Origin of the sequence: Vibrio ezurae NBRC 102218 (genome assembly GCF_000467185.1) — a bacterium.
Taxonomy (GTDB): domain Bacteria; phylum Pseudomonadota; class Gammaproteobacteria; order Enterobacterales; family Vibrionaceae; genus Vibrio; species Vibrio ezurae.
Genome location: NZ_BATM01000025.1, coordinates 1 through 53,067, shown reverse-complemented (window position 1 = coordinate 53,067; position 53,067 = coordinate 1). Strand labels below are relative to the sequence as shown.

General features: G+C 43.4%; 45 protein-coding genes. 23 read left to right on the top strand and 22 right to left on the bottom strand.

All coding sequences use genetic code 11. The features are described from left to right. The first annotated feature begins 25 nt into the window (after positions 1-25). Positions 26-667 (top strand): HD domain-containing protein, encoded by a 642-nt coding sequence (locus tag VEZ01S_RS09735; protein WP_021713871.1) that lies wholly within the window; start codon positions 26-28, stop codon positions 665-667. Between the two features lie 76 nt (positions 668-743). Here VEZ01S_RS09735 and VEZ01S_RS09730 read toward each other — a convergent pair whose 3' ends face one another. Together VEZ01S_RS09730 and VEZ01S_RS09725 are read right to left on the bottom strand one after the other, a co-directional pair. Continuing rightward, positions 744-2,276: a BCCT family transporter gene (locus VEZ01S_RS09730; protein ID WP_021713870.1), complete on the bottom strand. Its 1,533-nt coding sequence runs from the start codon at positions 2,274-2,276 to the stop codon at positions 744-746. Next, on the bottom strand, positions 2,263-3,165 hold the full coding sequence (locus VEZ01S_RS09725) for a homocysteine S-methyltransferase family protein (RefSeq protein WP_040890654.1): 903 nt from the start codon (positions 3,163-3,165) through the stop codon (positions 2,263-2,265). Before VEZ01S_RS09725 ends, VEZ01S_RS09730 begins: the two co-directional genes overlap by 14 nt. Before the next feature lie 557 nt (positions 3,166-3,722). Between VEZ01S_RS09725 and katE2 the strand changes: the two genes are divergently transcribed. Both katE2 and VEZ01S_RS09715 read left to right on the top strand, forming a co-directional pair. After that, entirely contained in the window at positions 3,723-5,174 is a 1,452-nt protein-coding gene (katE2, locus tag VEZ01S_RS09720; RefSeq protein WP_021713868.1) for a catalase KatE2, read from the top strand. A gap of 850 nt (positions 5,175-6,024) precedes the next feature. Next, a complete protein-coding gene (locus VEZ01S_RS09715) occupies positions 6,025-6,558 on the top strand; it encodes a dihydrofolate reductase family protein (RefSeq protein WP_021713867.1) in 534 nt (177 codons plus the stop codon). A gap of 51 nt (positions 6,559-6,609) precedes the next feature. Here the strand turns inward: VEZ01S_RS09715 and VEZ01S_RS09710 are convergent, their stop codons facing one another. Beyond that, positions 6,610-7,137, bottom strand: coding sequence for a GNAT family N-acetyltransferase (locus tag VEZ01S_RS09710; RefSeq protein ID WP_021713866.1), 528 nt, complete (start codon positions 7,135-7,137; stop codon positions 6,610-6,612). Between the two features lie 154 nt (positions 7,138-7,291). Here VEZ01S_RS09710 and VEZ01S_RS09705 point away from each other — a divergent pair, with 154 nt between their 5' ends. Then, positions 7,292-7,624, top strand: coding sequence for a DUF4156 domain-containing protein (locus VEZ01S_RS09705; RefSeq protein ID WP_040890650.1), 333 nt, complete (start codon positions 7,292-7,294; stop codon positions 7,622-7,624). 8 nt (positions 7,625-7,632) lie between these two features. Here VEZ01S_RS09705 and VEZ01S_RS09700 read toward each other — a convergent pair whose 3' ends face one another. Then, complete coding sequence (locus VEZ01S_RS09700; protein WP_021713864.1) at positions 7,633-7,848, bottom strand: hypothetical protein; 216 nt, start codon at positions 7,846-7,848, stop codon at positions 7,633-7,635. Between the two features lie 287 nt (positions 7,849-8,135). On the opposite strand from VEZ01S_RS09700, the gene curA reads away from it, so the two are divergent. Then, on the top strand, positions 8,136-9,164 hold the full coding sequence (gene curA, locus VEZ01S_RS09695; protein WP_021713863.1) for an NADPH-dependent curcumin/dihydrocurcumin reductase: 1,029 nt from the start codon (positions 8,136-8,138) through the stop codon (positions 9,162-9,164). An 89-nt stretch (positions 9,165-9,253) separates the two neighbouring features. Here curA and VEZ01S_RS09690 read toward each other — a convergent pair whose 3' ends face one another. From VEZ01S_RS09690 to kduD, 3 genes are all read right to left on the bottom strand, one after another. After that, a complete protein-coding gene (locus tag VEZ01S_RS09690) occupies positions 9,254-9,988 on the bottom strand; it encodes a hypothetical protein (protein WP_021713862.1) in 735 nt (244 codons plus the stop codon). A 163-nt stretch (positions 9,989-10,151) separates the two neighbouring features. Next, positions 10,152-10,787: an RpiB/LacA/LacB family sugar-phosphate isomerase gene (locus VEZ01S_RS09685; protein ID WP_021713861.1), complete on the bottom strand. Its 636-nt coding sequence runs from the start codon at positions 10,785-10,787 to the stop codon at positions 10,152-10,154. 53 nt (positions 10,788-10,840) lie between these two features. Beyond that, on the bottom strand, positions 10,841-11,602 hold the full coding sequence (kduD, locus tag VEZ01S_RS09680) for a 2-dehydro-3-deoxy-D-gluconate 5-dehydrogenase KduD (protein ID WP_021713860.1): 762 nt from the start codon (positions 11,600-11,602) through the stop codon (positions 10,841-10,843). A gap of 451 nt (positions 11,603-12,053) precedes the next feature. Between kduD and VEZ01S_RS09675 the strand changes: the two genes are divergently transcribed. The 7 genes from VEZ01S_RS09675 (at position 12,054) to VEZ01S_RS09640 (ending at position 22,423) form a co-directional block, all read left to right on the top strand. Then, a complete protein-coding gene (locus VEZ01S_RS09675) occupies positions 12,054-12,584 on the top strand; it encodes a hypothetical protein (protein ID WP_021713859.1) in 531 nt (176 codons plus the stop codon). A 249-nt stretch (positions 12,585-12,833) separates the two neighbouring features. Next, positions 12,834-14,078: an NADH:flavin oxidoreductase/NADH oxidase family protein gene (locus VEZ01S_RS09670; RefSeq protein ID WP_021713858.1), complete on the top strand. Its 1,245-nt coding sequence runs from the start codon at positions 12,834-12,836 to the stop codon at positions 14,076-14,078. Positions 14,079-14,455: 377 nt separating this feature from the next. Further along, on the top strand, positions 14,456-15,499 hold the full coding sequence (locus tag VEZ01S_RS09660; protein WP_021713856.1) for a DUF1254 domain-containing protein: 1,044 nt from the start codon (positions 14,456-14,458) through the stop codon (positions 15,497-15,499). Between the two features lie 387 nt (positions 15,500-15,886). Continuing rightward, on the top strand, positions 15,887-19,249 hold the full coding sequence (locus tag VEZ01S_RS16385) for a glycosyltransferase family 2 protein (protein ID WP_162889457.1): 3,363 nt from the start codon (positions 15,887-15,889) through the stop codon (positions 19,247-19,249). Next, positions 19,212-20,306, top strand: coding sequence for a riboflavin biosynthesis intermediates N-glycosidase (gene ybiA, locus VEZ01S_RS16840; RefSeq protein ID WP_021713854.1), 1,095 nt, complete (start codon positions 19,212-19,214; stop codon positions 20,304-20,306). Before VEZ01S_RS16385 ends, ybiA begins: the two co-directional genes overlap by 38 nt. Next, a complete protein-coding gene (locus tag VEZ01S_RS09645) occupies positions 20,307-21,743 on the top strand; it encodes an asparagine synthetase B family protein (protein WP_021713853.1) in 1,437 nt (478 codons plus the stop codon). It abuts the gene before it with no gap. Continuing rightward, positions 21,740-22,423 (top strand): arylamine N-acetyltransferase, encoded by a 684-nt coding sequence (locus VEZ01S_RS09640; protein ID WP_021713852.1) that lies wholly within the window; start codon positions 21,740-21,742, stop codon positions 22,421-22,423. The genes VEZ01S_RS09645 and VEZ01S_RS09640 overlap by 4 nt, the downstream gene beginning before the upstream one ends. Positions 22,424-22,658: 235 nt before the next feature. Here VEZ01S_RS09640 and VEZ01S_RS09635 read toward each other — a convergent pair whose 3' ends face one another. The 6 genes from VEZ01S_RS09635 to VEZ01S_RS09610 all read right to left on the bottom strand — a co-directional run bounded on the left by VEZ01S_RS09635 (position 22,659) and on the right by VEZ01S_RS09610 (position 28,123). After that, entirely contained in the window at positions 22,659-24,116 is a 1,458-nt protein-coding gene (locus VEZ01S_RS09635) for an alkaline phosphatase family protein (RefSeq protein WP_021713851.1), read from the bottom strand. Positions 24,117-24,297: 181 nt separating this feature from the next. Then, positions 24,298-24,678: a VOC family protein gene (locus VEZ01S_RS09630; protein WP_021713850.1), complete on the bottom strand. Its 381-nt coding sequence runs from the start codon at positions 24,676-24,678 to the stop codon at positions 24,298-24,300. Between the two features lie 77 nt (positions 24,679-24,755). Continuing rightward, on the bottom strand, positions 24,756-25,652 hold the full coding sequence (gene cyoE / locus VEZ01S_RS09625; RefSeq protein WP_021713849.1) for a heme o synthase: 897 nt from the start codon (positions 25,650-25,652) through the stop codon (positions 24,756-24,758). Continuing rightward, entirely contained in the window at positions 25,649-26,719 is a 1,071-nt protein-coding gene (locus VEZ01S_RS09620; protein ID WP_021713848.1) for a COX15/CtaA family protein, read from the bottom strand. The genes cyoE and VEZ01S_RS09620 overlap by 4 nt, the downstream gene beginning before the upstream one ends. Before the next feature lie 7 nt (positions 26,720-26,726). Further along, positions 26,727-27,347 (bottom strand): redox-active disulfide-containing membrane protein, encoded by a 621-nt coding sequence (locus VEZ01S_RS09615; RefSeq protein ID WP_235868466.1) that lies wholly within the window; start codon positions 27,345-27,347, stop codon positions 26,727-26,729. A gap of 2 nt (positions 27,348-27,349) precedes the next feature. Further along, positions 27,350-28,123 (bottom strand): SURF1 family protein, encoded by a 774-nt coding sequence (locus VEZ01S_RS09610; RefSeq protein ID WP_235868467.1) that lies wholly within the window; start codon positions 28,121-28,123, stop codon positions 27,350-27,352. A gap of 22 nt (positions 28,124-28,145) precedes the next feature. Here VEZ01S_RS09610 and VEZ01S_RS09605 point away from each other — a divergent pair, with 22 nt between their 5' ends. Beyond that, positions 28,146-28,367: a DUF2909 domain-containing protein gene (locus tag VEZ01S_RS09605; protein ID WP_021713845.1), complete on the top strand. Its 222-nt coding sequence runs from the start codon at positions 28,146-28,148 to the stop codon at positions 28,365-28,367. Between the two features lie 7 nt (positions 28,368-28,374). Here VEZ01S_RS09605 and VEZ01S_RS09600 read toward each other — a convergent pair whose 3' ends face one another. From VEZ01S_RS09600 to coxB, 4 genes are read right to left on the bottom strand one after another with little or no spacing between them, the layout of a single operon-like run. Then, the gene (locus tag VEZ01S_RS09600; RefSeq protein ID WP_021713844.1) at positions 28,375-29,250 is read right to left on the bottom strand and encodes a cytochrome c oxidase subunit 3; all 876 of its coding nucleotides are present in this window, start codon (positions 29,248-29,250) and stop codon (positions 28,375-28,377) included. Next, entirely contained in the window at positions 29,247-29,843 is a 597-nt protein-coding gene (locus VEZ01S_RS09595) for a cytochrome c oxidase assembly protein (RefSeq protein WP_040890640.1), read from the bottom strand. The genes VEZ01S_RS09600 and VEZ01S_RS09595 overlap by 4 nt, the downstream gene beginning before the upstream one ends. 37 nt (positions 29,844-29,880) lie before the next feature. Beyond that, a complete protein-coding gene (ctaD, locus tag VEZ01S_RS09590) occupies positions 29,881-31,527 on the bottom strand; it encodes a cytochrome c oxidase subunit I (RefSeq protein WP_021713842.1) in 1,647 nt (548 codons plus the stop codon). Continuing rightward, positions 31,527-32,696: a cytochrome c oxidase subunit II gene (gene coxB / locus VEZ01S_RS09585; RefSeq protein WP_439654008.1), complete on the bottom strand. Its 1,170-nt coding sequence runs from the start codon at positions 32,694-32,696 to the stop codon at positions 31,527-31,529. The genes ctaD and coxB overlap by 1 nt, the downstream gene beginning before the upstream one ends. Positions 32,697-33,069: 373 nt before the next feature. Between coxB and VEZ01S_RS09580 the strand changes: the two genes are divergently transcribed. The 5 genes from VEZ01S_RS09580 to VEZ01S_RS09560 all read left to right on the top strand — a co-directional run bounded on the left by VEZ01S_RS09580 (position 33,070) and on the right by VEZ01S_RS09560 (position 39,184). Further along, positions 33,070-34,671, top strand: a complete 1,602-nt coding sequence (locus VEZ01S_RS09580; protein ID WP_021713840.1) for a mechanosensitive ion channel family protein — start codon at positions 33,070-33,072, stop codon at positions 34,669-34,671. A 222-nt stretch (positions 34,672-34,893) separates the two neighbouring features. Then, positions 34,894-35,883, top strand: coding sequence for a permease (locus VEZ01S_RS09575; protein WP_021713839.1), 990 nt, complete (start codon positions 34,894-34,896; stop codon positions 35,881-35,883). Positions 35,884-35,906: 23 nt separating this feature from the next. Continuing rightward, positions 35,907-36,140 (top strand): thioredoxin family protein, encoded by a 234-nt coding sequence (locus VEZ01S_RS09570; protein ID WP_021713838.1) that lies wholly within the window; start codon positions 35,907-35,909, stop codon positions 36,138-36,140. Between the two features lie 133 nt (positions 36,141-36,273). Next, entirely contained in the window at positions 36,274-36,792 is a 519-nt protein-coding gene (locus VEZ01S_RS09565; protein WP_084621696.1) for a sigma-70 family RNA polymerase sigma factor, read from the top strand. 1,006 nt (positions 36,793-37,798) lie between these two features. Then, complete coding sequence (locus VEZ01S_RS09560) at positions 37,799-39,184, top strand: YjiH family protein (RefSeq protein WP_040890637.1); 1,386 nt, start codon at positions 37,799-37,801, stop codon at positions 39,182-39,184. Between the two features lie 98 nt (positions 39,185-39,282). On the opposite strand, the gene VEZ01S_RS09555 is transcribed toward VEZ01S_RS09560, so the two are convergent. Together VEZ01S_RS09555 and VEZ01S_RS09550 are read right to left on the bottom strand one after the other, a co-directional pair. Further along, the gene (locus VEZ01S_RS09555; protein ID WP_021713835.1) at positions 39,283-40,104 is read right to left on the bottom strand and encodes a methylated-DNA--[protein]-cysteine S-methyltransferase; all 822 of its coding nucleotides are present in this window, start codon (positions 40,102-40,104) and stop codon (positions 39,283-39,285) included. After that, the gene (locus tag VEZ01S_RS09550) at positions 40,094-40,993 is read right to left on the bottom strand and encodes a DMT family transporter (RefSeq protein ID WP_021713834.1); all 900 of its coding nucleotides are present in this window, start codon (positions 40,991-40,993) and stop codon (positions 40,094-40,096) included. Before VEZ01S_RS09550 ends, VEZ01S_RS09555 begins: the two co-directional genes overlap by 11 nt. A gap of 313 nt (positions 40,994-41,306) precedes the next feature. On the opposite strand from VEZ01S_RS09550, the gene VEZ01S_RS09545 reads away from it, so the two are divergent. From VEZ01S_RS09545 to VEZ01S_RS09535, 3 genes are all read left to right on the top strand, one after another. Next, entirely contained in the window at positions 41,307-41,864 is a 558-nt protein-coding gene (locus tag VEZ01S_RS09545) for an outer membrane beta-barrel protein (protein ID WP_021713833.1), read from the top strand. A gap of 72 nt (positions 41,865-41,936) precedes the next feature. Next, positions 41,937-42,905 (top strand): hypothetical protein, encoded by a 969-nt coding sequence (locus VEZ01S_RS09540; protein WP_021713832.1) that lies wholly within the window; start codon positions 41,937-41,939, stop codon positions 42,903-42,905. Between the two features lie 98 nt (positions 42,906-43,003). Beyond that, the gene (locus tag VEZ01S_RS09535; RefSeq protein WP_021713831.1) at positions 43,004-45,088 is read left to right on the top strand and encodes a YjbH domain-containing protein; all 2,085 of its coding nucleotides are present in this window, start codon (positions 43,004-43,006) and stop codon (positions 45,086-45,088) included. A gap of 35 nt (positions 45,089-45,123) precedes the next feature. Here the strand turns inward: VEZ01S_RS09535 and VEZ01S_RS09530 are convergent, their stop codons facing one another. From VEZ01S_RS09530 to lamB, 3 genes are all read right to left on the bottom strand, one after another. Further along, complete coding sequence (locus VEZ01S_RS09530) at positions 45,124-45,765, bottom strand: tetratricopeptide repeat protein (protein WP_021713830.1); 642 nt, start codon at positions 45,763-45,765, stop codon at positions 45,124-45,126. 258 nt (positions 45,766-46,023) lie between these two features. Next, positions 46,024-46,836, bottom strand: coding sequence for a MalM family protein (locus VEZ01S_RS09525; RefSeq protein ID WP_021713829.1), 813 nt, complete (start codon positions 46,834-46,836; stop codon positions 46,024-46,026). A 202-nt stretch (positions 46,837-47,038) separates the two neighbouring features. Beyond that, positions 47,039-48,277: a maltoporin LamB gene (gene lamB, locus VEZ01S_RS09520; RefSeq protein ID WP_021713828.1), complete on the bottom strand. Its 1,239-nt coding sequence runs from the start codon at positions 48,275-48,277 to the stop codon at positions 47,039-47,041. A 603-nt stretch (positions 48,278-48,880) separates the two neighbouring features. On the opposite strand from lamB, the gene glgX reads away from it, so the two are divergent. Beyond that, positions 48,881-50,881, top strand: a complete 2,001-nt coding sequence (glgX, locus tag VEZ01S_RS09515) for a glycogen debranching protein GlgX (protein ID WP_021713827.1) — start codon at positions 48,881-48,883, stop codon at positions 50,879-50,881. 274 nt (positions 50,882-51,155) lie between these two features. After that, a complete protein-coding gene (locus tag VEZ01S_RS09510; protein WP_021713826.1) occupies positions 51,156-52,994 on the top strand; it encodes a sensor domain-containing diguanylate cyclase in 1,839 nt (612 codons plus the stop codon). Positions 52,995-53,067: the final 73 nt, after the last annotated feature.

Genomic DNA, 53,067 nt, shown 5'->3' with positions numbered 1-53,067 from the left:
AAAGCAACCTAAACGAGCACAATGCATGACACAAGCGACTGACTTTGAGCCTATTTTTGAGCACTTCATAAAGCAAAACTCTGACCACGATCTTGCCCATGATCTCACGCATATCAAACGGGTCGTCAACACCGCAAAAGTACTTGCACATCAAGAACAAGCGGATCTATGGATAGTAATACCCGCTGCCTATCTACATGATTGCTTCAGCTATCCTAAAGATCACCCAGAAAGGCATCTCAGCTCTTTACTTGCCGCTGACAAAGCTCTGCAATTTTTACTCTCTATTGAATACCCAGCGCACACTTATCAAGCTATTTATCACGCCATTGCCGCGCACAGTTTTACTGCCAATATTACGCCAACCACAACCGAAGCACAGATTGTTCAAGACGCCGACCGATTGGATTCTCTCGGTGCTATTGGCATAGCACGCTGCATTCAAGTCAGTTGCAATTTGGACAGCCAATTATATTCCGCACACGACCCTTTTGCAGAAGAGCGCGAGTTAAACGATCAGCACTATGCTATCGACCATTTCTTTAGCAAGCTATTTAAATTACCCGAGACCATGAATACCGTATCAGGTAGAAAGGAAGCCAATAAACGCGTTATTTTCATGCGCCAATATCTCAATCAGCTTAGACAAGAGATCGGCGGGTTTTGACCATTGATATTCTTCAGATATAAAATGACCGCCCACAATATTGGGGCGGTCATTAAAAAGTACAAAAAACTCAAGATTATTCAGCGACTATCTCTTGTATCGAAGACGAAGCCTGTTGTTGAGCGGTTTTCAATATACCTAACTCATGTAATAGATGCTTCACCAAAATTGCATAGATAAACATCATCGGCAGCCCTGCCACCACACACAGTGATTTAATCGTATTGATACCACCACCGGCCAAAAATACGCTAAAACTGATCAAGGCAATGGCACCTGCCCACAATAGCTTCACCTTATTGTCCGGATCGCCATTGAGCTCTAATCGATTGGTCGTCAGCATTGCCGTTGCAACGCTGGCACTCGACATGGTGGTGAGCATCAAGAAGAATTGAATCACCAAAAACACGCCTAAAATAAACGATTTAGCTGGCAAAGTTTTGATCAGTGATACTACAGCAAAGGTCAATCCTCCATCGCTCATCCATTGCTGAACAGGCAAGCCACCTAACATTTGAGCCCACACAGCGTAACCACCAAAGATGGAGATAAAGAACGCACACCCTAAAGAACCCATTGAAATTGTAGATAAAATGACTTGACGGATCGTACGGCCTCGGGATATTCGAGTGATAAACAGTCCCATCATGATGAGATACGCGTAGTACCAGAACCAATAATACTGAGTCCAACTTTGGGGGAAACCGCTTTGCTGTACAGGATCAGTCCACATCGACATTCTGAAATAGCTGTCAAACATCACGCCGATAGAGTCAGTAAAGTTGTTCAAAATAAATTGAGCATTGGTAGAAAACAGCACAAATAAGGCAAAGCCAATCGCCATCAATACCGTATAGTCTGACACTTTACTGATGCCTTTGTTAAAACCAACCAACATTACGCACAGCAGCACCACCACAAACAGCAAAATGATCCCACCTTGTAGTAACAAGCCGTTTTCGATACCAAACAGATCGGCAGCGCCTGTACTTAACAATGTCACAGTTAACGATAACGAGCTGGCAAACGCAGCCAATGTACCGAAAATGGCCAATAGATCGATGGCTTTTGCGACGATAGGATTCGTACCCACCACCGACTCACATAAAGTGGACAACTTTAATGTACGTTGTTTTTTAACATAAAAAGCATACGCGAAAGGAATCGCAGGGAAGCAGTAAATTGACCAACCCGTAATTCCCCAATGGAAAATAGAATAAGTCACCGCCCACGCGGCCGCAGAGAAACTGTTTGCTTCGGCAAATAAAGGAGGAGCCTGCAAGTAGTACATCGGCTCACCGATACCCCAATAAATTAGAGAAGCACCAACACCTGCCGTAAAAATCATACCGCCATAAGTAAAATTACTGTATTCGGGCTTCTCTTCACCCAGTTTAATGTCGCCGTGCTTTGAAAAGGCAAGCCAAAATAGAAACGCAACTAACGCTAAACTGGCAATCTGCACTAACCAACCAAACCAATTGGTCACAAAAGTCATCGCCCCGCCGGCCATAGCTTGTGACTGTTCTGGAAATAACGCTGATACAAACAACAACACAATCACTAAAACTATGGCAGGAATAGCCAGCCCAAAATTAAGATTCTTCATCGTTGTCTCTCCATTTTGCTAACTCAGCAATATGAGAAGGTTGAATACCGCAACATCCACCGATAATCCGAGCACCGGCTTGATACCAAGTTTTAGCAAGCGCTAAATAATCACAAGGGGAAAGTTCGCGCATCGACTGTATTGTATCGTTCGCTTCGTGCCCTTCAGTAATTGGCGTAAAGCTATTTGCAAAAACACCAATCACAGTATTTGCGCCTGTTTCGTTAATGACGCTTTGCACTATAGTGATCGCTTGTTCCATCACTTCAGGAACAGAGCAATTAAAGAAAATACCTTCAACACCAGCACGACATGCTGCGCGTGCGGCATCAATCACGAGCTCTCCCGAGCGTAGTCTAGCCTCAGTAGACACATCATCTTGCAAAGTAAAAGAGTAGTAACAAGGCTTATCTGTCGCAGAGAGAACCTCACTGATCATTTCAAACTCAGCAATGCTCGCCACAGTTTCAGCTAACCATAGGTCCACATTCTCATCTTGCGCATCAAATAATGTTTGCGAAATAGTACGAGCTTCATTCACTTCAAACAAATCAGGGCGATAACTACCAAAAGCGGGAGGGATAGAACCTGCGACAAGCACTTTTGTTTTGCCCTTATCAGCAACTTCTCTTGCAATAAATGCCGCTTTTTTTGCCAGTTCAAATCCTTGGGTTTGATAAAGCTCAGCCCCCAAATGAAAAGGAACACATGCATAGCTGTTAACCGTCAGGATTTCGGCTCCGGCATCCACAAAGCTTTGATGCGCTTGAGAAACATGTTGAGGGGACTCAATTAATGCTTGAGCACTCCATAATGGTTGTGAAAAGGGAGCGCCAATTCGCTTAAGTTCCCTGCCCATTCCACCATCAAGGATGGTTAAATCTTTCATTTTAAAGGTTCCATACAACTTTAACTGGAAACCTTGCATTAAATACAATTATCTCTCGCCAAGGTAGTGAAAGATCTTCAGGTTCTATATGAGCGAATTTCATGATGAGCATTTTTCTACATCTATCCGCTCAACCTCAAACCGTATAACAAAAAACACGCGTATGATTCACAACCTCTAACAAAGTTTTAAATGAGAACCGTTTCGAATCGCATTTTTTATTATTAAAATAAAAGGAGATAAAAATGTTGGCCTCACATCACAGAAGTGGAATGTAATTACCCATATAAAAGGCATGTAAATAGTAAGGTTTTATGCATAAAGTCACTCAGAAATGAAGTGCTTAAAATAAGTCTTTAGAAAATTTAAATTTAGATTTCAATAGCTTATAAGAATAAAAAGTGGCTTTTTTCAGGGAATTTTATTCAAAAAAACTATACAAACACAAAGGTTAATGATATATTGTATCAATAATTAGCAAGGCGTTTATTTATGTAGCTTATGGTTACGCTGTTAGATAAATACCAGCTGTACTTACAACAATGAAGGTAATAAAGATGACAAAAAAACTGACAACTGCTGCTGGCTGTCCTGTTGCCCATAACCAAGATGTACTTACTGCAGGTAAGCGTGGTCCTCAACTTTTACAAGATGTTTGGTTTTTAGAAAAACTGGCACATTTTGACCGTGAAGTAATCCCTGAGCGTCGTATGCACGCTAAAGGTTCTGGTGCATACGGTACATTCACTGTTACTCACGACATCACTAAATTTACCAAAGCTAAAATTTTCTCAGAAATCGGTAAAAAGACTGACCTATTTGCTCGTTTCACTACCGTTGCCGGTGAGCGCGGTGCTGCTGATGCAGAACGTGATATTCGTGGCTTCGCACTAAAATTCTACACAGAAGAAGGCAACTGGGACCTAGTTGGTAACAACACTCCTGTTTTCTTCCTACGTGATCCACTAAAATTCCCAGATCTAAACCATGCGGTTAAGCGTGATCCAAGAACGAACATGCGCAGCGCTGAAAACAACTGGGATTTCTGGACTTCTCTTCCTGAAGCACTTCACCAAATCACTATCGTAATGAGTGATCGTGGTATTCCAGCTAGCTACCGCTGCATGCACGGTTACGGAAGCCACACATTCAGCTTCGTCAATGCTGACAACGAAAGATACTGGGTTAAATTCCACTTCAAAACTCAGCAAGGCATCAAAAACCTAACTGACCAAGAAGCACAAGAATTGGTAGGTCAAGATCGCGAGAGCCATCAAAAAGATCTATACGAAAGCATTGAAAATGGTGATTTCCCTAAATGGAATCTACAGGTTCAAATCATGCCTGAAAAAGATGCAGAAACTGTATCTTACAACCCATTTGACCTAACGAAAGTATGGCCACATGACGACTACCCTCTGCATGATGTTGGTGTGTTTGAACTAAACAAAAACCCACAAAACTTCTTTGCTGAAGTAGAACAGTCTGCATTTAACCCTGCAGCAGTTGTACCGGGTATTGGTTTCTCACCAGACCGCATGCTACAAGGTCGTTTATTCTCTTACGGTGATGCTCAACGTTATCGTTTAGGTGTAAACCACCACCAAATCCCAGTAAACGCTCCTCGTTGTCCTGTACACAGCTACCACAGAGACGGTGCAATGCGCACAGATGGTAACTTTGGCTCAACTATCGGTTATGAACCAAACCAACACAAAGAGTGGGCTGAGCAACCTGAGTTCTCTGAGCCACCTCTAGAGCTACAAGGTGTTGCTACACATTGGGATCACCGCGAAGATGACGATTACTTTACCCAAGCAGGTAACTTATTCCGCATCATGACAGCTGATGAGCAACAACGTTTGTTTGAAAACACTGCGCGCGCAATGACTGGTGTATCACTACCAATCAAACACAAACACATTAACCACGCGCTACAAGCAGATAAAGCTTACGGCGAAGGTCTTGCAAAAGCGATGGAAATCAACATCGAAGATATCAATCTATAAGGGAGGGATCTTATGTTTGAAGAACTCTTTCAGATCTTTAGCCTAGAAGAACGTTTTTTGATTCTATGGTAAGCGTTTAATCTAAAACGTATGACTAAGCCCCACAAGCATAATGCTTGTGGGGCTTTTACGTTGAATCAAAGAAAGTTTCCGCAACTGGTTATTAACGGCTATGAGCCAAAAATAATCGAAAATAATCGAAAATAATCGAAAATAATCGAGACACCCATAACAAATAATCAAGACACCCATACAAAACTCGTATACCAGCAAATAATCAAGACACCCATACAAAACTCATATACCTGACAACGAAAATCTTAATGATGAAATTTAGGGTGGTGCATACTAGAAAGTGGATGTCCCGTTTAATCAATAACTGATTAAACATTACGCCTATGAGTCATAAAAAATATGGGTGTCTCTATTAATTAGCCTAAATAGAACACGGAGAATAGTAAATCTCATAAAAAATCAAATATTTAGAAACGCAAAGTTTCAAGATAAAGCTCAAGATAGATAATGCTAAAATCATGGGTGTCTCTATTAATTATCACCCATCAAAAACTCGGATGCCTAAGAACGGAAATCTTAATAAAGAAATTTAGGGTGACGCATCTAAAAAGTGGGTGTCCCGTTTAATCAATAGCTGATTAAACATTATGCCTATGAGTCATAAAAACTATGGGTGTCTCTATTAATTAGCCTAAATAGAACACGGAAAATAGTAAATCTCATAAAAAATCAAATATTTAGAAACGCAAAGTTTCAAGATAAAGCTCAAGATAGATCATGCTAAAATCATGGGTGTCTCTATTAATTATCACTCCTCTACCTTCAGGACTATCGTATGTCGAATATTGTCTATATTGCCACTAGCTTAGATGGTTACATCGCCGATAAAAACCACCAGATTGACTGGCTTCATGATGTGCCTAATCCAGAGCAATCTGATTTTGGCTTTGCTGATTTCATGTCGCGGATTGATGCATTGGTAATGGGGCGAAATACTCTAGAAGTGGTGCTGAGTTTTGGTATAGATTGGCCTTATACTAAGCCTGTATTCGTACTCAGTAATACACTAAAAAAGCTGCCGAAAGAGTTGGAAGGAAAGGTCTTTTTAGTTAATGGAAAACTGCACCACATCATTGATAACTTAAACCAGCAAGGGTATGAGCATCTTTATATTGATGGCGGAAAAACCATTCAGAGTTTTTTAGAGCAAGATCTGATCGATGAATTGATTATTACAACCATTCCCCTTCTTTTAGGTGGGGGAATTTCACTATTTGGTGACCTTGATAAACCACTCGCCTTTCAGCATATACAAGCAGAAAGAATGGCGGATCATATCGTAAAAAATACCTACCTCCGCATACGATAATCTTGATAATAGGGGGATGCCCTAAATATCTCCCTATCCAAAAACCAGTGTCTAATCTAGCTGCTCGTCATCCACAGACAAATAATACAGATGATCAGAATGCAGCGTATTTCCTATCATAAAGGCGTCAGGAATCGTTCTCATCAAGGCAAAGCCTGCTTTTGTTAATACTCGCTCTGAGGCGGTATTTCCTTCCGTAACAACCGCTGAAAACATATTTATTTTATGAGTTTGAATCGCCCAGTTAATCACGGCCTGCAATGATTCTGTCGCGTAACCCAAACCGTAAAATTGTGGTAACAACATGTAGCCAACTTCCGCAATATCCCCTTGAAAGCAAAACCCCGTCACCCCCACTTTTTCATTGGTGTCTTTATCTGTAATCACCAAGCAAAGCCAGTGCGTGGACTGTTTAGTCCACGCTTGAGTACGAAGTTCAAATTTGTCTTTGAGCTCTTTCATGCTTGGCACATCATAACAAAGCGACATGACCTCAACATTGGTATGTAAATCATGAAACAAGTGCCAGTCATCTGCTGCTAGTAGGGATAATTTTAGGCGAGGAGTTTGAATATCCATGAATTGAACCTGATCATGCTATCGATGGTTTCAATAAACCATAAACTCAATGATATTGGAAATATTGCGAATAATTTAATGAGTTATTCGGCTCTTACCCCGTAAATAATCTATTATAAAATGAATTGTTTACCCAAATGGATCAAGTATTTAGATGAGATATTGCTTCGTACTATTAACAATGCTTCTAAGTGGCTGCACTACCCCAAACAACGCGTTGTTAAAAGAGGCACAAGATGTGCAAGTTCGCACTAATAACGTCCCTTTAATTCAAAACTGTCAATGGGTAGGCGAAGTCATTGGCAGTGAGGGGCATTGGTACAGCTACCTTTTTTATAACAATGACGTACTTGTTCGTGGCGCAATTAATGACATCAAAAACAAGGCCCATCAAATAGATGCCAATACCGTGGTATTACTTAGCCCGCACTATTTCAAAACCTCAGCGACATTAGTCGGAACAGCATATCATTGCCCGAGTCACTAACGGTCCCGTTAACTTTCTTCTGAGTCTTGCGCTTTGGCGGCGTCCCTTACTGCCCAAACACACAGCCCCATCATAGTAAACGGAATGGCGGCTGCAATATATTCTACCCAACCAAATTGCGCTAATATCGGCGATAGTATGACGTGACCAAAAATAGATAAAAATGCCACGATGAGCATAGCAATAATAATTCTTATCTGGCTTTTATGTGCTTTAGTTGTCACTCAATCATCCTTTTGTATTATTGCCTTCTGGCCTTAATCTACCGCCACTAACAAGCGGAGAACCGCATTTAGTCATACTAGATTAACCACAGCCGTACTCAAACAAAATAACGCTAAGTTGTTATCTAGATTGGTTAAATACTCCCTGTTGCATCAAATCCCCTATACTAAGACACTCTATAAACCCACAATGACGATTGCTCTTATCTTTGCCACCCCAAACGCAATTTATTCGTTTACACTAAATAAACTTAGCCAGAAATCATCCATAAAAGGAATAACAATCCATGACAACGAGTAACCGCCAACTGCTCTTAGCCTCTCGCCCTGTCGGTGCCCCAACGCCAGAAAATTTCCGTCTAAACACGACTTCTATTCCTAGCATTAGTAATGGTGAAGTATTACTGCGCAGTGTGTACTTATCTCTCGACCCCTACATGCGCGGAAGAATGAGCGACGCTAAATCTTACGCAGATCCCATTGCCATTGATGATGTCATGGTGGGTGGCACTGTTTGTCAGGTTACTCAGTCAAACAATAGCGAATTTACCGTAGGTGAGTGGGTACTCGCATACACTGGATGGCAGGATTATTGTGTGTCTAACGGTCAAGGGTTAGTAAAACTGGGAATGAATCCTGAGCACCCATCATTTGCCCTTGGCGTTATGGGAATGCCCGGCTTTACTGCCTATATGGGGCTATTAGATATTGGTCAGCCTAAAGCAGGAGAAACCGTCGTGGTAGCCGCAGCAACTGGCGCAGTCGGCTCTATGGTGGGCCAAATTGCTAAAATCAAAGGCTGTCACGTAGTAGGTATTGCAGGCGGTGAAGAGAAGTGTCGTTTTGCGGTTGATAAACTCGGCTTTGATGCTTGTATCGACCATAAAGCGGATGATTTTGCCGAGCAACTCACGAAGGCCTGTACTCAAGGCATCGACGTGTATTTTGAAAACGTCGGCGGCAAAGTCTTTGACGCCGTTATGCCTTTGCTAAATAGCTGTGCGCGCATTCCTTTATGCGGCTTAATCTCGCAATACAACGCCACATCTCTACCGGATGGCCCAGATAGAATGTCAGCGCTGATGGGACAACTATTAGTCAAACGCATTAAGATGCAAGGGTTTATCATTTTTGATGACTACGGCCATCGCTACCCAGAATTTGCCCAGCAAATGATGACATGGCTAAGCGAAGGCAAAATCACCTACAAAGAGCATCTAGTCGAAGGGTTAGAAAATGCCCCGCAAGCCTTCATCGGACTACTTGAAGGTAAAAACTTTGGTAAGTTAGTGGTGCAAACGAACCAACCTATCTAATTGCCCTATCTCGGCAATGGTATTGCTTAGCTCAAGGTTAATCACTATGGCTATAACTGGCCTTAACCTTGAGCTAAAAATGAGTGAAATCAGCCACTTTCGAACACATTCTCCATCAAACAAGACTTGATCTTATGAGTCGTAGGATCTGTTTTATTGGTACTGTCATTGGCGTATTCAATTTCACTCAATAATCCATCGCCTTTAATGGTGATATTTTTAATCCCCATTCGCTTGAGATCTTCCACTGAGTAATACCAGCCATCGGTTTTTTGCGCCAGTTGACAACTGTTTTTTGTGGTTTGTCCATAGGTAGTGATGTTCTGATCAACGCCAACAGTGTCAAAGAATCGCGTTTCTTTCTCTCGCAACATAGCAATGTAATCCATAAATACCGCGCGCGAGCTCTTTGGTATGCTATGAGCCCACAATTCATCTGGTTGCATCGCGCCGCCATGCCAACCTAGCAACGAATTCGCATCAATAGTGACGCTTTTTGCGGCGGGAAGCACATAGTTAGCGCAGGCAGAAAAGCATAGCTCCCTTACTTCCACATCCCAGTTGTGTTCTTTGATAAAGAAGCCCAATTCTATGCCCGCAGACATGTCGCCACCTTGACTGGTAATGGCTAGCTTTTTCACTTGTGTATTACTTTCTCGGACAGCTCGCAATGCTTCAAGCACTGCTTCTCCTGAAATCATGCCATCGTAAACGAGCGTATCACCATCAACAAAAACTTTATGATCAGGGACATAGATAGGAATGCTTTGACAGCCTGCAATAAGAAATATCACGCTGCAAGTTATTGTTTTTGCGAACTTCATGCCACCTTCCTTTATTTTCGTTCAATCCTTCATCCTAAAGACTAGGAAAATCAGGGGCAAAAATAGTATGAAAAAGTTACGATTTGCTCACAATTAAACCAACAAAAAACACATGTACCATAAGCACATGTGTTTTTAAAATCACGTAAAGACTGTATTTGTCTTAGTCGATAAGAGAGCGAACATATTGTTCAATGTCTGCATCTTTGCAGTTATTAAAAAAGCACTCTTGGAACTGAGTGCTGCCTACGGCTTGTTTGACCAACTGTTGGTCGATAGCACGCAGTGACGAAACAACATCCTTACAAACTGCGGATTTTACTTCATTTAAAATCGCCGCATTCGCTTGTTGCGGCGCCACACGTTCAATTGGGTAGCCTTCACCACGAGCGCCAGTGAACGCTTTTTCGAAGATATAACGAACATTAAGTTCACCCGCCCAACCAAAGCCTTTGGCAAACGCTAAAGCAATGGCATTGCCGTTGTTGATTTGGTTAAACAAGAACGCATCTGACGGTTCTAAACAGTAGCCACACACAACGCCAGGATGCAGGTTACTCGCCATTAACGCACCTTGACCAGTTCCGCAGCCTGTGACCACAAAGTCTACCGCTTTTGAGTTAAGAAGGATGCTCGCCATAATACCAAGGTGAATGTAAGTGAGGTGATGATCGTTTTCATCAGTCATACCCACATTGAACACATCGTGTCCTAAACCACCAGCCACATTATTGAGCTCGGTTGCCACCATGGCATTTTTTTGAGCTTGGCTATTTTCCATCATCAGTGCGATTTTCATTTGTTACTCCTGCAGTAAACTGCGATAAATTTTTTACTTATATCATTCTAAACTTAACGAGATAGCCAACCACCATCGACGGCAACAGTATAGCCATTCACATAATTCGAGGCGGCCGAGGCTAAGAACACACAAGGGCCGGCAATGTCTTCTGGTTTGCCCCAACGACCTGCGGGAATACGCTCTAATATCTCTTGATTACGTTTTTCATCAGCGCGCAAAGCGTCAGTATTGTTAGTCGCCATATAGCCCGGAGCAATCGCATTTACGTTAATATTATGACTGGCCCATTCATTTGCCATTGCACGGGTTAATCCCATAATGGCACTTTTAGATGCGGTATAAGAAGGCACTCGAATGCCTCCTTGGAACGAAAGCATAGAAGCAATATTAATGATTTTTCCGCCATCACCTTGTGTAATCATCTGTTTTGCCACTGCTTGGGATAAAAAGAAGACGGATTTTGAATTGGTATTCATCACCTCATCCCAATCTTGCTCTGAAAACTCGATAGCATCATTGCGGCGGATAATTCCAGCGTTATTCACTAGCACATCAATACGCCCCAATTCACTGACAGCACGTTCAATAATAGTAGGGATATCATCAAGCTTCGACAGATCAGCTCGAACATCCACAAATTGACGACCAAGCTGTTCAACACTTTGTTTTGTTTCACTTGGGCATGATCGGTTCACACCAATCACGTCACAACCAGCGCCCGCTAGGCCAACCGCAATCGCTTGGCCTAATCCAGTATTACAGCCCGTCACTATGGCGACTTTGCCTTGCAAACTAAAAGAATCGAGAATCATGTATTGCCCTCAAGAAGAATATTTTTTAGTGGGTGTCTCTTTAATGAAGCTACTATATCAGTTTTTGAAACCGTATTTCAATTAAAAATGAAACGTTATTTTATTTTCCTCAAAAGAAGGTGAGCAGCCGATAAGGGCATAAAACAGAAATAGGCGTTTCTGGTGGATTAACCTGCGACCCTCCCATAAGAAGCCGAATCAACTGCCACTACCCACTTTGTGATACAACCCAACCTATTGAGCATCAACATAAAAATTTAATACCGCAGACACAAACACCACTCTATTATATTCACTATATGAATGTTATTTCCTATCATGGGACGCTAAGGAATTTTCTCGGAGTAAACACGTGTTCAATGTTGCCCGCTCTGAGAAGTCACGTTCGCCTATAGGTCTCTGCGCTACTAACGCTCTTACCGATTACAATGAACCAAAAGGATATCAATGAATGATTAGAAGAAAACGACTGCCTGCACTGTTGTTGACAGCATTAAGTTTAGGTTTGACAAGCACAGCCGCTCAAGCAACGTTTCAGTCTTCGTTAGAACATGGATTAACGTTCTTCTCTGATGGCACTCAGATATTGAAAAATGAAAGCAACACTGTGATTAAATTTAATGACGGTAATGTTGCCGATGATGAACAGGTTATTTCTAATTATGTAAACAGCGCCGATAGAGGCATAATTTCTTCCGTCGTACGTGACAACGATAACAGGGCCATTGATTTTAACCGTGTGATTATTACAAGGCCTATGTTGGGCACTGGAGCGTTAGATAATATTGCAGGGACAGAAGTGACCATCGTTTATAGTAATACTGGCAACGTTCTTGAAACCTACGATAGTACTGGTGAAGTTAGAAAGTACATACACATAGATGAAAACACTACCCATGTAGACAGCTCTATATATGGCTACTCTAGAAATAACGAAGAATGGTTAGCCAACGTATTTGCTGCGGTTAACCCGACAAATTAAGTTGTAAGTCAACGTTACCCGTTTCAAGTACTGACCTAACTTTTTATCTGGCTTTCCAAAAAAGTATTGCTCCTTTGTCGTAAATTTTTCGGCGAAGGAGCAAAGCATCCATATGGATTTTTATGCCTCAATCCCAAGCTTTTCTATAACCTAATTGTGAGGGCTTTGGCACTAAATGCTCGGAACTCTAAGCAAAATAAAGCATACTGCCACGCATCATACCAAGACCAACTCATTGTTAGAGCAAGCATGAACCCAATCAATATCAGCAAGCCTTTCACCCTTGCCAATGGCCAAGTGATAAAGAATCGCCTATTTAAATCAGCAATGAGTGAGCAACTTGGTGACAAGCAACACAATCCAAAATCTGGCATAGCCAAACTATATCAACGCTGGGCAAAAGGCGGGATCGGTCTATCGATGACAGGTAATGTCATGGTGGATAGAAATGCCCTTGGTGAACCTAAGAATGTGGTTTTAGATGAGCAAAGCGACTTATCGCAATTTATTGAGTGGGCCAATGCCGGAAAGCAAAATGACTCGCAGATATGGATGCAACTCAACCACCCCGGCAAGCAAATTCCTAAGTTCCTATGTGATAAGCCCGTTGCCCCTTCGGCTATTTCGTTAGGCGGTGGTCTAGAGAAAGGCTTTAATACGCCGCGCGCATTAACTGAAGCCGAAATTTACGAGATCATTGCTAAGTTTACAACTAGCGCCAAACTAGCCAAACAAACAGGTTTCACAGGAGTGCAGATCCACGGTGCTCATGGCTATCTTGTCAGTCAGTTTCTATCGTCACGCCACAATCAACGAGATGACAAATGGGGTGGTTCATTAGAAAACCGACTTCGATTTATATTGGAAGTGTACCGAGCAATTCGTAAAGAGGTCGGTAATGATTTTCCTATCGGAATCAAACTCAATAGCGCTGATTTCATGAAAGGTGGCTTTACCGAAGAAGAATCGATGCAGGTTGTGCAGGCTTTAAGTGCAAACGGCATAGACCTGATTGAGATCTCCGGTGGTACTTATGAAAGTCCGTCAATGATGGGGGCTAAAAATAAAAGTGAACCTGTAAAAGCCAGCACAATAAAGCGCGAAGCCTATTTTATGGATTATATGGTTAAGGTAAGAAAATTGGTCAGTACACCACTGGTGGTCACAGGCGGTTTTAGAACCGCGCCAGCAATGAACGAAGCATTAAGTACATCCGCGACGGACTTTATCGGTATTGCGCGCACCATGGCGGTAGACCCCGACTTCCCTAAAAAGCTCATCGAAGACTCTAACTATGGAATGCCTTTAACCGTACCAACAACCGGTAAGCCTGCGCTTGATAAAATAGCGATGGTGGGATTGGTATGGTATGAACACCAAATGCGGCGTATCGCCGATGGCAAAAACACTGACCCGAAATTAAGTGCGCTTAGTGTTGTAGTAAAAACCATTTTCAGCGCGGGATGGCATGCCTTCAGAAAACGCAGAGCATAAAGCCAGAATTTAGAGAATCAGCGCAACTCCTCAAATGACAGAGCTTAAGCAAAGCTCTGTCAATTAAAGACAAAGCCAGCTAATAACCCTCCCCCCTCATATGTAATCCAAGCGAATCCATGACCTACAAATACACTTGTTTCGTCAATCAGTGATATATCATAAATAGCCACCATAGAACCAATGATATGCATATCAGTCATTATTGATATTAGAAATAGGCATTGGTGCTTACCCTCAGTACGCCATAAACTCATTCGTACTTGCTAAGACAATGATTGCAGTTCATTAATAAGCATAAAATTTGAATCAACTGCTTATATTGAAAAATCGACAGTGGTTGCATCCTACTTAGAACGAATTGAGGTATTGAATAGATGAAAAAGTTTCTACTAGCACCAATCGCAGTAAGCATCTTAGGCCTGTCAACTATGGCATCTGCTGAAGTAAATATTAGCCGAGACAACTATATTCAAGCAGAAACCTCTAAGTATTTTGCAGTCACTGAAGCTAAAGCAACTGATGGCGTCAACAGTTGGAGACACTTTCGCACTCCGCCGTTAACTGAAGATCAGCCTATCGTGCGAATGAACCGCGACACTATTTACTCGACAGCAGTCATTGATACAGAAAAAGGTGCCACACTGACACTACCTGATTTTGGCGACCGCTTTGTAATGGTGCAGTTTACCGATGAAAACCACCAAACTTTTGACATGGTTTACACCAAAGGCAATGAAACCCTAGAAGTGCCAGACTCGACAAAATTCATGTTCGTGGTAGTTCGAGCTTATCTGCCAAATATTCATGACAAACAAGAAATCGCCAAGCTTAATAAGCTACAAGACCAGCTAGTTATCACCGCTGGTTCAAAAGACGACTACCCTATTTATGGTGGCTACGACTTACCTACTCTCGCCGCAAAGCTTGAGCCAGTGAAGAAAGTGATTTTAACCGAGATCGCCGCGGAAGGTGTGGCTGACTCGGAGAAGATGTTTGGTACAGGTGAATACACAACCGCCGAAAAGCGCATTCAAGGCGCCGCTTACGGATGGGGCGGAGCAACATTCAAAGACAATATTTATCAATACTCACCAAACTTTGAATCGACCCAGTGTCACTCAGTGACATTTGAAGACCCAAAAAACAAAGGCTTCTGGTCATTTACCGTATATAACGAAGACGGCTTCATGTTCAATGACGATGCAAGCGCTAACAGTGGTGTAGCCCAACCAAATGCAGACGACACATACACCGTGTACTTTGGATGTGACGAAGAAAAATACGGCGCGAACAACATTCCGTTGGATGGCTTAAAAGACGGTCAAAAGTGGAACGTGCTAGTGCGTCACTATGCGCCTACTACCGAGTTTTTGTATAAGGGGATTGACCCGAGTAAGGGTATTAAGCCGATGAAATAGTCAAGGGAGCTAAATCTACTGATAGAAATGGCTTTGCCTGCAATAGGGTTTTATTCTCTTATTGCAGGTTTAGTCGTTTTTGGCAAATTAGGCTGAATATCATTCCACTATTGTAATAATTATCCAATATAATCATTAACATCAATATAGAAAATATTCCTAATGTGATTTACTTACATTTAAAGTGTCAAATAATCAAGTAAAGTTACTGGTATTATTTTTCCAGACAGATGTTCTTATAAACTCTGAGCTAACTTAGAAATACGCCATATAGTATTTTGCTAGGTAAATTTTTGTAATGAATTAAACTTTTCAGAAGCATAAATAGTATTTAAGAACTTCATCATAAATAAAGAGTTTCAGGATTATAACAGAATGGTGTCACCATTGAAGTTAGCAGTAATAGTGGCTACTAAAAACCGCTGTGATTTATTGATTGGCAGAGCACTAAAGGCGCTTCAGAGGCAAACTCGAAAGCCCAACTACCTGATTATTTGTGATGACTCTGATCTTCAATACCGTAATAAAAATAGAAAGGCGACAAATCAATTCAGCTTATTAGATTGTAAGATCTTCTACTTGGAAAATAATAGAACCAAGGGAGCAAGCGGAGCTTGGAATTCAGCAGTTAATGCTTTATTAGCTGAAGAGAGCAACCCCTTCGAAGTGGCGCTTGCTTTCCTTGATGATGACGATACCTGGTCTCCTACATATCTGGAATGCTGTACGAATGCAATGGAGACACAATGCCTAGATATGGTCGCATGTGGTATCAATCGAATCTACGGCAAGTTTATAGCTTCTATTCAAAGTCCTGCACCAGAAAAGCTTAGTAGATCAGCTTTTCTAGTAGGTAACCCAGGAATACAGGGCTCAAACCTATTTCTCCGCCTGAATACCTTTTTAGAAGCAGGAGGTTTTGATGAATCTCTGAACAGTTCAACCGATCGAGACTTGTGTATTCGTTTAGCTGAGATGAATACAATTCGATATCAAGCTATTCCGAAGTATTTAGTCAATCATTATGCCGAAACAGATCGAGTAAGGCTAAGTACACCGGGGAACAGTGCTAAGTCATCAGGGCTTACTGCATTCTGGCAGAAGTACCATTCCCGTATGTCTGCTGAACAAAAAATAGCTTTTACTCAGCGAGCATCAGACCTTTTTGACTGGAAATCCCCAAGTGCTGATGACTGTGACCTTTTGGCAGAGATAAGCAACAAAGCATTTGTTTTAGTGTTTAGAAATGGGATTAACTCGGAGCAACTAGAGAAGCTGAAGGTATTTTTTACGCATTTCCTGAATTTCGACTTGGTAGGGCTGGATGTTGTATTTCTATCCAAAGCAGCAGAGCCAGCACAACACCACATTTCTACTACTTTGCGTGAGTTGGGAATAGGTTGCTTTCCTGTTGAATCTGCAGAACTACTGCGGATATATAGCATCCTCATTTCTGAACTGAGGCCGGGAAGTAAAGAATGGGAGCTTGAAGCTCTTTTAGAACCTGATCTCAGACATTTTAACAGCTCTGAAGACTATTTGATCAAGAGTGGAGCGCTAGAATTATCTGATCTTACTGTGCCCGAACATTTGGCAACCAGCGATATAAATCAGCATATACACGAGCTCAGGGTTACTTCTGCAGAGCATCGAGTTGCCCAATACTTTAAGCCCAAATCGTTGACAATATTAGGCTATGGTTCAGAAGCTATTGTATTCACCGATGGGCAGACTGTTTTCAAATGTATCGATTACTGGAAAACGCGAACACCAAAGGCTCTGTTTAAGTTTCTGTGCGATAGCGGCCCTACATGGAAAAATACCTCAGCGCTTTATCCTCTTATCTCTGTTGTCAGGGATAGCTCTTGGGTTCTCATTACTTACCCTTATGAAATCAGCAAACCCTACAATGGAGGGGCTGAAGAGTTACTTATTCAGCTAATCAACGATTGTACTCAAGCAGAAATAGTCTGCAATAACATACACCCCAAGAACCTGATTCAAAAGGGCAAAGAGGTAAAACTCATTGATTATGGTTCGGATATCCGCCCATGGAGTGAACTGGGTTTTGAACATATGGCAAGACGTACTTATCTTACTTGTTGGTGCGCAAATAAACCTGATTTGAAGACTTTGATGCGTAAATCATTGACAGATGAAAGTATGCCTGAGCTAGATGGTTATCCAGTATTTAGAGCAAAGCTAGACTACCCCGTGCATACTCAAGTGCGTTGTGAATCAGCGTTACTTTCTGCTCCAGAAGCAGAGCCCTTCGAGCTCATCATTGGTGTAATCACTGCCGATCCTTTAATGTTACTACCATTAATCAGCAGTCTTCGAGTATTGAAAGGCCACACTAGCATTCGTTCTCTTTCTGTTGCTGTTCTGTGCAATGGATGTGATGTACAAGAGCTTCAACAGATGCTTGATTCTACAAGTTGGCAACTCCCAAAACTCGACCTCATTTCAGAGAAGCAGCAAAGTCACGATGCGTGCAAAGGCCATTTTGGAGCAGGTATTAAATTCAGACCACATGGACAGGTCGACATAGCACAAGCCCGAACAATGCTACAGCGCTATTTGGGCGAGAAGCTTGAGCAATCTTCTGGATCAATTGGCTGGATTCTCGATGATGACATGCGACTCGATCATCGTACTTGCGATTATATTGGTTGGCTTCCTCATTTTCGGAAACAAGGGGTGGATGTCCTTCTGGGGGCCTATGAAGGCTCTTCACCCAATCCCCCTTTGAATGGGCTACGTGTTCAACTAATGGATTTAGTCCACAATCTGGAGTGGTTGGATAAATTGCCAGATGAGTCAATCTTACCTGATAGATCAGCAGAGAATGCTCTTTTACGAGCAACATTTTCTGATTATTACTATGACCTTTCTCGTAGGCATACAGCACACTTGGAATCCCCTATTTGGTTAGAACCGAGTTATGAATTTGAGACTGTCAGAGAAGCTCGTGCTCGGCTTATTGCTGGCGCAAAAGGGATTTTAAACGGTACACCGATTACACGCTCAATAATAGCTACTGAATGTTGTGACCCATTGAAAGAGGCGAAAGACTCTGTGAATCGAGGTGGTTGTACCTTTATCTTGAATCATACGGCTGTACAGCACACTCCAAATTTGGTTTTAAACATACATGGCAAAGAAGCCAGGCGCTCTGACATGATCTGGGCTATTGTCAATCGATATTATCGAGGTATGACAATCAAAGCGGTCTCTTTTCCTATCAAGCATGTCGGTCGCTTCTCTGACAAACCATCGGTAAATACTGAAAAGGTTCAAAGTGAAATAGTTGGCTCTGCACTTTATGCGGGATTAACAAATTTTTTACAGGCCAACCCTGAGCATAAATTGAGTTTTCGCCCAGAAGAGAACCAAGCCATTTACGAAATGACGATTGAGCAAGTGGTGAGCCGAATGACTGCATTAAAGCAAAGCTTCTATCGAATTAGGGGGTTGGTAAAGACCTTAAAACATTCATCATCAGGAAAAAACCTATTGCCACTCACTCACTGCCTTGAGGATAAGTTTTCGCTGGTTGCCTACAGCAAAATTAACAGTGCAGTTAAAGATATTAGCAAAAATGAAGTATCACATTTTCTCGATCAGCTAGTACAAGCCACTGACGCTTATAGCAGTGCACTGGATACTAATCATAACTCCTCTGAGGGGCTTGAGTCTAAAAGAGAAATTGATGGATTATTGGAGATTACTAGTGAAACTACAAACTGACAACTGGTGTACATTGCCTACAGCAATGGGCGAATTTCGAATGTATGACACCACCGATGACAATATTAGTGTGATCTGCATTGGGGATATAAAATCCCAAGGTAAGCTTCCACTTCTTAGGATTCACTCATCCTGCAGAGCCTCTGAAGTGTTCGGGGCATTAGATTGCGATTGTGCAGACCAACTACGAGAAAGCATGAAGAATCTTGTCTTTGAAGGGCGAGGGATGATTGTGTATCAACAGCAAGAAGGCCGTGGGCACGGCCTATCTTTAAAAATAACAGCTGTTCGGGCAATGGAGTACGATAACCTAGATACAGCTCAGGCATTTGAAAAGCTTGGGCTTGAGCAAGATATTCGTACTTATGCTGAGGCGGTCGAACTTTTAAAGCAACTCAATATTTCAGCAGTGCGCTTGGTTTCGAATAACCCTCGAAAACATCAGTACCTGAGTGATCATGGTATTCAAACGCAAATGGTTAATACCAACCCCAATATTCGTCCTGAAAACAGAGAATATTTATTTACCAAGAATGAAAAACTGGGGCATATGTTACCGTTAGAAGCTTCTAGCTATGAATCTGAACCTGTCTATTTTTATCATTCTGATCAGCCGTGGGGAGAATTATCAAACTTTTCACGACATTCAGTCTTCATAGATGGGGTCATCTGGCCAACAACAGAGCATTACTATCAAGCACAGAAGTTCACACATGAAGTTCATCGAGAGTCTATTCGTTGCGCTTCAACACCTATGCTAGCAAAGTCACAAGCCTATACATTAGTAGATCAGTTTGGCAGAAATGATTGGGAGGCTATTCGAGAAGACATAATGTTGACAGCCTTGCGAGCGAAGTTTTCTCAGCACCCTGATGTTGCAACCAAACTGTTAAGCTCTGGGAGTCGAAAGTTAGTGGAGCGAACAACAAACGATGAATATTGGGGAGATCCAGGGGATGGTTCTGGCCAGAACAGACTCGGTGAATTGCTCATGAAGGTTAGAGCAGGACTTACCTCACAAGTAAGTTCGGTATCTGTGCTAATGGAGTATCACTAGATGTGTGGCTTGGTACTGCTGGTAGGTGAAAAAAGCCAAGGGCTGATATCGGAGTGTACAGAGAGACTCCGACACAGGGGGCCTGACAGCACGAGCATCTCTATCGGTAACGGAGTTTCTTTAGGCTTTCAAAGACTTTCAATTAATGGTGATGCTGTGCAAGGGCATCAACCTTTTGAAGAGCAAGGATGGTCTGCTGTCGTAAATGGTGAGGTCTATAACTACCTAGATTTAATTACACGGTACGAATTACCAAAGTCAGGTTGTGACACATCTGTCATGTTACCTCTATTTCTATTGATGAAAGAGGACGTCATAGATGAGTTAGATGGATTTTATGCAGCAGCTATATTGAACCCTGAAAGAACGGAAGCATTTTGCTTTCGTGACTTAATAGGCAAAAAACCACTTTTTGTGGGCTCATTCAAAGGCACTGTTTTTATTACGAGTGAGCTTAAAGCTTTACCAGAAGCTGATTGGTTTAAAGCTTTGCCAAAAGGCGTATCTAAGGTGGATTTAATTTCTGGCAAGTTTGAGCTTTTGAAAGAACATCACCAAGAATCTACTGACACCCCCTTAAATGAAGCTCTGATAGAGAGCGTTCTAAAGAGATTGCCAGCTGACGACCAACCCTTAGGTGTTTTTCTTAGCGGAGGGCTCGATAGCTCAATCATAGCCAGCATTACGTCTCGATTCAGAGAAGATGCCCATTACTTCATTTTAGGAAATAAAGATAGTTCAGACTCAGTCGCAGCTCAGACTGTGGTGGATTATTTGGATCTTAAAAACGTCTCGTATGTTCCACTACCTCATGAACATGAAATACCTCAATTAGTTTCTGAAACTGTTTATGCCACAGAGAGCTACAACCCTTCGGTGATCAGCAATGGTCTATCTACATTTCTTCTGGCAAAGGCGGCTAGAAAAGCAGGCATTAGAGTGGCTTTAACTGGGGAAGGAGCTGATGAACTGTTCGGTGGCTACCATCAATTCTCTGAAAAAGAACCTTGGCAGGAAACCAGAAAACAACTCATAAACGATATGCAATTTACCGAACTAAGGCGACTCGACCTCTCCTGTATGGCCAGTTCTATAGAACCTAGATGCCCTTTCCTTGATCGAAAGGTTAGAGCATATAGCAACCAGTTAGATTACTGCCAACTCTATAATACGAAAACCAACAAGGTGGCTTTGAGGCAAAGTTTCTCAGACTACCTTCCTGATGAAATCCTCCATCGCCAGAAAACTTCCTGTGATGTAGGAAGCGGAGTTCGGGGTATGGTTGTGCGCTATCTCCACCAAAACGGGAGATCAGAGCGTGAAGAGCTACTGGAGATCTGGAATACACACTTCAACTTTGAATCAACAAATAACTATTTTCACTCGTACCCAGTCTTTGATGCTGCAATTGATGTTCGAGGAGAGTCTCACAGGTGATTACTCATATTGAACAGTTAATGCTTGAGCACTTCAGGAATGTTCCTTTTCACAACTTGAACCTGCTATTTAGTGGGTTGGGAGAAAACAAAATTCCAGGAGGAACCTGTTCGGATAAAACATTAACTTTTCTTGCTGATGCGCGTGATATTGGCGCAAATGCTTATCTACACACCGCATATATTGGAGGAAAAGAGATTCATCGACTGGTCAGAATTAATGTTGATGGTCGTAGCTTTTACGCAGATATTGGTAATGGTTGGCCAGCACTGAGATTATTTCCTGCGGATGAGGCGATCTCCTTCGAATGCTTCGGTATGAAGTATCGTACGGAAGTTAATAATGAGTGGGTGCTTGTATTCCATGAAAAGCAAGGAAGAGAAAGCCTTCAGATGGAAATAAATACTATTCCGCGCTCGGACAGAGAGATTTTTGCTCAGATTAACTCTCGTTATTCTTCTGGTATCCAATATCCATTTTCCAACAGTTTAAGGTTCTCTCTGATTGTTGGCGGAGCATTTTTGTTTCTGCGGGGAAATCAGCTAGAAAGGTATTCAAAATCCGGCTTTACAGCTAAAGAGTTGGATGAACAGGATATACCCAAAGCAATACAGAAAGAGTTTGGGTTTGATGTAAGTTCTTTTTTTCTTCTTAAAAACTCACGACTGAAATCTATATAAATTTAGCAGGGAGTTATCGAGTTGGAGCCCGACTATTGTTTGTTTCGAAATTTGAAGGGTGCTTTTTTCTAATTGTTACCCATACATTTTTATCGCTCAGAGCGATATTCCAACAACCAACATGACTCATTTCTCTCCAAAAATCAGTTTCCCCCAACACAGCCACAGTGTACTCGCCCCAAAAAAACGGGGCTACTACTAGCCCCGTTTTAAATAAACAACTTCCCGCCTATCTCTACTTCAAATTCACCGCATCAGCAATAACGTGGTAGATGTAGTTCTGCTCTACAACGCCTTGGAATAACCATGCTTGTGGGCCGCGGGCGAAGATGGCTACGTCTTCGCCTGAGTGCGTTTCTGATTTTAGTTTAATCATGGCTTGCTGGATGTAATCAGGGCTTGCCACTTCTTTTGCGGTTACGTCTGGGCGAGCGCCTTCGATGCCGCCAGGGCCGTTACCGTACATTAACGTGGTGTATGACTTGCCTGTTAGATCTTTGTTTGGCTTTCCGCCAGACATAGATAGACCAAGGATGTCGTTACCACGTTCGGCGTAGCCATTCGCTACGAAGCTGTGGGCGTGGTCGGCAGTTACAATGATTAGCGTATCTTTAGGATCGGTTTTTTCGATTGCGGCTTGAACAGCTTTATCAAATGCGATGGTATCTTCTAGTGCACGTGCTGCGTTGCCTGCATGGTGAGCGTGGTCAATACGTCCGCCTTCAACCATTAACAAGTAGCCGTCTTTGTTTTTTGATAGTACATCTAGCGCTTTGCTAGTCATTTCAGCAATGGAAGGTTCGATGTTTTCTTTTACGCGATCTAATTCCCACTCAAGGTGGCTTGAGTTGAATAACCCCATTACGCGAGATTTGTCATCAAGCTTTTCAAAGCCTGCGCGGTCATAAACGTAGTTGGCTTCTGGGTAGCGTTTTTGCCACTCTTCGATTAGGTTTTTACCGTCGCTACGCTTACCTGCAAAGCCTTGCTCATCTTTCATGTCTTTGTCGATGAACTCTCTGCGTCCACCAGCGAATACAACTTGGATGCCATCACCGTGGTCAAAATTAACCAGCTGATGCGCAATGTCTGTACAACCGTTGTTTTTGTTGTAGCTTGAGATAGAAGAATCACTTTCCCAGTTTCGGTCTGGGCTATGAGCGTAAGCGGCCGCTGGTGTTGCGTGCGTAATACGAGTTGTTGTTACAAAGCCAACTGACAAGCCTTTTTCTGCTGCTGATTGGAAAGCACTTTTTACTTTGTTCTCTTCAACGTTGTTACAGAAGCCACGTTTGATGTTCTCATTTACACCCAAGACACCAGAGCTGGTTTTTACACCAGCAACCATTGCGGTCGCCGTACCCGCAGAGTCCGGCGTTTGCATGTTGGTGTTATAAGTTTTAGACAACGCCATGTGCGGAAGGGATTCCATACTAAGCGCGTATTCTTCACCTTTCAGCCCCTGTTGCTGTCCTGCGTAAATACGCGCGGCGGTGATGGTTCCGACACTCATGCCATCACCCACAAATAAAATGACATTTTTTGCTGGGCCGACAATAGGCTTAGTTTTTTTCGCTTGCTGCAAAGCTTGCTGACCGTCTTTAAACCACTGATCAGTGTGTTGAGGCAACTGAGCATACACTGATGAAGCACCGCTCATGACGATAGCCAAAACAAGTCCTTTGTATTTCATTTTCATATCTCCATTACGATTGTATTAGCATAGATCCACGACAAGGCTAATTTACGTTAGCGAGATGACAGAAAAGCGCACCTAAATGATGATTTGTTTAATTTTTCGTTACCTTAAAATGACAAAACCCCAGCCATAGTGACTTGGGGTTTTTGTTTGCAACGCGATATGACGATACTACTTACGAGATAAAGTGCGTCGCGCAAATCTTATTACCTGAAGGGTCTCTTAAATAAGCCATGTACAGTTGACGCTCTGTGTTTCCGCGAATACCCGGAGGATCTTCACACTCTGCACCACCGTTTTCTAAGCCTAGTTGATGCCACTTATCCACCAGCTCAGAGCTGGCTGCTTTAAAGCCGATGGTTGTGCCATTACCATGTGTCGCCGCTTCACCATTGATAGGCTTAGTTAAGCAAAAAATACCGCTATCTGAGAAATAAAAGCAGCGGCCTTTTTCATCAAATACACCAGCGTCATAACCTAGCGTTGCTAGAACAGCATCATAAAATGCTTTAGATTCATCCATATTATTGGTGCCGATCATTACATGACTAAACATACACTTCCTTTTTAATGATTGAGAATTCAATGTGCAGAAATATGACTCTTTTGTCTAGCAATGAATGACTTGGGTATTCACACATAGTGATCCACCAGCAAAGCAATAAATAACAACATTAAGTGATAGATTGAAAACTTAAAGGTTTGCATGGCTTGTTTTGCATCGGCTCGGTATTTGAGCTTCCATGCATGATAAATAAACCCGGCACTCAATATGGTTGAGCTGGCTAGATAGATTTGTCCGCTCATGCCCACTAACACTGGCATAACGCAGACCAAAGCCAATAAAATGGTATATAACAGAATGCTAGTTTTGGTGTATTCAACGCCATGGGTAACAGGCAGCATCGGGATATCGGCTTTGGCATAATCGTCTCTGCGATGAATAGCTAGCGCCCAAAAATGCGGCGGCGTCCAAATAAAGATGATCATCACCAATAGCCAAGCGTTGGCGTGCAACTCCCCTGTGACTGCCACCCAGCCCAGCAGTGGCGGCATTGCCCCTGCGATGCCTGCAATCACAATATTTTGCGGGGTGGCACGCTTTAGATATAGAGTGTAAATCAGCGCATAACCTAACAGACTGGCAAAAGTCAGCACCGCAGTTAGCCCATTGACCCCAACATACAAAATGGCAAAACCCGCTAAACCTATACTAGTGGCAAACAAAAATACGTTCGCCGAAGAGAGCTCTCCAGAGGGAAGTGGGCGCTTATAAGTACGAGCCATAATCGCATCAATGCGCTGATCAATAAGGTGGTTAAAAGCGGCCGCCGAGCCTGCCATCAAGCCAATGCCAAGTAGCCCTAGCAAAGATTGTTGCACTGGCAACGCACCCGGCATAGCCAGACACATCCCCACCACTGCGGTTAGCAACATCAGTGCCACGACTTTAGGTTTGGTCAGTTGGTAGTAGCTGTGTAATACCTGCTTACTGCCAATACGTGTTTGCGAACCGATAAGATGACTCATACCGAATACTCCCTTTTCGAATCATGAACTTGCGTGCGACTAGATTGCACTTTGACCCACACAAAATGATTGGTGGCGATTAATGTCACCAGTAGCAACGCCGCGCTAAGGTTGTGCATGACTGCGTTGAGCAGTGGCAGATGAAAGACGACATTCGCCACGCCAAGTAATACTTGCACCATTAAGCCTAAAGCAATGACTTTCACGTACGCTTTCGCCGCAGGTAAGGCGCTTTTATAAAGCAGTATAATTAATAGTAATAACACTAAGGTGGTGATGAGCGCCCCGATTCTGTGGGTCACATGGATGGTCATTCTTGCGCCGTAATCCAATACGCCAAATTCATAATCATCAAAACCGGATTGGATAAAATTAAACGCATTAGCGAAATCAAGATGGCTTTGCCAATCGCCCTGACAGATGGGTAAAGAGGTACACATTAAGGCGGCGTAGTTTGATGATGTCCAGCCGCCAAGCATGATTTGCAGTATAAGTACGGCGGTGGCAAAGACAGTAAAGCTGCGTAATACACTGAGCGATGAGGTCGATAAATAATCGATGTTTACGGTGCGCTGTTTTTGCATAGAAGAAGCGCTGCGAAGATGGCACATCAGCCATGCCAGTAAGCTAAACAAGGTGAAACCGCCAAGTAAATGCAACATGACAATTACTGGCATCAGCTTTAAGGTGACCGTCCACATGCCAAGGGCGGCTTGGGCAATAATGACGGTGCTAAGCACAACGGCAAATGGGCGATACGTGACCGAGCTTTTCCATATCAGAGAAGACAGAGCAAACACCACAAACCCGAGTGTCCCCGCAAAATAGCGATGTATCATTTCAAGCCACGCTTTACTTGGCTCAACCGCTCTTTGTGGAAACAATTGCTCCGCTTTGGCGATGTCTTCAGCCTGCATTGGCACGCCGATTTGTCCATAACATCCCGGCCAGTCGGGACACCCTAAGCCTGCATCGGCCAATCGAGTGTAGGCGCCAAGCGCTATCACCACTAGGGTCATAAACAGCGCGACCCAAGTTAATCGTTGTAATGAGATGCTTCCTTGCATAACAAAATTACCCCACTCTAGACAACTTCAAGATTTTTCGAACATCTGAGATAAGCCCTTTGTTTTGCGACACTTGCTGATCTGCCCCAATATTGGAATAACGCATCACCCACTGCCCTAAAGGATCGATAAGCACATAATCTTGCGCATGTACCGGAGCGCTTTTCTGGTCGATAAGTAAGGTTGGTCGCCCTTGCCTGTTTTGTGCAAGCCACGTTTGATCTGAGGTCGACGTAATGTAAAGAGAGACCACCACCCTTTCGCTATAAGCGCCAAGGGCGATGTAACTTTGATTCAGTAGATGCCATCTTTGATTACACGCGTCATCGCACGTATCTGGCACGATAAACACCAACTGCCAACGCTCAGAAACGGGGTTAACTAAATTGGCAGATTCAAAGGTAAACCTTGGCTCTATTAATACGCCTTTATTGGTTACGCCGGATTGATACCAGCCTTGATGCAAAATCAAATGCGCGGCAATAACCGGCACGGCAAAAATCAGAATCAAAGCCAGAAGTTTTACGCGACCTTGTTTTTGCCGAGCCTTATTCTGCTTATCTTTATTCTGCTTAATCTTATTCTGCTTAGCTTTTCCCTTTTGCGAACAAAGTGCTTGGCTTTGCATAGTCATCCCTTAACTTTTCTCTTTCTTAACACAAATAAAATCACCAGTAACGCATACACTCCAGCCATACCAAACCACTGAAATGCGTAACCAAAGTGTTTCTGAGAGGTCATTGGATACGGCGACCACAGCATAGGTAAATCACTATTGGCAATAACCTCAGGCTGAAACACAAACGGTAAGAGTGGCGCATCAAGCGCTGCCGCAAGCTGACTTAAATTTAAGTTTTGAATGCGCATTCCTTCTGACATATTTTCTAGCATGACATCGGAGCTTAAAGGGTTAGTGCTTTTTTGATACACCTTGCCCGTAAAGCGTTGCGGCTGCTGAATAGGCGCCACTTTAGGAAGCTCATCTCGGGTCATGGATGCCACCACAAAACCGAGTTCCACCAACACTAGTTCAGAAGACAATAGATATTTTTCTCGCTTCAGAACCACCGCCATAGGTTGCAACACTCGATAGCCAACCTTGGAGTCATGGGTCACGTTATCTAAATACACCAAAGGTAACGGCTGCGGTTCTACGTCTATTTGTAATGGAAAACCGGTGACATTGAGTTCGGCGTCCATAGCCGATAACTGCTCTACGCTAAGGGGCGACATTTGCTGTCTGTCCAGCAACTGCTGTTCTAGCTGTTGCTTTTCTTCACCTCGGGATAATTGCCAAAAACCCAATTTGACCAATACCACAAACACAACCACAGTTAATACTGACGCGGCTAACCAAAACACTTTGCACGCTATCTTGTTAGAGACCGCGCTTTTAAGACTCAAAGACGAAGACTTAGGAGATTGAATGTCACCACTGCTTTTCAAATCCATCATCATCCTGTTGTTGCTGTTTATTATCTTCAACTTAGTTCTCGCGATGGTGCGTATGGTGCGAGAAAACGCTGATTCAAAAGTGCCAATGAGCCGCTATTTAGGGCGCCGTGTGGCGTTATCTGCGGTAGTGATCATCTTTCTTATCCTTGCCTTAAAACTGGGCTGGGTTATGCCCAATCCACGGCCGTATTAGTGCACGGCTAGAGCACGTACACAAAGACAAATAAACACAGCCACACCACATCCACAAAGTGCCAATACCAACTGCCTGCTTGAAATCCAAAATGATCTTTAGCAGTAAAGTGGTCTTTGCTGATCCTAAATAAAAGCACAATCAGAAAAACCGTACCGATAAACACATGCATGCCGTGAAAGCCTGTCAACAAGAAGAAGGTGTTGCCGTAAATTCCAGATTGCAGAGTCAGCCCCATATCTTGATAAGCGTGGATGTACTCTTCTGCTTGGAAGAACAAAAAGAACCCTGCCAACACTATGGTGAGCTCTAGCCATACCACCAGCGCCATGCGTTTATTTTGTTCAAGGCTGACATGCGCCATGTGCAAAGTGACTGAAGAGAGTAATAAGATGATGGTGTTTTTTAATGGCAATCCTTGCCAACCCATCGCTTGAGTAGTGTCTCCAGCGGGTGTTGTGGTTAAGGGCCAAATCGCCTCAAAGGTGGGCCACAATACTTCGTGAGTCATCGCGTTATTATCGGCACCGCCAAGCCAAGGCACGGATAACATTCGAGCGTAAAATAGCGCGCCAAAGAAAGCGCCAAAGAACATCACTTCCGAGAAGATAAACCAGCTCATGCCTTGGCGAAAAGAGCGAGTGATTTGCGCGCTGTAATAGCCCGACAACGACTCTTGCACTACATTAGTAAACCAACCCGCCAATACCACCAAAAGAGCAATAGAACCTAAAGCCAACAGCCAAGGCCCTAACAAGCCTCCATCGTGCATGCTCTGTACGGTTAGCCCCGCTCCCACGGCAATAAAAAACAGAGCAAATGCAGCCACAAGTGGCCATTGGCTTTGTGCTGGAACGTAATAAGCTTGGTGCTTGTCACTCATAACGCATCTCCTTGCGTGTCATATGACGACGTCAGTTGCCCCGATACAGCAGAGGACGCGAGTTTAGGATCATCAACGCTGTCACTGATGTCGTATAAGGTATACGACAGAGTCAGCGTATGAATTGAATTGGGCAGCTCATGTTCTACATAGAAAATTAAAGGCAGTTCCGCTTGTTGCTGAGCATTAAGTGGTTGCTGGTTAAAACAAAAACACTCAATTTTATTAAAATGGGTCGCCCCTAAACCGGGGCTGACTGACGGAACAGCTTGCGCCACTAGCGCAAGTTGCGATTGATTCGTCGCAATGTAGGCGGTGCGGATGATTTCACCTGGATGCACATGCATCACTTTTTTCTTCGGCTCAAACGCAATGGGCAATCCCGGAGGAATGTGCGATACAAACTCCACCTTGATCGTGCGCGACTCATCCACTTGCATCGCTGTGGGTTGCTCGGCAGCCACGGTTGAAGTCTTGCCGTTGATACCCAGTTGTTCACACAAAATGTCGTACAGCGGCACTAACGCAAAGCCAAAACCAAACATACCTAATGTAGCTGCGCACAGTATTAATGTGAGCTTTTTATTCGACATGCGTTGCTTGGTAGAAGCTTCCTTAGACATAAGCGCATCAATCCACTTTCGGAGGCGTAGAGAAGGTGTGGTGCGGCGCAGGGCTTGGCACTGTCCATTCCAAACCTTCGGCTCGCTCCCAAGGTTTGGCCGGCGCTTTTTCGCCGCCTCGTACACATTTGATCACTACCCACAAGAAAAGCAGTTGTGATAAGCCAAAGGCAAACCCACCGATTGACACTATCTGATTCACATCGGCAAATTGAATCGCATAATCAGGAATACGCCTTGGCATTCCCGCCAGTCCTAAGAAATGCATCGGGAAGAACAAAATATTGACCGACACCACTGATGTCCAAAAATGCCATAAGCTTAGGCGCTGGTTGTACATATTGCCGGTCCATTTTGGCAGCCAATAATACGCTGCTGCCATAATGGAGAACACCGCTCCTGAAACCAATACATAGTGGAAATGCGCCACCACAAAATAGGTGTCATGGTACTGAAAATCCGCAGGCACAATCGCCAACATCAATCCAGAAAAACCGCCGATGGTAAACAGCACAATAAAGGCTATCGAAAATAGCATTGGGGTTTCAAAAGTAAGTGCGCCACGCCACATGGTCGCTACCCAGTTAAATACTTTTACCCCTGTCGGCACCGCAATCAGCATGGTGCAGTACATAAAGAACAGCTCTGCAAACACCGGCATACCTGTGGTAAACATGTGATGCGCCCAAACTAGAAACGACAACAAAGCGATGGAGCAAGTGGCGTACACCATAGAGTGATAACCAAACAGCTTTTTACCGCTAAACGCCGGCACAATTGCCGAGATAATGCCAAACGAAGGCAAGATCATGATGTACACCTCTGGGTGGCCGAAGAACCAGAAAATATGCTGGAACATCACGGGGTCGCCACCGCCTGCGGCATCAAAAAAGCTCGTGCCAAAGTATTTATCGGTCAGCACCATAGTCACTGCGCCCGCTAACACAGGCATCACCGCAATGAGCAAAAAGGCCGTAATTAGCCAAGTCCATACAAACAGCGGCATTTTCATCAATTTCATGCCCGGAGCACGCATATTGAAAATGGTCACGATCACGTTGATCGCCCCCATAATTGAGCTGATCCCCATGATATGCACCGAAAATACAAATAGTGCAGTACTGTCAGGGCCATAAGTGGTAGAAAGCGGCGCGTAAAAAGTCCAACCAAAATCAGGGCCGCCACCGGGCATAAACAATGAGCTTAATAAAATTAAAAATGCAAAAGGCAAAATCCAGAAGCTAAGGTTATTCATGCGTGGCAACGCCATATCTGGCGCACCGATCATCATCGGGATCATCCAGTTTGCAAGCCCAGTAAAGGCTGGCATAACCGCACCAAATACCATTACTAGCCCATGCACTGTGGTCATTTGATTAAAAAACTGTGGATCAATCAGTTGTAAGCCCGGCTGAAATAGCTCGGCGCGAATGATCATTGCCATTGCGCCGCCAGTAAAGAACATGATCAAACTAAACCACAAATAAAGCGTACCGATATCTTTATGGTTAGTAGAATAGATCCAGCGAGCTAACCCTTTGGCTGGGCCGTGATGATCATGATCTGCGGTATCGGCCGTTGTACCTGCGCTAACGCTTTGCAATTCATCACTAGCCGTGCTCTTGTATGTAGAGGCTTTGTCGTACTCTTTCATCACTCACCCTCCACCTTAGTTTGTGCATTTATTTGCGTTGCCACATCGGATGCTTGAACAAGATCGCCTGTGTTGTTGTCCCATGCATTGCGCTCGTAAGTCACCACAGCAGCAATTTCTTCAGCGGTAAGTTGAGTGCCAAAGGCTTGCATTGCCGTACCACTCACCCCATTGACGATAATGTCGATATGTCCGTTGACGTCACCCAGTACCACACTGCTGCCTTTCATGGCGGGGAACACATTGGCTACGCCTAAACCATTGCTTTGATGACATACCGCGCAGCGCCCTTCGTATACCTCTTTTCCGAGTGTCATCAGCTCATCCATACTCAAGGTTTTTTGTAATGCTTGTTGCTGCTGACGTTTTTGCTCTGCTAACTGCTGCTCTTTATCGGCAATCCAAGCGTCAAATTCATCAGCCTCTACCGCCTTCACCACAATCGGCATAAAGCCATGATTACGTCCGCACAATTCGGCGCATTGACCGCGATAAATGCCCGGCTTATCAATTTTGGTCCACGCTTCGTTAATAAACCCCGGAATCGTGTCTTTCTTCACTGCAAAATCGGGCACCCACCATGAGTGAATCACGTCATCAGAAGTCATTAAAAAGCGGATTTTTTTACCTATTGGCAGTACCAAAGCGTTATCCACTTCCAGTAGGTAGTGCTCGCCTTTTTGGTCGGTACCTTCGATTTGTTCATTGCTAGTAGAAAGGTAACTAAAAAACTCCACATCATGCTCAAAGTAGCTGTAATGCCACTTCCATTGCGAACCGGTAATTTTAACGGTCAGCTCTGATTCGCTGGTGTCTTCCATTTCAATCAAGGTTTTGGTGGCAGGAATGGCCATGCCGATGAGGATTAAGATAGGTATCACGGTCCAAATAATTTCCACTTTCGTACTTTCGTGAAAATTGGCCGCGACTGCGCCTTTTGATTTTCGATGCTTAATGATGGAGTAAAACATCACCCCAAACACCACCACCGCAATCGCGACACAGATATAGAAAATCAGCATGTGCAAATGGAACACTTTACCGCTGATTTCCGTGACGCCTTGGGTCATGTTGAAAGATGATGAGACCGTTGCAAAAGATTCAGAGACAGATGATTCAGAGGCTTGGGCCGTTTTGGCAAAAACAGATGCCAACAAAAACAATGGCATACTCACAACACGGTAAGCGCGCAGTTTTAGGTTGCTGATGATTTGCTTAAATGATCCCATTACTGTGTGGTCATGCATTAGCCCGTCACCCTCCTGGTGAACTAATTCATTTGCTTCAATGCATATCTGTACGGCCATCATCAGGTATGCGCACCCTAAAAACCCCACATGCTCTATCGATTATCTGAGTAACCTTTCGAGACCACCATGTTACATTTATGTTAATAAATGCTAGTTTAGATTAAATAACAATCAAGCAATCTGCGAAATTACATTTCAGCGTCAGCAAAACACACTGTTGTTAACTATACTGATTTAGAGATTGAACCAACTGTAACTCTATATTTTTAAACCACTTTTAAGAGACCTCTATATGAGTAAAGGATTACTACTAGTTATTCTTCTATGCAATGTTCTGGCAGGCGTCGCCAACGCCTCTGAGGCAAGCCATCTATTGAAGCAACAGAACAAATTTTCGGCCCAAGTCGAGAAAATTGAAAATTCAACAGGTGAGCAAGCGCTATTTCTGGAAGATGTTCTGCGTCGAAAAAACGGCGTACTTAGAGATGAAATTGCCGATCTTCTGGTCAAGTCCCCAGATTCAGAGTCATTAAAAACCTTGATCCCAGCACAAGCGACGATGCTACAAGCGTTGATTATGCATGCAGATGCTCAGGCTCAAACACTCTTTCAAGAGGCAAGAGATGCCAGTGAAGCGGATAAAGCGGAATACCAATTTCTAGCACAGCAACGCGTCGCAAGTGTTGACATCTACTACACTGAGCTCGCGACTACTTTTGATTGGGCAAAAAAACAGGGCATTAAGCTTGACGAAAGTGGTTTTAAACAAGACCTACAACAACGCAGTGAAGTGTTATACGACATTGTAATTTATCTTGATGGCCGTAAAAAAGCCCTCGATCAGCGAAAACTGTATACCACTGAAGAAGACAAACCCGCCCTTGAAAAGCAAATAGTGGCCTTGGCACAATTGCAGCGCTATCTACTCTCAAGCATGAACAATACAGTGACTCTTATGTCTAACTTTGGACTGGACGTGACTGATTACAAACAAACATTGTTTGCTATGACGGGTGATATCAATGCCGATATTTTAGACGTGAATGTGGCGTTAGGATTGTTCCACGAATGGCTAGACTCTTTTAAAGATTGGGCATTTGATAATTCACCTTCTATATTGGTGAAGCTATTGGTGTTCTTAGGCATACTTTGGGCAACCCATATTCTGTCTAAGCTGGTCGCTAAGCTGGTGAAAAAAAGCGTTTCACACTCCAAAATGGATTTTAGTGTGTTAATGCAAGATTTCTTCATTTCTATTGTCTCTAAAGCGGTGACCTTTATTGGCCTGCTTATCGCCCTATCGCAAATCGGTATTAACTTAGGCCCGCTACTGACCGGCTTTGGTGTGGCGGGTGTCATTATTGGTTTTGCCTTGCAAGATACCCTGTCTAATTTTGCTTCTGGTTTGATGATTCTTATCTATCGCCCTTTTGATGTAAAAGACTTAGTACAAGTGGCGGGGATACAAGGAACCGTCAGTCATATGAGCCTTGTATCCACCACCATACGAACGTTAGATAACCAAACCCTAGTCATTCCAAATAATAAAATCTGGGGTGATGTTATTAACAACATGACCTCGGAGCGCGTGCGCCGCGTGGATATGGTGTTTGGTATTGGTTACTCTGATGACTTTGATTTTGCTATCGAAATCTCGAAAAAAGTGCTGCAAAACCACGACAAAGTGCTTAAGCATCCAGAAATGAATGTACGTGTGCATACATTAAATGAATCGTCTGTAGATCTGATTGTGCGCCCTTGGGTAAGAACCGATGATTACTGGGATGTGTATTGGGATGTCACCGAAGAGATAAAACGTCAATTTGACGCAAATGGCATTACCATTCCTTTCCCACAACGAGACGTGCATATCTATAAAACAGATCAAGCATAACGGGCTCTATCTTAATACTTGTTAAATCCGACAATGGTGAGGAATTTCCTCACCATTTTTCGTTTTCCTCTATTGCAACTCTCCCCTGTATTTACATCTCCTAGCCTTCTCATACCCTCTAAAAAAGTTATTTAAAATATCTGCTCATTATTTTTATCTTTTTGTGCATCCTTTTGCGACTTGATGCGTGTTAGAAGTAAATAAGATTTATAGAGTACGGTTATGTTGGACGTTTTTACTCACTTTGCAAACTGGTTAAGTTACGACATTTTGCAATTACGCATGGATACACCACTGGCAAAAGGTATTCATTTTTTCATAGAAGATACCAGTAAAATCTTGGTTTTGTTGGTCATACTTATCTACATTATCTCAGCGCTTCGTGCCAGTTTAAGTGTGGATAAAGTGCGTGACTACCTGCAAGGAAGAGCCAAAGGTGCCGGTTATTTTCTGGGTTCTTTACTCGGTGCTGTCACTCCATTTTGCTCGTGTAGCTCTATCCCGTTATTTATGGGTTTTGTCTCAGCTCGAATTCCCATTGGAGTCACTATTGCTTTTCTCATTACCTCGCCGCTAATCAATGAAGTGGTGGTAATCATGCTAGGTAGCGTGCTTGGCTTAAAATTTACGGTTATGTACGTTTCCCTTGGCCTATTACTTGGCATGCTAGCGGGCTTCTTATTAGATATGTTTGGCGCTCATCGTTGGCTACAGCCATTTCTAGCCAAAGCGTATCAACAAGATATTCAGCAGCATGGTCATACTGGCAACCTTGCTGCTACCTCAAGTAAAAAAACCTTAAAACAACGACATCAATTCGCCATCTCTGAAACCGCAACGATTGTGAAACGTATCTGGATTTGGGTATTGATTGGTGTGGGTGTCGGCGCATTTATCCACGGCTACGTGCCGGCGCACTGGCTTGAGGCGCACTTTTCTAACGGTCAGTGGTGGTCTGTACCTCTTGCAGCACTGGCAGCTATTCCAATGTATAGCAATGCAACGGGGATTGTTCCCATCATGGGCTCGCTGATTGATAAAGGCATGCCTTTAGGAACAACATTGGCGTTTTGTATGGGCGCGGTAGCGGTCAGTTTGCCGGAATATATGATGCTAAAACAAATAATGACCGTGCGCTTACTTGGGGCTATTGCCGCTTATCTATTGGTTTCCATCTCTATTATTGGTTGGTTATTTAACTTCTTTTATTAATGCTTTGTCTAAAGGTGTACATTATGAAAAACATTAAAGTTTACGGTTCAGGTTGTCGTAATTGTGTGACAACGGCAGAAAGACTATCTCAAGTAGCACAAGAACTTGCACAAGAGGTAAAGATTGATAAGGTGACAGATCTTGAAGCGATCATGACAGCCGGAGTATTGAGTACTCCGGGTATCGAAATAGATGGTGTGGTCAAACACACAGGCTCGGTACCCAGTATTGAGCTTGTACGAGAACTGTTAAAATAACACTCTATGGAAAATGAAGAGAGATGCGCTCTCTGCATTTTCCATAGATTCATACCAGTCACACTAAGTAATTGAATCGTTATTAAGTACGATTGGTATCATCCATTGCTGAGACCGAAAAATGAAATGCCTAATCACTGCATGGAATGATGCAGAGCCTAGTTTGTATCGTTGGGTACTAAAACAAACCAATAGCCCTGATGAAACTGACGATATTATGCAGGAGGTCTTTCTCAAAGCGATGAGAAATAGCGAGCGGTTTTGTACCCTAGACGATGGAAAGTCTTGGTTATTTAAAATGACGAAGAATTATCTGATAGATACATTAAGACGTAGATTTCAAACTGTTGATCTCGATGATATTTCAATAGATAAAGACATCACACCTGCAATGGTTCAATTGCAACGATGCTTACCCAAAGCGTTAACCAAACTCAGCGACCAAGAGCGTGATGTCATTGAACAGTGCGATCTCGATAACGTCACACAAAAGCAGTATGCAGAACAAAAGCAATTAAGCCTACCTGCGGTAAAAGCCCGATTGCGTCGAGCACGTATTTCACTAAGAAATATCTTAATTACCGAGTGCAATGTGGCGAAAAATCAGAAAGGGAAAGTTTGCTGTTTTAAGTCATATCAAGTAACGGACTAACTGGAACTTACTCGCAGAAGGCATCAAGGTTCACATGATCAATCACCCCGCTAGAGACTGATATTATACCAATCACACTGAGTAAGTGATAAAAAAATAGCGCAGAAAAAGAAAAACCCCGAGAGCTTTCGCTCTTCGGGGTTATGACCTTACTTGCAGCAATCCAGCTACTAAAAGTGCTCCATGCATCTATTCCATGATAAGTATGCTTATCCTAAGCTTAATCCTTTCACGCCTTCCTAGCGGTGTCCAAAGCCCCATCCTGGCAGACCAATATCCTTACTGGTATTACTCACTTGTTCCTTGAGCGGTGTCCCTGACATCATCCTGATGTTAATCCTTTCCTCTATCCTAGAGGTGTCCATTGCTGTCCTTTGCAAGCTACCATCCTAGTAACTTCTGTGTCCGTACAATGTCCTAAATCCTTTTCAACAACCTTCCTAGCTGTTGCTCTTCATCCTGAAGATTCCTTAATGCCTGCTCCTTGCCGACAACTAAAGTTTCGCTCTTTTTCAGCTCACCTACAATATAGATAGGACTTTTTTAACCTGCTCATTTTATAGCAAAAATACAAGTTCTCTTTTGTTTCAATCACTTAGCATATTTTTGTTGTTTATTCTGATCAATAGAGTTTCATTTGTCCTACGTCTTTGTGAGAGATCTCTCACAAATTGAGTAGTCATTTATGTACCTATTGCCTAAATATACGATTCCACTCACCCCTATTTAGCCTCGCTTAGCCATAAAATTCATCACGAATTAATCCTTGGTGACTGAATAAAACCAATAAAAACATGAATGACTCACTCAACAAAATCACCTTTGCACGCAATACAAAATCTCGCACACATCGCAAAATATAGAAATTTCATAATGAATAATTACATATGACTACTGAATAGTATTGCTATTTACCCATTTACTAACGTATTCTTCTCAACTCTAGATAATCAAAAATAAAAACTAAGTTTTCACATTAACCTTATCAGCAAGCGTGAGCCCAATAATGCAACAAAATAGCGATACTCAATCGATACACAACCATGATACTCCACCTCGAAAAGGTAATTTTTGGATGTTTTTCATCCCCTCTCTGATTGGCTTATTCCTGTTTATGGCGCCGATCAGCTACGATGGGAACCTAACAATACCTGTGGCTGTACTAGCGAAAATGCTGCAATCTGGATTGGAAAGCCATTTAATCGGTATCATTAGTTTTATCATTGCCACAATGGCGATCGTATCTTTAATTTGCGCGATAAAAACCCCACACTTTGTCGAGAAAAATGCGTTTCTTAATGGCTTATTAAAGCCTTCTGCATTGTGGTTAACCGTGAGAGTCATTGGCGGTGTTGCGGTTGCAATGACCTATTTTCAAATCGGCCCAGAAGCTATTTGGGAAGAAAACACCGGAGGCTTAGTGTTAGATGGGCTTCTTCCAACCTTATTTTCTGTATTCATTTTTGCTGGACTGCTACTGCCACTACTGCTCAATTTTGGTCTGCTGGAGCTATTTGGCACTTTACTCAGTAAGATCATGCGTCCGCTGTTCAACTTACCGGGGCGTTCGGCAATAGACTGTATTGCTTCTTGGTTGGGTGATGGCAGTGTCGGTATTTTGCTGACCAGTAAACAATACGAAAAGAAATTCTATACACAACGTGAAGCTGCGGTTGTCGGCACCACTTTTTCAGCCGTTTCAATTACCTTTAGCTTAGTGGTCATTGCGCAGGTTGAATTAGAGCATCTGTTTTTGCCATTCTACGGTGCCGTCTGTTTAGCTGGGCTCGTAGCGGCTGTTATCATCCCTCGTTTGCCACCATTGAGCCGTAAAAAAGATCTGTTCATCGATGGCACAGCGCCTAAGCATGATGCTAATACTCTCCCGAAAGGCCATAACACCTTCTCTTGGGGAATGGACTTGGCCTTGACCAAAGCAGGCCAAGTTACCTCGGTGGGTAACGTTGCCAAAGAGGGCGTTAAAAATGCCGTGGATATGGTGTTTGGCGTACTGCCTGTCGTAATGGGACTTGGCACAATCGCACTCGTCATTGCCGAATACACGTCTATATTTGCCATTTTAGGTAAGCCGTTTGTTCCTTATTTAGAGCTTTTGGCAATTCCTGAAGCGGCGGCGGCATCACAAACTATAGTGGTGGGTTTTGCTGACATGTTTATCCCTGCCATATTAGCCGCCTCTATCGATAGCGAATTAACTCGCTTTGTGATTGCTGCAATGTCTGTGACACAGCTTATCTATATGTCCGAAGTCGGTGCATTGCTACTAGGCAGTAAAATCCCCGTCAATATTGGCGAGCTCTTTATCATTTTTATTTTGCGTACTTTAATTACCTTGCCAGTGATTGCAGGTGTTGCCCATCTGATTTTTTAAATCTTATGTTTGTCGTCTAAAAGAGTGAAAACGCCCCTATCTAAAGTGCACTTGCAGATATTGGGGCGTTTTTATTGTTCATAGAGCCAATTACTCGCCTATAAATGAGCTGCCTCCCAACCTTGTATCGCCACTTTCCTATCGCTACCCCAGCGGAACTGTCCGATATCCCCATCGCCTCGAATGACGCGATGGCAGGGAATTAAAAAGCCGATTGTATTTGAGGCTAAGGCGCTTCCGACCGCTCTTGAAGCTTTGGGGGAACCTATTTTTTGCGCCACTTGTGCGTAGGAAAGCAGCTGTCCCGGTTGACTATGAATTAATGCCTCCCAAACTTTCACTTGAAAGTTTGTTCCCTTTACTAACAAATGAATTTTATTGCCCTTTCCTGAAAATATCGTATCCGATATAGAATGCGCATCTTGCGAGTAAAAACGAGCCAGAGGCCATTGCTGTCTTAAAATGGCCACGGTTTGGCAGACGTCTTGTTCAACAAATTGCAAAAAGCAGATACCTCGGTCTGTCCAGCCAATCACCGCCTCACCAAAAGGCGTCAGTGCTGCGCCATATTTAATGTGCAAGTCAGCCCCCAAATTCTTCGCTTTACCGGGCGTCATTGCCTCACAAGAAACCAGCAAATCGTGTAACCGTCCCGTTCCAGATAAGCCCACATGATCGGCCGCTTCTAAAAGCGTATCTGAGGTTTTTAATACTTGTAATGCCCGCTGCTTGGTCATGGATTGCATAAATCGCTTTGGCGAAATACCCGCCCACTCGGTAAACACACGTTGCAAATGAAATTCACTTAAATGAACGTGCTCTGCGATTTCAGACAAACTCGGCTGATGCTGTATATGGTGTCGAATATACACAATCGCTTTTTCTACGGTTTGGTAGTGTCGCTGTTGGTTAGTGTTCATGTTGTTCCTTTCGATTCGAGTTCAGTATTTTGTTCACTGAAAATCCGGTGACCAGCATAGTCCCTCCAATAACAAACAGTGCCCCGAAAGCGGTATTCCATCCCACACTCTCATTTAAGAATAGGTATCCCCAAAGAATGCCAAATAAAGGAATTAAAAATGTGACTGACAGTGCGGACGGCGGACCCACATCTTCAATTAATCGAAAATACAGAAGATAAGCAAGCCCAGTACACACCACACCAAGTAATATAACTGAAATGGATATTTGCAGATCAGGCATGACTCGAATTGGCATAAATGGCAACAAAGGTAAGATGATCAAACACGCTGCCCACATACTGCCATGTGCATTATCAAACGAAGATATTTTGGGCGCATTCTTCGCGTAATTACTGGCAATTCCATAACAACACGCGGCCATCACTCCTGCCAACATAGCCACGCCAGATCCTTGGGCTAAATGGCTTTGATCAAAACCGACTAAGATAAAGACTCCTATCACCCCACAAATTAAACCCATCACAATCTTTAAGGTCGGCACACTCCGTGAGCAAACGATCGCGATAGCGGCTCCCCAAATGGCTGCCGTTGAGTTAAGGATAGAGAGTATGGATGCCGGTAATGTTTGTGCAGCATACGCAAACAGTAAAAAAGGTAAGGCGGTATTAAAAAAACCAATAATAAAGAAATGCTGTTTATGGGCAGAAAAGTTAACCTTTTTTTTCATATAAAGCGCCACCAGCAGCAGACTGACCGCAGCAAAAAACACCCGTGCTTCCATTAAATAAGCAGGCCCTAGAGCATTGGCAGAGATTCGCATAAACAAAAACGAACCTCCCCAAATTGCCGCAAGGCATATCAGTCGTAGCATACTTGGGATAGTCAAAATCGGGGGCCTTTTATCGTCATCAGAGGCGGTAAGTGTGAGTCTAAATGAAAAGAGACTCAACCCGATTCTTGCTCAGCTTACTGAAAGAGAACGCACAAACATACGCCGTAATCCATAAAAGCCAATTTCGCCATTAAATCGATATAGAAATTTAACAAATGTGATGTGACACTGAATTCACAACAATTGATTTACAGTTTTCACATATAGTTAAAAATAATGAAACCTTTCGGTTAAACAATAAGTTAATATGAATATAGATGTGTAATCTATATGCTTTTTTAATGTCTACTGATAGGGATTTCAGCCGATGAAAAAACTCTGCTTAGCTGCTTCAATGTTATTAGCAATACCAAGTGCTTCACTTGCAACAGAAAACACTGCATTTCACTCCCACTTGTACGGGGGAGTCAATATAGGGTTGACCAACTGGGGCGGACTCGGCACCGGTGTTACCAATGTCACTAGTGTCGACGATCCTGACTTTGCTTGGGGTGCCTTTGTCGGCCTACATACGCTGCCATGGCTTGCATTTGAATTAGGCTACCAAAACCTTGGTGAAGCCGATCTTACCGATGTTTCGGGAAGCTATGATGCACAAACCATTAACTTTACTGCTAAATTTTCTCATACCGTTGTCGAAAACATTTCTATTTACGGAAAAGTAGGCACGCAATGGTACGACTGGAATGCCAATGGCTCAAACGTTGCTGAAAGTGATACTGGATGGACTCCTCATTTAGGTATGGGGCTAGAGTACAAGTTCAATCAACACTGGTCCGGCGCTTTAGATTACACATGGTACAACGATGTAGGTGGTCCCGATATCAACTACTTCGGTATCGCAGCAATCTATCACTGGCACTAAACACCAAACAAATACCATTTAATTGCTCTCCAAGATGGATGGAGAGGATTTGTTTCACTCAGGAGGAATATCGTGAAATATAAACTAATTGCATTAACTGTCAGTGGCGTTCTACTTGCTGGATGTGGCAGTGATAACGAAAACCGAGTCGAACCAACTAGCACCTCTGTACAAGCCTTTGATGGCGCAATTCGCTTTTTAGATACGTATATGGATTGTGGTGATGGCGAGGAGTTTGTCGGCGAAACTGGTGGTCAAGGCACAATCAATATAGGTAAGGGCAACTTCCCTCTCTTTGATGAAGATCCGACACAGTGTGATTTCTTCTTTGGTGAATCTCGCTTTGGCGTTGGCGGTGGTACCCAAGACGCTATCGATGAGAGCAACGGTAAAGAAATGACCAAGGTGTTGTATACAGTACCTGGAGAGCTTATCACCAAAGGTAAACCGATTGCAGGTACGCCATATACCACGCTGGTTGCACAAGCCATTGCAGAAGACACATCTGGTTTAACGGTGAATGAAATCATCGACCAAGTTTTTGCCGCAACTCTGCCAGCAGGAACAACACTATCTAGTGAGCAAAAACAATTGCTACTGAGCGATCCACAAACCGCTCTAGATAGCATGGATGACACTACCTCAACCAATGTCCAAGCCTCGACTATGATTCTTTCTGATGCCATTGTCGGTGCAGCTGCACAAGCAGAGAGCGGTCAAACACGTACCGTGGCGGACATCGCGAATGTGACGCAAACCATAGCCACCTCTTTAGCGGCGCAAGAGAACTTCCCAACCAATGCCGACGGCAATCCGACCTATGTCGACTATACCGAAGATCTAAATGACAGTGACTTCTTCGACGAAAAAGTTGCAGACGATCCGGACCCTGAAGCTGACTTACCTCCAAGTTCAATCGGTGGTAGTGACGCACTACAAGAAGGTGAAGCGATCACTGACGACTTACCACCAACAGACATCCCTCCAGTGGATGAAGAAGAGCTACCGCCAACAGGTGGTACCGGTGGAACTGAAGGCTAACTAAGCCCCTAAACAACGCCTCTTAATAGAGGCGTTGTTTATCCACACTGACTCGCTCTACTCACACTTCAACTGATTCTTAGGATATGGATGTTCCTATGCCCACTAAATTATCTGTCCCGGCTATTTCTCGCACAGTGAGTGCCTCTTTACTCGCCAGTCTCTGTTATCCTGCATTGGCTCAAGTGGATGTTTTGCCTTCTCAACAAGGTTTTAGCGGACTTATTTTTACCCCCAACGCACAAACTCTAGCAACAGGGCGCGGCAGTGCCCAATTTGCCCAAGGCGTTCCCTATAAAAATAGCATTGCCGAGCTAGATAGTTGGTATGTGAATGCAGGGGTATTTCCTCACTTAGAAGTCGGCAGTCGTATCGTTACATCAACCTACGATTGTAATGGTTACTTTGACACCGGATGTGGCATTCGCGATCTATCCGCTACCGCTAAACTTCAGATGCCGTATTTAGAAGAATTCTTAGGGTTTAACCTAGCATTTGGCGCTCAAGATATTGGCGGCGCTGCTAGTAACTTTGATGCCTATTTTGTGGTTGCCGATACTGAAATAGACGCATTAAATCTTCGCCTTAGTGGTGGTTATGGAAAGTCTGAGCTCAGCCTTGGCGTTCTTGATGGTGCATTTGCGGGCGCCGAGTGGCAACCCTTTGACTTTCTCCAGTTCGCTGGCGAATACGACGCTCAAGAATTTAACGCTGCCGTGCGTGTCATGACCCCAAAGGATCTTCTTCCTTATGGGGCTCAATTGGCCGCTCAATACCAGCTCTATTCTGGACATGAAAATCAAGATCAAACCTTATGGGGAGTGAGTGCGTCTGTGCCCTTCTTTGGAGATACCTTCACTCGCCAAAAATACTCTGACTTCAAACCTGATACTCAAGCACAACTGAAAAGTCAGCTGACACAAAACGAAGCCAGCAGTCTTACCCAACTTATTGGTAAATTAGAGCAAGAAGGGTTCGTCAATATCCGAGTAGGTAGCAATCTCGATACCTTGGTCGTTGCGTTAGAAAATAAACGTTATTTACACAATGCGATGGACGGTGCGGGAGTTGCATTGGGCATTATTTCTGCCTATGCCGGCGAAGGGGTGTTTTCTGATCTTCCAAGAGGCACTAGCAAGGCGCAAAAAGTGGATTTGGTATTACTGAAAAACAAACTGCCAATGTTGGCTATCAATACCGAATTACAATGTTATCGTGATTTTCTGCAACTCGGCACCGAATGTTCTCACACGGCATTTTCCTCTGAAAACCTCACCGATAAACTGGCAATGACTACTTGGCTCTACGAAGTCAGTAACGACGGATTTGGTTATAGCGAACTTACTTTTGCGCCAGTAATGAATTATGCCGTAGCCACTGAATATGGTTTCTTTGACTACTCCATTGGCCTAGGTACCAACTTGTACACACCTTTATGGAAAGGCGGCGCTATCGATGTGCGCCATATTTTACCTATCACTAACAGCGATGATTATGACGACGGGTATTATGAGCCAGGCGCACTGGAAAACCAAATAGACCGCGCCTTGTTTCATCAAGCCTTTAACCTTCCTGCGGATATGATGACGCAATTTAGCTTAGGTTTAGTTCGCGGGGATTATTATGGCGGACAAAATGAAACCCAATGGTATAGCCCGCAAGGAATGCATAACTTAGGTTTTGAAGCCGGTTACTTTACCGCGAGCGAAAGCACCGATCCTGAAGCCCGTACTCCGATGTTAGCCCACTATCGTTTATCGGTTGCACAATGGAATTGGCAGATGCAAGTTCAAGGCGGTGAATTTTGGGGTGGTGATCAAGGAGTAAAAGCGACCTCTAGCCATTGGCTTGGAGACACTCGTTTAGATGCCAGTTATCTTAACAGTGAAAGTGAGCAATTTGTCACCTTTAACGTCTCCGTTCCTCTGACCTTTTGGCGTGGAATGCGTCCGCAGCCTATCACAGTACGCGGTACAAGTGAGTGGAACTTTAGCGTACAAACACGCGTAGGAGAAACTCATAATAAGCTCAATACTGGCTTAGGTAAAACGGCCAGTAATTACCATAATTTAGACAGGCAGTATTATGATCGAGCCAGACTCAACCCCAATTACTTCGAAAACAATCCTATACGTCTAAGAAATGCGTATTTACGTTACCTAGACGAAGTGGTGTACGAATAAAGCTGTTCTATCGGGGGCCTATCCGTATAGGCTCCCTATTTTGACTCGCCATCCAGATTAATACGCTCTGCCATACCTTCCCACATCTGTGCCTTTTCTTTATCGGCCATCGGATTTTCTGGTGAACGATACCACTGTGCTAAAAACATTTGAGCTCTCACACAGCGCTTATTTGCAGCGTGCTCAATCAGTTGGATGCCTTTGTCCATATTACTGGCAATACCAAAGCCTTCAAATAACGCAATCCCTTGTTCGTATACGGCCTGCTCATCCCCATGATGCGCGTCATACGCATTTGTCCAATAACGATGTTTATCTTGAGAGATCAGTTCATCATTAGTTTGCCTACACACCCTAAGAATCCCTTCAATGCCCTCAATACTGTCTTGCTCAGCGGCTTTTTCATACCAATAGATGGCTTCTTTAGGCTGCTTCGCTTCGCTCATTTTAGCCAGCGCTAACTGAGTGGGCAGATGGCCATTATCAGCCAGTGCAATTTTCTCCTTATGGGCTCTTACGCGTTCAGCTTCCGCCTGCTTGGCTTGTTCTTCCGTATCTATTCTTCGTTGTTCAGCACGCTCAGAGCGCTTTGCCAACCCTCGAGCAACACCTAAGAATAGGACCATAAACAGTAAAATCGCTATCCCTGAAGCCATCATTTCCGTGACTGTTAACATGCGCAACCCCTATCCATATAACTCCTACCCATACCACCAGCAATGTGCACACTCTCGTTTATTTCTGTTCTATTAATGTGTCTGCTGAGCACTGTCTGGCGTAATGATATCTATTTATTATAGTTCATATGCGCTCATTCTTTGTACAAGTGGCAAACTCGCTAGCTCAGCATAAAAAAAGCCAGAGCAAGGTCTCCCTTCTCTGGCTAATAGGACAGAACAAATTTTATAATTAAATTAAGTGCTCACACAGTCATATTACTGGCTTCTGTGCGTTTCAAGAGCATCAATGTACACTTGTTGAGCACCTTTTATCTGTAATTCTTTGGCTTCGTCTAACAACGTCAATGCCTTGGGCATATTATCTTCATCGACCGCTTTCCGAATGGCGTTGTAGTAATATTCCTGCGTTGATTTCTCAACGGTTGCATCAAGCTGATGAGTCTCTTCATTTTTCCATAACCCTGAGTCGGCCCCTTTTACTTCAACCAACAATTGACCCGTGCTGACATGGGGCGTTGGAATATCCTTAACTTCTGGCAAATAATTGCCTTTCCCCTCTGCCATCGCTCTGGCTGGGTGAATTCGATCGGTTGTTTTCGCAAGCTCTGCTGCCGTGGTATAAATCAGCATAGTGACGGTTTTTTGCGCCACCGGTGGGGTGAGTCTAAATTCGGCTACTAAGCGATCTCCCCATGCTAAACGAGGACGACGGTACTCGAATTCCGAGGCATCGTATTTATCAATCACATTCCCAGCATGATCAACAATCAGCACCTCTGGAGAAAAGAATGCGTTATTGGTCATATTGCTAGTAATAGAGATATCAAGCGGTCCGCGATCTGAGGGAATATCAAAGGCCACCACGGGGCTGTCAATCAAAGGGGTGCTTAACACTTGGGTATATTTATCAATGGTCACCAGTGCTTGTGTATCCAGTTTAAACTGAGATGTATTGAGAGATGCCACCGATGTTACTACCGCCTCAGAGCCCACTTGATGAAGCGCCTCTTGCGTAGCACACCCTGTTAGAGCCACACAGCAACTCAAAAACAAAGCTCGTAATTTCATGGGGATCTCCATTGTTATACCAATCGTAGTCATTAACTTGTCAATCAAGTCGGTTGCTTGATGACAGGAATGGGTTTTATTTTTTTAATCACTTTAAAAAGAACGTCCTTTTATAACAAATCGTTCACACTAAAGCCCTTAAAAAAATAGCCGACGGCAAGTCGGCCATTTTACTTCGCTATTTCATATCAATGGACTGTGATTACCACCATGCTTCCGCTTGGATACCTACCACGTATTCAGTGTCGTTACCTGTACCAAAGGCATCATCATTTTCTGTATCTAAGATGTAAGAGCCGTATACGCGGATTTCAGGACGAGCCCAGAAGCTGCTTCCCATTGCCCAAGCTTGAGCGACGGTGAATTTCGCGTTACCGAAGTCTTCAGTACTACCGTTACCTAGGCGTTCACCTGCGTTGTAACCACCTTCAAATACTGTGCGCATTGTGTCGTTCCACTTATACATAGGACGAACCACTACCGAGTATTGATCGATATCGTATTGTTGGCCTGTACCATCGCCGATATCTTGACCTGCTAGGTATGCTAACTGATGACCCATTTCCCAAGAGTCGCCCATTGAAATCACACCCCAGTTAATCAAACGGTAACCCGTTGAATCGTTGTATTGGTCTGTGCCACGAGCGTAGTATGAACCTGAGCCCCAGAAGTTAGCCGCTTGTACACCGTAGCCAGCTGTACCGTACTGGAATACGGTTTGGTTGAAGCCATTACTAAGACCTTGCTGAAGAATCGCAGTTGCAAGTAAACCATCATCCGCTTGTTCTGAAACAGCGCCACCAGTATCTTTATCCATTGCAAAGTTATAGGCCAATGCAATTTCTAAGCTCGCATCAGACCATAGGCCAATGTTTGCTAAACGAGCATCTAAGATATAACCCGAAGAATCACTGTTGTTTGGATCGGTGCCAACCGTTGTATTGTCACCATCTTGGATCAGCGCAAGAGACAATTTCTGATTGCCAATAGAGAGGTTTTCAATACCACCACCCGTACCCGATGTATTTAGGTAGTAGAAGTCGGTAATGTGAATGTCTTTACGTTGGTAGTAAGTTTTACCTGCCCAAAGCGTTGCACCGCGATCAAAAGCTAACGCACCTTTCGCTTTAACGGCAAACTGCGCCACGTTAAAGTCTGCATCTTCCCAGCCATTTGCGCCGGGCGCCCCAGAGGCAATCATGGATTCAATGCGCCAGTTTATTTCACCGGTTTGCAAATCTTGAGAAAGCCCAAACTCAGAGTAGTTGTCATTCTCGTTACCTAGGCGACCAATACCGTTTTTGTTTACAGAAACATCTGAACCACTGTTACCGCTAATGCCAGTACCAGCGCGCATGTAACCGTTGAAATCTACAGCGAGTGCAGACGTTGAAAGTAGAGCAGCAGAGACTGCAGCTGTTAGTAGGTTTACCTTTTTCATTCTCGTTAACTCCCGAAACGATTATTATTTTTCTAATACATTCTTCCTTGATTAACAGTCCGTCCGTTAATACAGCCAATTTAGAATGCCAGTACACAACTGTTTTTATTTGACGGACTGATGGTAGTGCGATTTGGGATTAACGTAGTCCTCCTCCTTCTTTGAAATCGTGGGGGAAGTAGAGAATTTTTCAAAGGCGTAGTTCAAGCGGGTTGTCGTCTCGATCACACATTTAAGGAGGAGATTTTCACTTTCCAACGATAGGGATCACAATCAAAAATCCACAAAGATAGATCCAGATCTCGATTTAATTCCCGGCTAAGTCAGTTAAAAATCTTTATATGAAAATGAAATTCGTGATGTCGATCGTTTGCAAAGTCATCTTCTCTGCCGTGCCACCATTTTGCTTAGATCAGCTCAATTTTTAAAAAGGTTAGCTCAAGCGTATCAGTACCGATAAGGAAAAGAGTGACAACTCAATATTTTAACTAAAATACGGCTTAGAACAGCGTCAAGGGCACAATCCCTATTGCGTTAAAAGATTAAACCTTTTAACGTATCACTCAAACCATTCACAAAATAAACAAAAGATATTAACTAAGAATGAGTAGCAATAAATCGCGTCCCTATCCGCTGGGCGCTGAGTTAGATAAATGTGGATGTAACTTTTCTATTCACGCCCCAAGTTGCAAAGACATCGCTTTGGCGCTTTTTGATGCCAACGGAGAATTCACCGCCTACCCTATCACCAGTAGCTATGCGGGCATTAAGCACATTTACATTGAAGGGGTAACTCACGGTCAAGAGTATGGCTTTATTGTCTATGACCAAAACAACGAAAAAATCCTTCTCTCAGACCCTTACGCTAAAGCCATCAGCAAGCCACTTAGTTATCAAACGCCATTCTCAAATGAGACCAATTGGTCCATGGCGAAATCCGTTGTCACCTCATCAGAATTTGATTGGCAACAATCAGAGCACCCACGCCTCACACGCTCTGAAATTGTATTATTTGAAACGCATACCAAAGGCTTAACCAAGCTGAATAAAAATGTGCCAGTGGCACAGCGAGGGAAATACCTTGGACTCGTCAGCGATGAGATGCTGAGCTTTTACAAACAGCAAAACATCAATTGCCTACAATTACTTCCCGTTGCGGCTTGCATGCATGAGCCTCACCTACTGAACATGGATAAGGTTAACTATTGGGGCTACAACCCTTTTGTCTTTATGGCACCCGATCCTCGATACGCCGAAGTGGATGCAGTCCATGAGTTAAAAACGACCATTCGAGAGCTGCACAAAAACGGGATTGAAGTGATTTTGGATGTGGTTTACAACCACACCGCAGAAAGTGGTGATGGTGGTCCAGTCTTTAATCTAAAACTGCTCGATGAACGGTACTACCTAAAACATGGCTGTCACTACGCTAATTTCACTGGGTGTGGCAACACAGTCGATTTAAACTATCAACCCGCATTAACTCTGGTGATGGATACGCTTCGTTACTGGGTGCAAGAATTTAAAGTTGATGGATTCCGCTTTGATCTGGCCGCCACACTAGGACGAAATGGCGACAACTTTAATCGCGAAGCCGCGTTTTTTAAAGCTGTGGCTCAAGACCCTGTATTAAAAGAAACAAAGTTAATTGCCGAACCATGGGATATAGGTCCAAACGGATATCAAGTTGGCAATTTCCCTGACGGTTGGAATGAATGCAATGACAAGTTTCGTGATATTACACGCAGTTTTTGGCGTGGCGACCAAGGTTTTTTAAAAGAGTTTGCCACTCGCATGATGGGCTCAAGAGATATCTATAGCGCGAGCCGTTGGCCACATAAAATGACCGTCAACTACATTACTTATCACGATGGTTTTACCATGCAGGACTTAGTGTCCTACCAGCTGAAACACAACGAAGAAAATGGTGAAAATAACCACGATGGGCACGGCGACAACCGCTCAGATAACTTTGGCATAGAAGGCGAAACCCAAAGCCCTGAGACTATTGCATTGAGAGAAAAGCGTAAGCGAAACTTTATGAGTAGCTTGTTATTCTCATTTTGCATCCCTCACATTCTGACGGCTGACGTCGTATCACACAGTCAAAAAGGCAATAACAATGCGTATTGCCAAGACAACGAAATCAGCTGGTTAAATTGGCAACTTGAAGAACGACAGCAATCATTCAAGCAATGGTTATCCAACATGATAGCGGCGCGCCATGAACATATGATTCCGTTTATTGAGGCATTTAGTGGCGAAACTCGCAATGACAACCGAGTCAGCTGGTACCGCCCAGACGGAAACTTGATGGAGATGAACGATTGGAATCAGCTGAACGCCGTATCTTTAAAACTGGGAATTGCGACCGATGGTGCTGAATTACTTTACTATATTAATCAGTCACAAACGCCTGTTCGCTTTAGGTTGCCAGAGGGTGGCATTGAGCGTTGGTCTCTCATCTGCGATACCGCTGAAACCGAGGTTGGTCAAGGCGAGATAGATAAAGATACCCTAGTACAACCTCAATCTATGCTCATTTTGAAAGCTCAAGGACCACTCAAGATTCTGCCTGTTAAACAGGAAGTACTTGAAGCATAACTAAAATAACAAGCAATGATCTCAGAGTTACTCTGAGATCATTATTGCAGTTAATCCACAATGACATACAATCGTGCACTAGATATCGTAAATATCATTTTGCGCCAATATGAACACACTCAGCTTGATCAGCCCTGCAATTTGTATATGATTGCCAGCTACTCAAATTGAACAAAAAATAATCGGTTCATGTTTTGACGTTTTCCGTCAAACACAATAGACAACAAACAATATGGCTTTACCAAAAACAATCATACGTCTTCTCCGACCCTATGTGGTTGTACTCGTTACCATTTTAATTTATGTGGCTTATCAACATTATCATAAAGTTGAAAGCGAAGTGATTTCACAGTCTCATGCTAACTTGAGAACTGCGACCAAACTCATCCAAACACAATTAGAAAGCAGCCGTAGCAGCATCACTTCTTTGAATAAAGCCTTACTCTTAAAAAACGAACAAGAAGCCAACCAACAAGCTATTGAGCTGATTTATAGCACTGAAAACTATAACGATATTCTGCGATACAACCCTAAAAAACAAACCGCACTCTCTGAGTCTGACATTGATATCGCCCAACACAATCATAGCCAGCCTAAACGTATCCGTATGGATAACTTGACCTGGACGGATATGAGCTTCATGCACAACAACTATCAAGTATCCAACCTCTATCAAAGCCGTAACAACCGTTGGGTTATCGCCGTTCGTGAAAAATATCCTAAACGGTTAGAGCAATATGTCATCGAGTATGACTTGTGGTACATGAGCCAAACACTCATTGATTTACAGACTATGAGTACTGGGAATGTCTTTGTCGCTGATCGCGCGACGGGGAAAATTCTGCTGCATCCAAATCCAGACCGCATAGGGAAAAGTGCAAGCGTATATCGCTATGCGGTTGCAGGAAAAGTGATACAAGATGATCGCAGCGCTCCCGTTAGCTACTATTTTGCCAAGCAACCCAAGTTTAGCTTCGACCCCCAAGATAATATGGTCAATGACGATCCATCAGGAGAGGTGACGTATTTCTTTAAAAGTGACCCTAAACTGGCGGTTTACAACGCAAGAAACAGCCTAAATTGGATTTATTTTTCAGCAACATCACGTTCTGCTCTGTTTTCTCATAGCTATTCACTGCTTCTCATTTTCGTGCTAACGGCCACACTATTGTTGATCGTGGTGGCCTACAACTACCTTAATAGAGAGTTACAAATTGAGCTGACCAAACTGGCACGATCGACGGATTTGTATGAATTTAGAAAGCAAGTCAACGTATTGCTTTCAAGGTTTTGCTCACGCCATCGGGTTCAGCTGTGTTTGTATAACCATGATAGCCATACGTTTTATAGTATCGGTCACTCCGGTGAAGAACATGCCATAAGCATGGATAAAGAGTATGCATTAGATTTACTCAGCAGCGACATTCAGTATATACGTAACATCGAACAAGACCCTCTCGCCAGTCAAATACAAGTAGACAAGGCCTTCTATCGCCTTCCGCTATTAGGACACAGTGGCTTACTAGGCGTTATTTTTGTCGAAAGCCGTACTCGCACATACGCCAGTTTAGTAAAATTACTGCGCACTTATATTGAAACAGCGCTGAGCAATGTACTGCTTCATCGCCAACTTTCATTGCGCGACAGTGCCACTAACCAAGACAATTTATTTACCTTACGCAATAAAATTAGCCGCTATAAAGATCATAAAGACGTGTATTTACTAACGATGGATGTGGATGATCTAAAAGGAGTGAATTACCAGTATGGTTATACGTGCGGTGATCAACTTATTCTGGAGTTGACCGACATCATTAGTGCGCATTTCCCTTCTGCTTTCACCTTATCCACAGCAAGGGTCAGTGGTGATGAATTTTGTGTACTCTATCATGCGGATAATCAGCAAATGGCCTACTCATTGGCTGATAGCTTGCGAGATGCCGTGCAAACGCATCGCTTTAAATTTGATAATAGCACCATTCGCTTCACCGTCAGCGTTGGTGTCTCCCAACTGCAACTCTCAGTTGATCAAACACTGACTACCTCATTACAAGCAACAGAACGCAGTAAGAAAAAAGGTAAGAATCTGACCATTATGAACGTGACCATTTAGGTATTGCATTTACCTTGTAAGATATTTTTTATATCTTACAAGGTAGTCCGTCTCATTGTGCACTATCTTTGTT

Excerpts from the sequence above, each read along its gene's own strand:
- VEZ01S_RS09735 (WP_021713871.1), top strand. The coding sequence starts at position 26 with ATGACACAAGCGACTGACTTTGAGCCTATTTTTGAGCACTTCATAAAG.
- VEZ01S_RS09730 (WP_021713870.1), bottom strand. The coding sequence starts at position 2,276 with ATGAAGAATCTTAATTTTGGGCTGGCTATTCCTGCCATAGTTTTAGTG.
- VEZ01S_RS09725 (WP_040890654.1), bottom strand. The coding sequence starts at position 3,165 with ATGAAAGATTTAACCATCCTTGATGGTGGAATGGGCAGGGAACTTAAG.
- katE2 (WP_021713868.1), top strand. The coding sequence starts at position 3,723 with ATGACAAAAAAACTGACAACTGCTGCTGGCTGTCCTGTTGCCCATAAC.
- VEZ01S_RS09715 (WP_021713867.1), top strand. The coding sequence starts at position 6,025 with ATGTCGAATATTGTCTATATTGCCACTAGCTTAGATGGTTACATCGCC.
- VEZ01S_RS09710 (WP_021713866.1), bottom strand. The coding sequence starts at position 7,137 with ATGGATATTCAAACTCCTCGCCTAAAATTATCCCTACTAGCAGCAGAT.
- VEZ01S_RS09705 (WP_040890650.1), top strand. The coding sequence starts at position 7,292 with ATGAGATATTGCTTCGTACTATTAACAATGCTTCTAAGTGGCTGCACT.
- curA (WP_021713863.1), top strand. The coding sequence starts at position 8,136 with ATGACAACGAGTAACCGCCAACTGCTCTTAGCCTCTCGCCCTGTCGGT.
- VEZ01S_RS09690 (WP_021713862.1), bottom strand. The coding sequence starts at position 9,988 with ATGAAGTTCGCAAAAACAATAACTTGCAGCGTGATATTTCTTATTGCA.
- VEZ01S_RS09685 (WP_021713861.1), bottom strand. The coding sequence starts at position 10,787 with ATGAAAATCGCACTGATGATGGAAAATAGCCAAGCTCAAAAAAATGCC.
- kduD (WP_021713860.1), bottom strand. The coding sequence starts at position 11,602 with ATGATTCTCGATTCTTTTAGTTTGCAAGGCAAAGTCGCCATAGTGACG.
- VEZ01S_RS09675 (WP_021713859.1), top strand. The coding sequence starts at position 12,054 with ATGATTAGAAGAAAACGACTGCCTGCACTGTTGTTGACAGCATTAAGT.
- VEZ01S_RS09670 (WP_021713858.1), top strand. The coding sequence starts at position 12,834 with ATGAACCCAATCAATATCAGCAAGCCTTTCACCCTTGCCAATGGCCAA.
- VEZ01S_RS09660 (WP_021713856.1), top strand. The coding sequence starts at position 14,456 with ATGAAAAAGTTTCTACTAGCACCAATCGCAGTAAGCATCTTAGGCCTG.
- ybiA (WP_021713854.1), top strand. The coding sequence starts at position 19,212 with ATGGATTATTGGAGATTACTAGTGAAACTACAAACTGACAACTGGTGT.
- VEZ01S_RS09645 (WP_021713853.1), top strand. The coding sequence starts at position 20,307 with ATGTGTGGCTTGGTACTGCTGGTAGGTGAAAAAAGCCAAGGGCTGATA.
- VEZ01S_RS09635 (WP_021713851.1), bottom strand. The coding sequence starts at position 24,116 with ATGAAATACAAAGGACTTGTTTTGGCTATCGTCATGAGCGGTGCTTCA.
- VEZ01S_RS09630 (WP_021713850.1), bottom strand. The coding sequence starts at position 24,678 with ATGTTTAGTCATGTAATGATCGGCACCAATAATATGGATGAATCTAAA.
- cyoE (WP_021713849.1), bottom strand. The coding sequence starts at position 25,652 with ATGAGTCATCTTATCGGTTCGCAAACACGTATTGGCAGTAAGCAGGTA.
- VEZ01S_RS09620 (WP_021713848.1), bottom strand. The coding sequence starts at position 26,719 with ATGCAAGGAAGCATCTCATTACAACGATTAACTTGGGTCGCGCTGTTT.
- VEZ01S_RS09615 (WP_235868466.1), bottom strand. The coding sequence starts at position 27,347 with ATGCAAAGCCAAGCACTTTGTTCGCAAAAGGGAAAAGCTAAGCAGAAT.
- VEZ01S_RS09605 (WP_021713845.1), top strand. The coding sequence starts at position 28,146 with ATGTCACCACTGCTTTTCAAATCCATCATCATCCTGTTGTTGCTGTTT.
- VEZ01S_RS09600 (WP_021713844.1), bottom strand. The coding sequence starts at position 29,250 with ATGAGTGACAAGCACCAAGCTTATTACGTTCCAGCACAAAGCCAATGG.
- VEZ01S_RS09595 (WP_040890640.1), bottom strand. The coding sequence starts at position 29,843 with ATGTCGAATAAAAAGCTCACATTAATACTGTGCGCAGCTACATTAGGT.
- ctaD (WP_021713842.1), bottom strand. The coding sequence starts at position 31,527 with ATGAAAGAGTACGACAAAGCCTCTACATACAAGAGCACGGCTAGTGAT.
- coxB (WP_439654008.1), bottom strand. The coding sequence starts at position 32,696 with ATGCCATTGTTTTTGTTGGCATCTGTTTTTGCCAAAACGGCCCAAGCC.
- VEZ01S_RS09580 (WP_021713840.1), top strand. The coding sequence starts at position 33,070 with ATGAGTAAAGGATTACTACTAGTTATTCTTCTATGCAATGTTCTGGCA.
- VEZ01S_RS09575 (WP_021713839.1), top strand. The coding sequence starts at position 34,894 with ATGTTGGACGTTTTTACTCACTTTGCAAACTGGTTAAGTTACGACATT.
- VEZ01S_RS09570 (WP_021713838.1), top strand. The coding sequence starts at position 35,907 with ATGAAAAACATTAAAGTTTACGGTTCAGGTTGTCGTAATTGTGTGACA.
- VEZ01S_RS09560 (WP_040890637.1), top strand. The coding sequence starts at position 37,799 with ATGCAACAAAATAGCGATACTCAATCGATACACAACCATGATACTCCA.
- VEZ01S_RS09555 (WP_021713835.1), bottom strand. The coding sequence starts at position 40,104 with ATGAACACTAACCAACAGCGACACTACCAAACCGTAGAAAAAGCGATT.
- VEZ01S_RS09545 (WP_021713833.1), top strand. The coding sequence starts at position 41,307 with ATGAAAAAACTCTGCTTAGCTGCTTCAATGTTATTAGCAATACCAAGT.
- VEZ01S_RS09535 (WP_021713831.1), top strand. The coding sequence starts at position 43,004 with ATGCCCACTAAATTATCTGTCCCGGCTATTTCTCGCACAGTGAGTGCC.
- VEZ01S_RS09530 (WP_021713830.1), bottom strand. The coding sequence starts at position 45,765 with ATGTTAACAGTCACGGAAATGATGGCTTCAGGGATAGCGATTTTACTG.
- VEZ01S_RS09525 (WP_021713829.1), bottom strand. The coding sequence starts at position 46,836 with ATGAAATTACGAGCTTTGTTTTTGAGTTGCTGTGTGGCTCTAACAGGG.
- lamB (WP_021713828.1), bottom strand. The coding sequence starts at position 48,277 with ATGAAAAAGGTAAACCTACTAACAGCTGCAGTCTCTGCTGCTCTACTT.
- glgX (WP_021713827.1), top strand. The coding sequence starts at position 48,881 with ATGAGTAGCAATAAATCGCGTCCCTATCCGCTGGGCGCTGAGTTAGAT.